Here is a 54,998-nt window from a genome sequence, read left to right on the forward strand (position 1 = left end):
CAGGCGCGGCGCCCCGGGCAACGACAAGTCCATGGACCCCGTGCTGTCCCGCGACGGTCGGTACATCGTCTTCTGGTCGCAGGCGAGCAACCTCGTCCCGCATGCGGGTGGTCGGACGCTCTTCTACGGCCGCGACCTGCGCTCGGGCGCCATGCAGCTCCTCTCCGTGAGCAGCGCCGGAGCCAGGCCGAACCACCCCATGTCGGGCGGGGCCAGGCTGGCGGTCTCGGCGACCGGGCGGTTCGTCGCGTTCCCGGCCCGGGCGACCAATCTCGTCCGGAACGACACCAACGACCGCGGCGACGTCTTCGTCCGCGACCGGCGCCCTCGCTGACCGAGGTCGTCCGTACCAGCGCGTAACGTGATCGCGGTCGGCCTCGTTGTGCGTGACATGAGCCTCAACCGAAGCCAGTTCGCCGCGGTGTTCGCGGCCGTGACCGTGACGATCATGACCGCCGCGCTGATGGCGATCTCCCCGGCTCCCGCCAACGCCGCGCCCGCCTGGGCGCCGGCGGACACGGCGAAGATCCACCCCGGGACGATGATGTACACCCAGGGCGCCCAGTGCACGGCGAACTTCGTGTTCACCGACGGCGCCAGCAACGTGTACGTCGGCTACGCCGCCCACTGTGCGGGCACCGGCGAGGCCACCGACACCGACGGCTGCCAGGCCGGCACCCTGCCGCTGGGCACCAAGGTGACGTTCAACGAGGGCGGCTCCCTGATCTCCGAGGGCACCAAGGTGGGCTCGGGCACCTTGGTGTACTCGTCCTGGGACACCATGCACAAGCTCGGCACCACCGACGCGAACACCTGTGCCTACAACGACTTCGCGCTGGTGAAGGTGGACGCCGCCGACGTCGGCAAGGTCAACCCGAGCATCCCGTTCTGGGGCGGCCCGGTCGGCATCGACACCGACGGCACCGCGGCCGGTGACCGGGTCTACACCTACGGCAACTCCAGCCTGCGCGCCGGCATCGAGCTGCTCTCGCCGCACACCGGCATCAGCCTCGGCGACTCCGCCGCGGACGCCGGCTGGTCGCACCCGCTCTACACCGTGACCCCGGGCGTCCCCGGTGACTCCGGCTCGGCCTTCGTGAGCGAGGACGGCAAGGCCATCGGCACCCTCTCGACCCTGGGCCTGGCGCCGCTCCCGGCGTCCAACAACATCGGTGACCTGGCCAAGGAGCTGGCCTTCGCGCAGCAGCACTCCGGCATCGCGGGCCTGAAGCTCGTGAACGGCACGGAGCCCTTCTCGCCCATCCTCTGACAGAGCCTCTCACGGGGGACAGACGGCCCCATCCCATCGGGATGGGGCCGTCTGCCGTGCGTTGGTAGGTTCCCGCCATGAGCGCACGGCGGGCGAGCACGACGGCGGTGGCCGCCGTGCTCGCGACCGCGCTGCTCGTCCTCGTCCTGGTCACCTGGGCCTCGTCGATCGGCCCGAGCGAGGTGCTCCGTGGCGACGGACCGTCGCCCGTGGGCACACCCACCGACGAGCCGACGTCCACCGAGGGAGCCTCGGTCCCGCAGGAGGACGCGGACGTCGAGGGTTCCGGCGAGACCCCGACCTGGCTCAAGGTGGCGGCGTTCGCGGTCAACGTCGCGGTCGTCGTGCTGCTCGCGGTGCTGGTGGTGCGCTACCTGGTCCTGCCGCTGCTGCGGCGGACCCGCACCCGGCGACGGCGCCGGCGCCGCGGTCGCGACCAGCCGGCCGAGCCCGAGTTCACCGTGCTCGAGCCGCCCCAGCGCGTCGCGCAGGCGCTGCTCGACGACGCGGCCGCCCAGCGCCGGCTGCTGGAGGGCGGCAGCCCGCGCAACGCGGTCGTCGAGTGCTGGCACCGGTTCGAGACCGCCGCGGCCGCGGCCGGGTTCGAGCGCCGGGACTGGGAGACGTCCTCGGAGTACACGATGCGGGTGCTCGACCTCGTCGACGCCCACCAGCCGGCGGTGTCCCGGCTCGGCGACCTCTACCGCGAGGCGCGGTTCTCCGAGCACGACCTGACGGAGGCCGACCGGGCGGACGCGCTGGAGGCGCTCGACACGATCCACCGCACGATCGGCGTGCCGGCGTGAGCGGGCTGGCGAAGAACCGCTGGGTGCGGCGGCTCGCGGGGGGGCTGGCGGCGTACGTCGTGCTCGAGGTCGCGTTGGTGCTCGCCCGCACCGACCCCGATCCGCTGCGGCTGGCGCTGCTCGTCGCGACCTGCGTGGGCGTGCTCGGGCTGGTCTTCGACGCGCTGTCCGACGGCAGTGCGAGCTGGGACGTCGTGGTCGAGCAGCCGTCGGTGCGCACCGGCGGCGATCCGCGGCTGGCGCGCTACGTCAGCATGCTCGAGGCGCACCGCTCCGCCCGGTCCCGCGACACCGCGCTGCGCGACCGGCTGGGCGCCCTCGCCGACCAGGTGCTGCGCCAGCGCCACGGCGTACCCCGCGACGACCCGCGGGCGGCCGAGCTGCTCGGACCCGAGCTCACCGCTGTGCTCGACGGAGAGCCACGCCGGCTGCAGCCGGCCGAGATCGACCGTTACCTGACCAGGATCGAGGAGCTGTGAACCAGACCCAACCGCTGCCCGTCAGCGAGGCCGCCGACATCGCCCGGCAGGTGCTCGACGAGGTCGAGAAGGCCGTGGTCGGCAAGCGCTCCGCGCTGATGCAGGTGCTCGCCGCGATCCTCGCGAAGGGGCACGTGCTCATCGAGGACTACCCGGGGCTCGGCAAGACGCTGGCCGCGCGGTCGTTCGCCCAGGCGCTCGGCATCGACTTCGCGCGCGCCCAGTTCACGCCGGACCTGCTGCCGGCCGACCTCACCGGCTCGTTCGTCTACGACCAGCGCCGCGGCGAGTTCGACTTCCGGCGCGGGCCGATCTTCACGGGCCTGCTGCTCGCCGACGAGATCAACCGGACCCCGCCCAAGACCCAGTCCGCGCTGCTCGAGGCGATGCAGGAGCGGCAGGTGACCGTGGAGGGCGAGACCTTCGCGCTGCCCTCGCCGTTCCACGTGCTCGCGACCGCCAACCCGATCGAGTACGAAGGCACGTACCCGCTCCCGGAGGCGCAGCTCGACCGGTTCCTGCTCCGCATCGGCTTCGGCTACCCGTGCTCCGGCGAGGAGTACGACGTGCTCGCACGCCGCATGGACCGGCGCCGCGAGGAGGTCGAGCTCACCGCCGTCACCGACGGTCCCGGCCTGCGCGCGCTGCAGGAGACCGTCGAGACGGTGACCGTCGACGAGAGCGTCGGCCGCTACTGCGTGGACCTCGCGGTCGCCACCCGCCACCACCCGGACGTGCTCACCGGTGCCTCGCCGCGCGGCTCGCTCGGACTGGTGCTGGCGGCGCGGGCGTTCGCGCTGCTGCGCGGTCGCGACTACGTCGTGCCCGAGGACGTGAAGGCGATCGCCCGGCCGGTGCTCGCGCACCGCATCACGGTCAAGCCGGAGCTCTGGATGAGCGACGTCACCGGAGCCCGCGTGGTCGACGCGGTGCTCACCCAGGTCGCGACCCCGGCCACGCTCGACCGCCGATGAACAGCTGGCGGGCGACCGCGGCGCTGGGCCGGGCGGTCGTGCTCGGCGCGGTGGCGCTGGCGCTCGCGCTGGTCGTCGGCAAGCCGGTGCTGGTCGTGCTGGCTGCGCCGTTCGTGACCTTCGCGGCGCTCGGGCTGGTCCACCGGCCGACCCGGCGGCCGCGGCTCGACTCCCGGCTCGACCACGGCGTGCTCCACGAGGGTCAGGGCACCACGTCGCGCCTCGTGGTCGCCGACGGGGAGGACGCGGAGTACGTCGCCCGGGCGGCCGGGAAGCCGGCGTACGTCGCGATCCGCCCGCACGACGGCCGGGTCGGCGGGCTGCTGCCCGCCGTGCCCGCGGTCGAGATCAGCCCGCGGCGCTGGGGCCGGCGGGTGCTCGGGGAGGAGAACGTCGCGTTGTTCAGCTCCTGGGCGGGCTTCCGCTTCGGGCCGGTCCGGCTCGGCGGCCGCCCGGTGCGCGTGCTGCCGACGACCGCGCCGTACGACTCGAGGGCGGAGGCGCCGCAGCCGCTCGGGCTGGTCGGGGCGCACCGCTCGCAGCGCAGCGGCAGTGGCACCGAGCTGTCCGGGATCCGCCCGTTCCAGCCCGGCGACCGGCTGCGCCGCGTGAACTGGCCGGTGTCGCTGCGCACCGGCAACCTGCACGTCGTCACCACCCGTGCGGAGGAGGACACCGGCGTGCTGCTGGTCGTCGACGCCCTCGCCGACCACGGTGTCTCCGGCGGTGTCGGCGGACCTGCGAGCAGCCTGGACCTCTCGGTGCGGGCCGCGGCCGCGATCGCCGAGCACCACGTCCGCGCCGGCGACCGCGTCGCGCTGCGGGTGGTCGGGCGCGGCCACGAGCAGGTCGGGTACGGCGCCGGCGCGCGGCACCTGCGCCGGATCCAGGACCAGCTCGCGACGCTGCGCACCGGCGACGCAGGCGAGCCCGAGACCGGGGTCCTCCAGCTCGGGGTGACCGGCGGGGCGGTCGTGGTCGTGCTGTCGCCGATGCTGGCGGAGTCCATCGGCACCGTCGCCGCCACGCTGACCCGGCGCGGGGTCGCGGTCCTCGTCGTCGACACCCTGCCGCAGGACGCGCAGCCGGCGGCGTACGGCGACGACCAGGACCCGGCGCTGGTCGCGCTGGCCTGGCGGATGCGCCGGATCGAGCGGTCGGTCGTGCTCGAGCGGCTGGCCGCGCTCGGCTGCCCGGTGGTGCCGTGGCGCGGGCCGGGCACCATCGACGACGTGATGCGGCGGCTGGCCCGGCGCGCCCAGCTGCCCCGGGTGGTGGCCCGATGAGTCGTTCGCAGATCGCCCTGCGGGCGCTGGTGCTCCTCGGCCCGGTGGTCGCGGTGCTCGCGACCGGCCCGGCCGGCAACTGGCCGCCGTGGTGGATCGCCGGCGCGGTCGCCGCGGCTGCGGCCGCGGCCGCCTGGGACCCGGACGCGCCGTACGGCACCGGCGCCGGCCTGGGCGTGCTGGGCTGGTGGGCGATCGCGCTCGAGGACTCGCTGCCCGCGTCGATCCTGGTCGCGGCGCTCGCGCTGGTGACCGCGCACGTGGCCGGGGTGCTCGCGTCGTACGGCCCGTCGACGATGCCGATCGACGCCGCGACGGTGGCGCTGTGGGTGCGGCGCGGGGCGCTGGTGCTGGTGACCGTCCCCGCCGCCTGGGTGCTCGCGCTGCTGCTGCGGGGCGAGCCGGAGCAGCCCGGGATCTGGCTGCTCGGCGCGCTGGCGGCGTTCGTCGCGACGGCGGCGGCGACCGCGGCCCTGGCGGTGCGGGCGGCGGAGGACTGATGGACGTCGAGGAGTACGTCGAGCGGGTGCTGACCTGCGTCGAGGCGGTGCCCCGCGGGCGGGTCACGACGTACGGCGCGATCGCGGAGGTGGTCGGCGCGGTGATGGGCGGCGGCGGTCCACGCCAGGTCGGTTCGATCATGGCGTCGTACGGCGGGCCGGTGCCGTGGTGGCGCGTCGTGCGCGCCGACGGGTCGCTGCCGCCGAGCCACCAGGACGGGGCGCGGCAGGCCTACCTCGAGGAGGGCACGCCGCTGCGGCCGACCGGGAACGTGGACATCAAGAAGGCGTTCTGGAGGCCGCCGGACTTCTGACGAGTTGTGTCAGGAACCCGACAGAACAAGGGGGTTCGCCGGCCCTACGTTCACGCCATGACTCGGAAACTCACGCTCGCCATCACGGCCGTGCTGCTCGCAGCAGGGCTCCTGACCGCCCCGCAGGCGGCCACCGCCCAGGTGCCGTCCGACCGGACCACCACGGCACCGACACCCACCTGGCACCACAAGCACTTCCACATGAACGCCTTCCGTCGTCAGGGCGGCGCCTCGCACCTGACCGGGCGCTGCAACGGCTCCTGGCACGACGACCACGGCCAGTGCTGGGGGTATGGCGAGCAGCTCGCCGACTTCCACGGCAAGAGCTACCCGTTCCAGAACTACCTGCACTGGGAGTGGCACCGCCACACGAACAAGTGCCCCGACGTCCCGGGCGGCCGCGACCAGTCCGTGTGGCGCCACGAGGTCCTCCTCGAGACCGCGCACCAGGGCACCGGGCAGGGCAGCCACCTCTGCGGCTGGGTCGACCACGGGTGGAACACGATGCTGGTGACCGGCGGCCTCATCGTCGACCGCCACGGGATCGAGCGCCCGGTCTCGCCGACCAGCGGCGACGTCACCCAGCGGGAGCGGCAGGGCGGTCCGCTGTACGTCTTCCTCAAGGCCCAGGACCAGGGCTACGTGCTCGGCCTGCGCGGCTACCTGGAGTACTGATGATGACCCGGATCCTGGCCGTGCTGATCGGTCTGCTGCTGCCCCTGCTCGGCGCCACCGCGGCCGAGGCCGCCTCCGCACCCGGTGAGGGACGTACGGCGTACGAACCCAGCTGGCACAAGGTGCACTTCCACATGAACGCCTACCCCGGCGCCGGCCCGGGCGCCGAGTGCGCCGGCTTCTCCTACCACCAGTACGGCTGGTGCGTCGGGTACGGCGAGAGCGGGCTCAGCGCCCAGTCCGCGCCGTTCGAGGGCGCGGTCGACTGGTACTGGGAGGACCACGCCAAGCGCTGCCGCGACTTCGACGGCCGCGACACCCACCACTGGTGGCGCGAGCTGCAGGTCACCAAGCGCACCGGCCTCGGCACCAGCGCGCTGTGCGGCTGGGTCGACCGGCACTGGGGCACCTACCGCCTCACCGGCGGGCAGATCCTGGTCGACGGTCACCTGCGCCACGTGCAGGCGACCAGCAACGTCGTCGCCGACCGCGAGCACGTCAAGGGCGGACCGCTGTTCGTGCACTACGCCGACCGGGGCAGCCGCGGCTACGTGCTCGGCCTTCGCGGCTGGCTCTTCTACTGAGCGGCTACTGAGGGGGGTGGGCCAGGTCGGCCAGCCGCGCCAGCGCCTGCGGGAAGATCTCCGCGGGCGGGGTGACGAGCCCGGCGCCGACCTGGCCCACGCCGGCCCGCTTGCCGGCCATGCCGGTGTTGATCTGGGGCAGGATCCCGGTCCGGCACACCTTGGTGACGTCGATGCCGGTCGGCGTGCCCTGGAACTCCAGCACCGGCACCGACCAGCGCGGGTTCTCGCCCAGCGTGATCTCGTGCATCCGGCGGGTGGTGTTGAGGGCGTCCGGCACCGAGCCGCCGACGAACCGCACGATCGCGGGGGCGGTCGCCATCGCGAAGCCGCCGATGCCGGCGGTCTCGGTGATCGCCGAGTCGCCGATGTCGGGGTTCGCGTCGTCCGGCCCGTAGTCGCCGAAGTAGAGCCCGTCCACCTGCTGCGACGGGCCGGTGAACCACTCGTCGCCGGTGCCGGCGACCTGGATGCCGAAGTCGGTGCCGTTGCGGGCCATCGCCACGACCATCGTCGAGCCGTCGATGCCGCGGGCGGCGTCGAGCGCGAGCTTGCAGGCCGGCATCGCGAGGTTGAGGAAGAAGTGGTCGTTGCCGCCGATGAACGTCATCGCCTTCGCGACGTCGGCCGTGTCGAAGCCGCTCGTCACCATGGCCGGCGCGAGGTCGCGCAGCGTCATCAGCGTGCCGGCGCGGTTGCGGTTGTGGGCCTCGTCGCCCATCTGCAGCATCTGCGTGAGGATGCCGGTGACGTCGACGGGACCGGCCGCGCGGACGGCCTTCTGCAGCAGCGGCCCGAGCACGTCGGCGAGCCAGTGCAGGCGCTCGATCACGTCGGGCGCGTAGGCGCCGTACCGCAGCACCTTGCCGAGTCCCTCGTTGAGGGTGCAGTACGTCCGGCGTCCGCTCGCCTGGTCCTCGAGCACCCACACCCACATGCTCGGCGTGGTGATCCCGGCCATCGGTCCGACCGCGGAGCGGTGGTGGCACGGCTCGAGCGTGACGTTGGCGCCGGACTCGAAGAGCGCGACGGCGTCCTCGGGGTCGTCGACCAGGCCCTCGAAGGCGGCCGCGCCCATCAACGCGCCGCGCATCGGGCCGGACGCGCGCTCCCACGTGATCGGCGGCCCGGCGTGCAGGAACTCGCCGCGCTGCAGGCCGAGCACCTCCGACGCCGGCACGACGTCGACGAGGGTGGAGGTCACGTCGAGCATCGCGGCCAGCGCCCGCTCGTTGGCAGTACGCCGGCGCGGGTCCGCCGCGACCGTCGCCAGGTGGGCCTCGGTGCCCACCATCGGCGGGCGCCAGTCGACGCGGGTGACGGACACGGCCTGCTCGGCGACGGCGTCGGCCAGCAGGTCGGCGCCTACGTTCACGACGGTGGTGGGGGTGGTCATCGCGTGCCTCCGACGAGCTCGAGCGCGCGGCGGGTGGCGCCGGCGTTGGACAGGTGGACCTCGGCGCCCGCGTCGGCGAGCGCGCGGACCTGGCGATCGCGGCCCTGCGGGTCGGCGTCGGTGCCGACGACCGTGATCACCACGGGCTTGTCGATGCCGCTGATGGCAGGAGCCAGGCGGGACGCGGGATCCGGCTCGGCGCCGTGGCCGAGCACGACGTCCAGCAGCAGCACCCCGGTCGCGGGGTCGGCCGCCGCGCGGGCGATGTGCTCGAGGCGCAGCGTCGGGTCGATCATCGGGTGCGCGCGGCCGGTCGTGTAGGCGTCGTCGCCGAAGTCGACGAACGTGTGGCCCGCCTCCGCCCCGGAAACATGCGCAGCGGCGATCAGCTGCGCCTCGCTCTCGAGCGTGCCGCCGACGAACAGGCCCCGGATCACGCCGGACCCGGGGGAGGCGGAGCCGGTGACCGGCCAGGCCGGGACGTCGCGGCCGAGCCGGCGCAGCACCGACTCCGCGGCCGCGGTGAGGTCCGGACGGCCCGCGCCGAGAAGGGCGTGCTCGACCGGCGTGGACAGGGTGCCGGCGTACTCCTCGATCTCGGCGGCGACGTCGTCGGCCGGCGGCTTGGAGACCAGCACGATCAGCTCGACCGCGGGGTCCTCGTCGAGCCGGCGCAGCGCCTCGCGGGTGGCGAGGCCGCGCACCTCGGCGGACAGGTCGCGGCCGCCGACACCGAGGGCGGACGTCACGCCGACGCCCGCGTGGTCGAGCAGCGCGAGCAGCTGCTGGCAGCCGGTGCCCGACGCGGCGACGATGCCGACCGGGCCGGGGGAGACGGCGTTCGCGAAGCCGAGACCGAGCCCGCCGACGACGGCGGTGCCGCAGTCCGGGCCCATCACGAGCACGCCGCGCTCGGCGGCCGCGCGCTTGAGCGCGATCTCCTGCTCCAGCGGGACGTTGTCGCTGAACACCATCACGTCGCGGCCCGCGTCGACGGCGTCCATCGCCTCGACGAACGCGTTGGCGCCGGGGACCGAGACCACCGCGATCGCGTCGTGGCCCGGGCTTCCAGCCGAGCGCCGCAGGCCGCTGCCGGTGGTGCGCGGCGGGGCGGTCGCCGTGGGGCCGGACTCGCGCCGGTTGGCATCGCGCAGCGCCTGCTCGACGCCGGCCAGGGCACCCGCGAGGGCACCGGCGTCGTCGAGCCGGAGCGCGACGACCATGTCGTTGGGGGTGGCCTCGGCGGGGACCGCGAAGCCCATCTCCGTCAGGACGTCGACGTTCAGCGGCGTCGCCATCGCGACCTGCGCGGCGGCGACGCCGGGCAGGCCCTGCACGGTCCGGCTGACCTGGAGGAGCGTCACCGAGTCGGCGTACGCGCCGGGTCGGAGCTCGACGTGGGTGCTCATGCTGCGACTCCTTGGAGGTGGAGGAGGGCGAGCCGGCCACCGTGCAGCAGCCCGGCTCCGGAGGTGTGGCCGACCGACGTGAGGGCGGCGGCGCGCTCGGGGTCGCCGGGGTCGGCGACCCAGGCGGCGAACTCGGGGATGACCTCGCCGTGGATCGCGCAGTCGAGCAGCGTCGCCGACAACAGCGTGGTGCGGTCGAGGTGGGCGCGGACCGCGGCGTCGACCTCGGGGGTCTCGACGCCGGCGGCCCGGTGCAGCGCCAGCCAGCCGCAGAGGACGTCGTCACCGAGCGGGGTCAGCCCGTCGCCGCGGCCGATCATGCGTGCGACGTCGTCGGCGGTCAGGTCGGGGGGAACCGAGGCGAAGGCAGAGCCGACGTGCTCGGCCACCGCGGCCGGGGGGACAGCCTGCAGGGTGTCCGAGCACGCCGTGTCCGGAAGTCGCGGGACGCGCACGTCCACGATCCTGCCGATGCTCAGCGCGGTGCCGCCGAGGTGCAGCACTCCCTCTCGAAGGTACGCCGCACCCGAGGCGTTCGTCGCGCCGTCCGCGCCGAGGTGATCGGATCGTGACCGAAGCGCGCACGGGACGGCGGTCGCCCGCGGGCCGACCACGCCGACACAGCGGCCGGCGACCTCGACGTACACGGCGTCGCGCCCGCGGTGCAGCACCCGGACCGGCCCGTCGGGCTGCGCCCGCAGGTGCTCGCGCACTCGAACCGGCGCGCTCACAGGGATCACCTTCCCGACGCTATCGGGGCCAAGTTACGTTTGCCGATGTGACGTTGTGCCAACGCAGTGGGCAGGGGAGTGCAAGTGTTGACAAGCGGTGACCGTGAAGAGCTCGCCAGCGCCGCCCTGGCGCGGGTGGACGCGCTCCACACGGGGCTGACCCAGATCGTGCTCGAGGGCGGCAACCTGGACGGCATCGCGGCCGAGGTCGCGCGGGTGCTCGGGGTGGGGGTCGTGTTCACGTCGACCGACGGCCGCGAGCGGGCCGCGGCGCTCGACGACGAGCACCGGGCGCTGCTCGCCGAGAACGGGCTCACCGACCCGACCGGCCGGATCCGCGTCGAGCGGATCGAGGGCAGCCGCGTCGCCCACGTCTCCCGGGTCGCCGCCGGCGGCACCGACCTGGCCCGGCTCGTGTGCGTGCGCGCCGACGGGCCCTGGACCGCCGACGACGTGCACGCGCTGGAGCGGGCCGCCGCGGTCGCCGCGCTGCTGATCACCCGCGAGGAGGCGATCACCGCCGTCGAGAACAAGTACCAGGGCGACTTCCTGCGAGACCTGCTGCTGCGGCGCGCGGTCGACCCGGCGTACGTCGCCGAGCACGCCGACACGTTCGGCTGGGACCTCGCGCGCCCGGTCGTCGTGGTCGTCGCCGAGCTCGACCCGCCAGAGCCCTCGGCCGAGCCGGTCTCGGGCGCGCAGCGACGGCAGTGGCAGGAGCGGTTCTCCGCGGCCTGGCAGCAGGTCGTCTCGACGGTCGCGCCCGGGATCCCCGTCGTGGACTTCTCGTCCGAGGTCGTCGCGCTGCTGCCGGAGGGTGAGGACGTCGTGCTCCGCGTGGTGCAGGCGGTCGCCGGGGACAAGGGCGGCGGCCGGCGCCCGTTCTCGGTCGGCGTCAGCCGCGTCGCCTCCTCCCTCGACGAGCTGCCCGACGCCTACGCCCATGCCCGCCGGGCGGTCGAGGTCGGCCGTCGTGTCAACGGCGGTGGCTCCACGACGTTCTTCGACCAGCTCGGGCTGCACCGGCTGATCGCGCTGATCCCCGACGGCCCGGAGGGGGCCGGTGAGCTCGCGGCGTTCGTGAGCGACGTGCTCGGGCCGCTCGCCGAGCAGACCACCGAGGCCGCGGACCTCCGCGAGACCCTGCAGGTGCTGCTGGACACGAACTTCAACGTCGCCGAGGCCGCGCGCCTGCAGTTCTTCCACTACAACACGATGCGCTACCGGGTCTCGAAGCTGGAGCGACTGCTCGGCCCGCTCTCGGGCGACCCGCACCTGCGCCTCGATGTCGCGGTAGCCCTGCGGGTGCTGGAGATGGCGCGTTAGCGGCGCGCCACAACTGGTGCCAGTGGCTCCGGCGTTCCTTCGGCATTTGTCGCCGTCGTGGGTGTGTCATGACTCTCACTAGTTTGTGCAGAACCTCGGGCCTGTCCTGACACCGGAAGGGTGCAGTCATGTCGATGTTCAAGTGGGAAGTCGTTGATCCCAAACCCGGAGAAGCCGTAGCCCCCGATCAGCGCCTCGCATGGGGCAAGACAGCGGGCCTCGGCGCCCAGCACGTTGTCGCGATGTTCGGCGCGACGTTCGTCTTCCCGCTGATCATGGGGCTCAACCCGAACCTCGCGATCATGATGAGCGGTATCGCCACGATCTGCTTCCTGCTGATCGTCAAGGGTGTCGTCCCGAGCTACCTCGGCACGTCGGCCTCGTTCGTCGGCGGTGCCACCGCGATCTACTCCCAGGGCGGAGGTCCGACCGACGTCACCGGCGCGATCCTGATCTCCGGCGTGGTGCTCGCGATCATCGGCGTCATCGTCCACTTCCTGGGCGCGGACGTCGTCAACGCCGTCCTCCCGCCGGTCGTCACCGGTGGTGTCGTGATGGTGATCGGCCTCAACCTGGCCGGTGTGGCGACCAGCGTGTACATGCCGGCAGACCGCTGGATGGCGCTGATCACCATGACCGCCGTGATCCTGATGGCCGTCGGCCTCCGCGGCTTCTTCGGCCGGATCGCGATCTTCCTCGGCCTGCTCTTCGGCTACGTGCTGTCGTGGCTCTTCGACGTCATGGGTGTCGGCGGCGTCGAGGGCGACCGCGTCAACTGGGACAGCGTGAAGAGCGCGGACTGGTTCGGCCTCCCGCCGCACACGGCAGACGGCCTGGTCGGCAACCAGTCGCCCTTCGGTGGCGCCAACAACATGGCCGAGGTCGGGTGGCACCTGCCGACCTTCTCGCTGACCTTCGCGCTGCTGGCGCTCCCGGCCGTGATCGCGCTGGTCGCGGAGAACATGGGCCACGTGAAGGCCGTCTCCGGCATGACCGGCCGTGACCTCGACCCGGTCATGGGCAAGGCGATCGCCGCCGACGGTGTCGGCACCGTGATCGCGTCCTCGGTCGGTGGATCGCCGACCACGACGTACGCCGAGAACATCGGTGTCATGGCGGCGACCCGGGTCTACTCGACCGCGGCGTACTTCGTCGCGGCGATCGTCGCGATCCTGCTGGGCTTCATCCCGAAGTTCGGTCAGATCGTCGCGGCCACCCCGGGCGGCGTGCTCGCCGGCATCACGATCGTGCTCTACGGCATGATCGGCCTGCTGGGCGCGAAGATCTGGATCGAGAACCGGGTGAACTTCGCGAACCCGGTCAACCTCGTCCCCGTCGCCGCCGGCCTGATCCTGGGCATCGGCCTGGGGACGACCGGGTTCTTCGAGATCACCGAGGACTTCCAGCTCGGTGGCATCGCGCTGGGCACCATCGTGATCATCGTCGGCTACCACCTGGCCCGCTGGGTGGCTCCGAACGGTGGCGACGACGGCGCGATCATCGCGGTCGGTCACGAGGGCGCGCACGTCGAGGACCACGCGGCGCCGCACCACCACGACGGCGACCCCAAGCACAAGCACTGATTGACTAGGGAATCGTGAAGCCTGCACCTTTCGACTACCGCCGGCCAGGGACGCTCGCAGAGGCCGTGGCCTCCCTGGCCGGTGAGCCGAACGCCAAGGTGCTGGCGGGCGGTCAGAGCCTGGTCCCGTTGCTGTCGATGCGGCTCGCGGCGCCGTCGCTGCTCGTCGACATCAACGGGATCTCAGGGCTCGACCGCATCGAGGTCTGTGAACAGCAGGGGGTCGACGGCGTCCGGGTGGGAGCTCTCGCCCGGCACGCCGCCGTCCTCGCCTCTCCTGACGTACGGCGCGTCCAGCCGCTGGTGCCGATGGCGCTGGCGCACGTCGCGCACGCCACCATCCGCAACCGCGGCACCACCGTCGGCTCGCTCGTGCACGCCGACGCCGCCGCCGAGATGCCGGTGGTGCTCACGCTGCTCGGCGGCCACCTCGAGGTCGAGGGCCCGGCCGGGCGGCGCACGATCCACGCCGACGACCTGTACATCGGCCCGCTCGAGTCCGCGCTCTCGCACGACGAGATCGCGGTCGCGGCGTTCTTCCCGGCGCTGGCGCCGGGCGCCGGTGTCGGCTTCGAGGAGATCGCCCGCCGGCACGGCGACTACGCGCTGGTCGGCGCCGCGGCGCTGGTCGACGGGGACTCGGTGAAGGTCGGCTACCTGTCCGTCAGCGACGTACCCACCGTGGTCGACCTCTCCGGCGTCGCCGACGCCGACCTCGGCGAGGCGGCCCTCGAGAAGCTGGAGCCGATGAGCGACATCCACGCGACCGCGGCGTACCGCTCCCAGCTGGTGCGCGTGCTCACCGAGCGCGTGGTCCGATCGGTCAGGAAGGCAGCATGAGCGAGGAACTGCACGACGTACGCCTCACGGTGAACGGCGCCACGCACGACATCCGCGTGCCCGCCCGGCGGCTGCTGTCCGACGCGCTGCGGCACGACCTGAAGCTCACCGGCACGCACGTCGGCTGCGAGCACGGCGTGTGCGGCGCGTGCACGATCCTCGTCGACGGCGAGCCGATGCGCGCCTGCCTGATGTTCGCCGTCTCGGCGGTGGACCACGAGATCACCACCGTCGAAGGCCTCGCCGACGAGGACGGGACGCTCAGCCCGGTGCAGCAGGCCTTCGCCGAGTGCCACGGCCTGCAGTGCGGCTTCTGCACGCCGGGCTTCCTGACCACGATCACGGCGGGGCTGGAGGCGAACCCGTGCCCCACCCACGACGAGGCGCGCGAGATGATCGCCGGCAACCTCTGCCGGTGCACGGGCTACCAGAACATCGTGAAGGCCGTGGAGCGAGCCGCGGTCCTGCGACAGGCTCAGGAACCGGCATGACCAGCAAGCTGATGGGCCAGGGCGTCCAGCGCGTCGAGGACCAGCGGTTCCTCCGTGGCCAAGGGCGGTACGTCGACGACGTCGCGGTCGAGCAGGACGTGCTGCACGCGGCCGTGCTCCGCTCGCCGCACGCGCACGCGCGGGTGCTCGACATCGACGTGTCCGACGTGCTCGACGTCGAAGGCGTCCACCTCGTCTACACCTACGAGGACCTCACCGGCCCGATGGCCGAGCCGCTGCCGCTGCTGATCCCGCACCCGGCGCTGACCGAGGGGCGCACGCAGTACGCGCTGGCCAAGGACGAGGTGAACTACGTCGGCGAGGCGATCGCGTTCGTGGTCGCCGAGGACCGCTACATCGCCGAGGACGCCGTCTCGAAGATCCGGGTGCAGTACGAGTTCCTCCCCGCCGTGGTCGGCGTCGACGCCGCCCGCGCGGCGACCGACCTCGTGCACGCCGACGTACCCGGGAACATCGCGGCCAAGCTCGAGCAGAACGTCGGCGACGCGGTGGCGGCCATCGCCGCCGCGCCCCACAAGCTGGAGCTCGAGCTCACCATCGAGCGCAGTGCGTGCACCCCGATGGAGGGTCGCGGCACCGTCGCCCGCTGGGACCGCGACCTCAACCGGCTGCAGCTGTGGACGTCGACGCAGAGCTCCACCGGCGTGCGCGCCGCCGTCGCCGTGAAGATGGGCCTCGACCTCGGCCAGGTCGACGTGATCACGCCGGACGTCGGCGGCGGTTTCGGCGTGAAGATCAACCACCCGTGGCCGGAGGAGCTGCTGGTGCCGCTGGCGGCGCGCGTCCTCGGCCGGACGGTGAAGTTCACCGAGGACCGGCGTGAGCACTTCATCTCGTCGGCCCACGAGCGCGGCCAGGTCCAGCACATCGAGGTCGGCTTCGACGACGACGGGCGGCTGCTCGGGCTGAACGTCGAGTTCTGGCACGACCACGGCGCGTACATCCCGTACGGCCTGATCGTCCCGATCATCACGTCGACGCAGCTGCTCGGGCCGTACAAGCCGCAGAACTACCGCGTGTACTTCGAGTCGCTCTACACCAACACCGTGATGGTCACGCCGTACCGCGGCGCCGGGCGGCCGCAGGGCTGCTACGCCATGGAGCGGACCATGGACGCCATCGCGAAGTACCTCGGCAAGGACCGCGCCGAGGTGCGCGCGGTGAACTTCATCCAGCCCGACGAGTTCCCGTTCGACCAGGGACTGATCTTCCAGGACGGCCGCGAGCTGGAGTACGACTCCGGCGACTACCCGGCGTCGCTGGAGAAGATCAAGGCGCTGGTCGGCTGGGACGAGTTCCCGGCGTTCAAGGCCGAGATGGCGGCCGAGGGACGGCGGGTCGGCATCGGCCTCGCCTGCTACGTCGAGGGCACCGGCGTCGGCCCCTACGAGGGCGCGCACGTGCACATCGAGACGACCGGCAAGGTCAAGGTCGCGACCGGCCTCACCACGCAGGGCCAGGGGCACGCCACGGTCTTCGCGCAGCTCGTCGCCGACGAGCTCGGCGTGAAGTTCGAGGACGTCGAGGTCGTCACCGGCGACACCCGTCGGATGCCGTACGCCGTGGGCACGTTCGCGTCCCGCGCTGCGGTCATGAGCGGCTCGGCGATCCACCTCGCGGCCAAGCGGGCCAAGGAGAAGGCGCTCAAGATCGCCGGCGAGGCGCTCGAGGCGGACCCGGCCGACCTGGAGATCGTCGACGGCGTGGTGTCGGTCAAGGGATCGCCCGGCTCGTCGATCGACCTCGGCACCGTGTCGGTGCTGTCGAACCCGCTGCGCTACGCGTTCGACGAGGCGTCGAAGGCCGCGACCCAGTTCTCGGTGGGTGATCCGGGCAAGCCGCCGGTCCCCGAGGACGAGGAGCCCGGCCTGGAGGGCCGCGACTTCTACTCGCCCGAGCGCGCGACGTTCGCCTCGGGCATGCACGCGGTGATCGTCGAGACCGACCCCGACACCGCCGAGATCACGATCCTGAAGTACGCCGTCGTCCACGACTGCGGCAACCTGATCAACCCGATGATCGTCGAGGGCCAGATCCACGGCGGCGTCGCGCAGGGCATCGGCGGAGCGCTCTACGAGCGGATGGCCTACGACGAGTCCGGGCAGCTGCTCAACGCGTCGTTCATGGACTTCCTGATGCCCTACGTCACCGAGGTGCCCGACGGCATCGACATCGACCACCTCGAGACGCCGTCGCCGCTGAACCCCCTGGGCATCAAGGGCGCCGGCGAGGCCGGCGTCATCCCCTCGGCCGCGGTGTTCGCCGCGGCGATCGAGGACGCCGAGGCTCCCTACGTCCCGGGGCTCGTCATCACGGCGATGCCGATCTCGCCGTCCGAGCTGTACGCGCTTCGCCACTCTCAAGGCCTGGAGAACTCATGAACATCGTCGGCTCCAACATCGTCCCGTTCCCGGTCGAGATGGTCTGGGAGGCGATCCTCGACCCGCGGGTGCTGGTGGCGACGATCCCGGGCTGCGACCGGCTGGTCGCGACCGGCGAGAACTCCTACGACATGACCGTGACCGCAGGCGTCGCCGCGATCAAGGGCACCTACCTGGGCTCCTGCACGCTCTCCGACCTCCAGCAGCACCAGTCGCTGGTGATGAAGCTGACCGGCGCCGGTGCGCCGGGCACCATCGACGCCACCGTGAAGGTGTTCTTCGGCGAGGCCGAGCCGGGCGTGACCCGGATCGACTACGACGCGGACGCGGTCGTCGGCGGCATGGTGGGCGGCGTCGGCCAGCGGATGCTGACCTCGGTCTCCAAGCGGATGGCCGGCGACTTCTTCGACAACGTCGCGCAGGCGATCGGCCAGGGTCCCGACCCGTCCGGTTCGGCGGTCGAACCGGCCGCGACCGCTGCGGGAGACGCTCCTGCTGCCCGTACCTTCACCGCCCCCGCGCGGCCGGCCGTCGGCTCGCAGTCCGACTTCGTGAAGGGCATCGCGGTCGGTGCGGGCCTGGTCGTCCTCGGGGTCGTCGTCGGGCGGCTGTTCGGTCGCCGATGACTGTCTCGGTCGACTCGACCGCGCGCGACCAGGCCGCCGCCGTACGTCGCCGCGAGATCTCCGCGCGCGAGCTGCTCGACCTGCACCTGGAGCGGATCGCCGCACGCAACCCGCAGCTGAACGCGATCGTCTCGCTCGACGAGGCACGTGCCCGCGAGGGGGCCGCGGCCGCCGACGCGGCGCTGGCGTCGGGAGCCGAGGTCGGACCGCTGCACGGGCTGCCGTTCGCGTTCAAGGACACCCACGCCGTCGCGGGGTGGAGCACGACGTACGGCTCTCCGCTCTACCGCGACCACGTCCCCGAGGCCGACGAGCTGATCGTGGAGCGGGTGCGTCGCGCGGGCGTGGTCACGATCGGCAAGACCAACGTGCCGGAGTTCGCGGCCGGGTCGCACACGTTCAACACGGTCTTCGGCACGACGCTGAATCCCGTCGACCCGACCCGCTCTGCCGGTGGCTCGTCGGGCGGCGCGGCGTGTGCGCTGGCGTCCGGGATGGTGCCGCTCGCGGACGGCTCCGACATGGGCGGCTCGCTGCGCAACCCCGCGTCGTTCTGCGGTGTCGTGGGGCTGCGGCCGTCGCTCGGACGGGTGCCGGAGTGGCCGCTCTACAACCAGTGGGAGACCACGTCGGTGGGCGGCCCGATGGCCCGCAACGTCGGCGACCTGGCGCTGCTGCTGTCGGTGCTGGCCGGACCGGATCCCCGTGCCCCGCAGGCGCTGCGTGATCCCGGGGCGTCGTTCGCGTCGCTGCTCCCGCTCTCGCTCGCGGGCCTCCGGGTCGCGCTCTCGGTCGACCTCGGTGGCGCGTTCGAGGTCGACGCCGAGGTGGCGTCGGTGGTGTCGTCCGCCGCCACGCTCTTCGACCGGGTGACCGACGCCCATCCGGTGCTGACCGAGGCCGACGACACGTTCCGCACCTTGCGCGCGTGGCACTTCCAGGCGAAGTTCGGCTCGCTCCTCGCCGCGAACCCGGACGCCTTCAAGGCGTCGCTCGCCGACAACATCCGGGCGGGGGAGTCGCTCACCGGCGCCGACGTCGCCCGCGCCTACCACCAGCGCACGGTGCTCGCCGAGCGGATGCGCGAGTTCTTCGAGCACCACGACGTGCTCGTGCTCCCGGTGTCGCAGGTGCCGCCGTTCCCGGCGGACCAGGAGTTCCCGACCGAGATCAACGGCCGGCCGATGGAGAGCTACCTCGACTGGATGCGGGCGGCGTACTTCATCACCGTGACCGGCTGCCCGGCCATCTCGGTGCCGTTCGGGCACACGGCGTCCGGCCTGCCGGTCGGCATCCAGCTCGTCGCCGCGCACGGCCGCGACCGCTTCCTGCTCGAGGTGGCCGCGGCCGTCGAGGCCGCCGTCAGCTGACGACGAACGCGTTGATCGCGTCGAGGGCGCGGTCGACGTCGCTGTCGTCGACGTACGGCGCCAGCCCGAGCCGCAGCGCGTTCTCGTCGTCGAGGCCGAGCCGGCGGAATCCCTCGTAGGCGTAGAACGACCCCGCCGGCGCGAGCACGCCGCGCTCGACGAGGAAGGCATAGGCGTCCTTGGTCCTGCGACCGGGGAACGTCAGCAGCAGCGTCGGCGTGCGGTCCGCGGCGCGGGAGTGGAGCACGACGCCGTCGGCGAACCCGTCCTCGAGCCGCGTGCGCAGCCGGAGCTCGTGCTCGTCGACCGCGTGCAGGGACGCGCGCAGCCGCTCACGGCGGGTGGTCGCGCCGCCGGGCGCGATGCCGGCGAGGAAGTCCACGGCCGCGGTCGCGCCGGCCATGATCTCGTAGGGCAGCGTCCCGAGCTCGAACCGCTCGGGCACCGCGTCGCTCGACGGCACCAGCTTGTCGTTGCGCACCGTCTCCAGCAGCTCGGGCGCCGCGGCGAGTACGCCGCAGTGCGGGCCGAGGAACTTGTACGGCGAGCACACGAAGAAGTCGGCGCCGAGCTCGCCGACGTCGACGAAGGAGTGGGCCGCGAGGTGGACGCCGTCCACGAAGACCAGCGCGCCGACGGCGTGGGCGGCGTCGGCGATGCGACGTACGGGCGGCTTGGTGCCGAGCAGGTTCGAGGCGCCGGTGATCGCGACCAGCCGCGTGCGCGGGCCGAGGTCGGGCTCCTCGAGCTCGCCCGTCGCGGGGTCGAAGTCGAGCCAGCGGACCGTGACGCCCTTCTGCTCGGCGGCCTGGACCCAGGGGCGGACGTTGGAGTCGTGGTCGAGCCGGGTCACGACGACCTCGTCGCCCGGCTGCCAGTCCTTGGCGAGCGCGCGTGAGAAGTCGTAGATCAGCTGGGTGGCGCTGCGCCCGTAGACGATGCCGCCGGCGGGCGCGCCGAGCAGGTCGGCGTACGCCTCGCGGAACGCGCGGACCACGGCGTCGGCGTTCGACTCGGACGGTGAGCCGGTGCCGCGGTTCGACAGCGGGCCGGTGAGCGTCGCGGCGATCGCCTCGCCGACCTGGCGCGGCGTCTGGGTCCCGGCCGGCGAGTCGAAGTGGGCGGTGCCCGAGTCCAGGGAGGGGAAGTGGCTGCGAACGGCGGTCACGTCGAAGGTCATGGGTCCATTCTGGGGATCTGTTCGCCGGCTTCAACAGGGAACGGCAGCGTGTTCTGCGCCGGCGGCACCGGGCAGGTGGCGAAGTCGGTGTACGCGCACGGCATGTTGTAGGCCCGGTTGAAGTCGATCTCGACGTTGCCGTCGGCGTCCGGGACCTCGGTCAGCAGCTGGCGCATCGCGGCGTACGTCGTCACGCCGGACGTCGCGTCCCGGAACAGGATCCACAGCCGCCCGTCCTCCTCGACCTCGGCCTCGAGGCGGTGCTCGGCACCGTCGCGCTCGAAGACGACCTCGTCCCCGTCGTGGCGCGCGTGGACGACCCAGGCCGGGTCCGGCGGGTAGCACGGGGTTCCGCCGTACCTGCCCAGGGCGGGGGAGTCCGGGCGCCGCGGCCGCACCATCGTGCGCCCGTCGCGGTCGGCCACCTGCGCGCGCACGTCGCCGAACGTCACCGTCACGCCCTCCTCGTCGAGCGGGCCGAGCCGCTGCCCGTCGACGACGGGTCCGTCGTCGTCCTGCCGCCACTCACCGGGGACGTCGTCGAAGCGCTGCGGCTCGTCCGTGAGCCAGTGGATCGCGGTGATCGACAGCCAGCCGTACGGGTCGCGCAGCCGCTGCTCACGGCTCTCACGCCAGGCGTGCCAGTCCTGCTCGAAGCTCACACCCGCAATCCTCGCAAGTCAGGCTCCGGTGCGGTGCACCACCCAGACGTTCGGCTCGACGTACGTCGCGATCTGGTGCTCGAGGTCGCAGTGCACCGGCGACAGCGCCTTCGGCACGTGCACCGGGCCGGACCGGTCGAACGGCAGGCCGGTCCACTCGCGCCACTCGTCGACGGTTCCGGGGATGACCATCGAGCGCGGCGCGACCTTCACGATCCGCCCGCCTGCCCGCACGTGCACGCGCAGCCACGGGTCGACCGGCAGGCCGTCCTCGCGGACGCGGAAGGCGTACGTCGACATCGGCTCGTGGATGTCGGTCTTGCCGTTGGGGCGCACCGGCGCGACCAGCTCGGCGAACCCGTGCCGCTTCGCGTTGTCGCGCATGGCGACCAGCATCTGGTGGGAGAGACCGGCGCCCTGCAGGTCGGGGCGGACCGCGATCTCCACCGCGGAGATCGCGTCCGGCGCGTCGCCGCGCAGGCTGGTCAGCAGCCCGTTGCGGATCGCGAAGTCCCACCCGTTGTCCGGGAGCTCGTCGTCCCCCCGCGTGAACGGCACCGAGTAGGCGCACGCGACGACCTCGCCCTTCTCGTCCTGTGCGACCAGGACGTACTCCGCGAACCGCGTCTCCACGTTGCCGTAGAACAGCCCGCCGATCGGGTCGTGGCGCATGAACTCCGGCCAGGAGTTGGGCATGTCCCACATCGGGTCGACGAGGTCGGGACGGTCGGCGAGGACGGAGATCGTGAGCTGCACCCGCACATCCTGCCTGGGTGGGGAGCCTCGGTCGCGCCGTTTTCAGCGTTACCGTGGCGCGGTGCTGCCGCCTCCGACGCCCCGGCTCCGCTTCCGGGAGATGACCGAGGCCGACCTCCCGGACCTCGCGACGCTGGAGCTCGGTGGCTCCCGGGGGCCGGAGGGCTGGATCGCGTGGAACCTGCGCAACTACGAGGAGCACGGATTCGGGCTGTGGATCCTCGAGACGCACGCCGGTGAGTTCGTCGGCGACTGCGGCCTGACCATGCAGGAGGTCGAGGATGCGTGGTTCGTCGAAGCGGGATGGCACGTCCGCTCCGACCTGCGTGGGCAGGGGTACGCGACGGAGGCCGCCGGGGCGGTCCGCGACGCTGCTCGTGCAGCCGGGATCGAGCACCTCGTCGCGATCATCCGGCCGGGCAACGTGGCGTCCCGGCGGGTCGCGACCAACATCGGACTGGTCCTCGAGCGCGAGGTCGTGGCGCACGGTGGCCCGGCCCTGGTGTTCGGAGCCGAGCTGTGACCGTGACCTCGAGACGCCCGCGCCTGATCCACCTCAACGGTCCGTCACGCGTCGGCAAGTCGACCCTGGCTCGACGGTACGCCGACGAGCACCCCGGCACGCTGATGCTCGACCTGGACGTCCTCGCCGGGCTGATCGGGGGATGGCAGGCGGACTTCTCGGCCGCCTTGGAGATCGCCCGCGGCCACGGTCGGGAGATGGCCGCTCGGCACCTGCGATCCGGGTACGACGTCGTGCTCCCGCAGCTGGTGACCGTCCACGACCGCGAACCGGACCCGGCCTTCGAGGAGACGACCCGGCTGGCCGGTGCGACGTACGTCGAAGTCGCCTTGCTGGTCGACGACGGGGAACATCACCGACGCCTGAGCGGCAAGGTTCCTGTCACGGAGGTCGAGGCACACGTGCAGGCTGCGCTGGAGGACGCGAACGCCGGCCTGGTGCACAAGATCCGCGACCACCTCGCGGAGTACCTGGCGCACCGTCCGCGGTCGATCCGGATCGACACCACCGGGCTCGGGGAGGACGAGTCCTACCGTCGTCTCCTGGCCGCGCTCGACGCAGCGGAACCGGCTTGACCCTGCCCTCCGCTCGGTCAGATCGCCGAGTCGATGGCCTCCCAGAGGTGACCGTCCGGGTCGCTGAAGGTGGCGGTGTAGCCCCACGGCTTCTGCTCGGGCGCTGAGACGACCACGCCGCCGGCCGCCTCGACGCGACCGACGATGCCGTCCACCTCGTCCGGGGAGTCGACCTGCAGGCTGAGCAGGCACTCGGAGGACGTCGGGTCAGCGGTGGGGCGGCCATGGGTGACCCAGCCGAACCCGCCGGTCGGGATGTACATCACCGAGGCCAGCTCGTTCAGCTGGACCCGCAGCGGTTCGGGCACGCCATCGTCAGCCAGCTCTCCCGGCGTCTCGAGGCCGAGGTTCTGGGCGAACGCGTACGCACGAGAGCGGTCCGCGGTGGGCAGGGCGACGACGATGCGATAGGACGGCATGTCCGTCAGACCGTCCTCGGTCGCCGTACTCATCGGGGAAGGACGGTCAGTCGCAGAGTTCCTGGGCATCCTCGGCCAGCGCTGCCAAGCCGCCGCGAGCGCCATCGACCGGGTTCTGGGCCAGGATGCGTCGAAGCCCAGCCTCGGGCTCGGCGCCACCGGACAGACCGTCCAGGCCGTAGGAGCGTCCGTCCACCGTCAACGTCGTGACGTCGCCGGGCTCGCAGGCCAGGACGGCTTCGTCGACGGTCAACGGCCACTCATCGCCGTAGTTGCTGCGGCCGACCTCGAGCGACTCGATGTCCTGGTCGGATGAGCAAGCGGCGAGCAGGAGCGCTGGTCCGAGAAGGGGGAGGAGCCATCGCACAGTGGTGACCCTACGCAGGTGAGCGCGGGCGCCTGATGGCCTGCGCGGGGTGGCGGAGGCTGGGCGGCCTGCGGGTGCGTGGGTGGTACCGGTTCTTGGTTTTCGGATAACGGGGTCGCCGCAGTCTGTGGTCACCCGTAGGTGGTTGCGGTGGTTGGTTGGCTTGCGGGTTCGTCGTGGTCGACCGTGGTGGTCACCGTTTGAAGCGATGGTTCGGGTGGCTATTGGCGTCGGTGGAAGGTGACGTCGCCGTTGGGCAGGTAGGTCGTCTCGTAGGTCGTGTCGTGTGCGCGTTGGTGGTGCCAGTGGCAGAGCGTGATGGCGTCGTCGACGGTGGTGTGGCCGCCGTCGGGCCAGCGGGTCGTGTGGTGGGCGTGGAGTCCGTGGGTGCGGTCGCAGCCTTGGGCTCGGCAGCCGTGGTCGCGGGCGAGCAGGGCGTAGCGCTGGTGCTTGGTGTGCAGGCGTCGTGCGCGGCCGACGTCGAGCGGCATCGAGGCACCGCCGAGGACGATGGGGATGATCTCGGCCTCGCACGCGAGCCGCCGGGCGAGTGCGGGGTTGAACTTCTCGCCGGTATCGAGGACGCCGGCCTTCTCGACGCGGCCCAGGAGTGAGTCTTCGTCGATGAGCACGAGCATCGTGGCGGGCAGGCTGCCGGTCTTGGGGAGGTGTTCGGCGGGGATGTGCAGGATCAGCTCGGCGAACGCGCGGCCCATCGCATCGGCGGTCGGGTGGCGCTCAGCTGTGGTGGCGGCTTGGTGCTTGGGTGCGGCGAACGCGAGCAGCATCTTGCGCAGGACGGCGCCCTCGGCTGTGGGGATGGTGAACCGGCCGTGGGTCTTGCCGTGCCCGTCGTCGTACATCGCCAGGTGACAGGCCTTGGCGGCGGCCTTCTCCTCGGCCTCGAGGATCGCGGCCTCACGGGCGTCGGCCTCGTCGGGGGCGATGACCTCGACCAGGTGCTTGCCCAACACCCGCAGGGCTTTGGCGTCGTGGTGGGCGGCCTCAGCGAGCAGGTGCGCCTCGGCTTGTTCGGCCAGTTCGGTGTCGACGTGGTCGGGGAGCTGGTCGACGGCGTGCACGATGACGCGGGCCTGGTCGACCAGGACGTCGCCGTGAGCGAGCGCGTCCCGCGTGAGGGGATGCGCTTCGAGGGAGTGGCCGAGCTTCACGGTGCCGGCCGCTGCCGGTCGGGTGGTGTTGGTGGTGTGCGCGAGCCAGCTCGCCGCGGACGAGGCGCCGACCTCGGCGCCGACGTGCAGGTCGTCGGCATGCGCGGCCACGCGGGCGGTCAGCTCGGCCACTTGGGCAGCCAGATGTGTCAGCTCGGTCAGGGTCGCCGCGGTCTCGGCTGCGTCCATCGACCACACCGACGCGTCCACCACGGAGGCGGCCGAGGCGCGCATCTCTGCGGTCGCGGCCGACACGCGGTGTCGGGATGTGGTCAGTGCTGTCATGGTTCAACCCAAGCAGGGACCACCGACAGTCAGGGGCCCAGAACCCCTTGTTTCACAGGGGTCTGACGAACTATCCGATATATCTGCGGGTGGTTTCGAGGCAGGCGTTAGCGCGCCTTCCTCAACCACCGATGCGGCGGTCGGAAAGCCGGGAAGCGACCGCAACCCGAAGCTCGCCGTACCCGCGTAACGGCCTATCGGCGAGCAACCACTAGCGACCCGCGGGCCGACGACATCCGGTGGACACACTTGTGGAGAACCTGTGGGAAACAGCGTGGATGGCTGTGGAGTACTGGGGTCGAACCTGTGCGCAACCGGCGAATTCCGGTGGAACCCGAAGAATGTTGGCGAAGGCTCTTGCGCACCCCTTCCCGGAGGGCATAGAACTTCTCCCACGCAGTCCGGGAAACCGGGAGGCGGGACGACTCGGAGACGAGGATCCACACGCACCGCGCCAGCTTGCTGGGGCGAGGCGCAGCGGCTGGGTGACGAGGCCGCTGGGACCCGCGGGGAAGAGCGCGTCGACCGGAAGCGTCACCGGTGCCGGTCACCCGAAGGGCCCTTGCGACTCATACTCGCAAGGGCCCTTCACTCATTTCCGGGCGGTTCTGCTGGCGGTCTCGAAACTCGAGCTCGGACCTGCGCCACCGAGATTCCCGCTCAACCATGGGGAAAACTCGTCCATGTCTGTGGATGAAGAGCCGCTATCTGTGGAGCACCGGGCGAATTTCGGTGGAACTCGAAGAATGTTGGCGAAAGCTCTTGCGCCGCCCTTCCCGGAGGGCATAGAACTTCTCCCACGCAGTCCGGGAGACCGGGAGGCGGGGCAACTCGGAGACGAGGGTCCAGACGGTGAAGAACCAGCTTGCTGGGGGAGCACCGCGGCGGCAAGGTGACGGGGCCGCCGGGGCCGGAGTGGACGAGAGGTCGATCGGGAGCGTCACCAGTACCGGTCACAATGAAGGGCCCTTGGAACTCATACTTCCGAGGGCCCTTCGCCCATTTCGGAGCGCGCCGTCCAGCGCGTTTCGCTGGACCCGTCGGTAACCGCAACACTGGTCGGGTGATGTACGCGATCGTCCACTCGGTGGTGGCGCCGCTCTCGAAGCTGATCTGGCGCCCGACGGTCCGTGGCCTGGAGAACATCCCGGCCACCGGCCCGGTGATCCTGGCGAGCAACCACCTCAGCTTCGCCGACTCCGTGGTGATCCCGGTGGTCGTGCCGCGCAAGGTCGCGTTCCTCGCCAAGTCCGACTACTTCACCGGCACCGGCGTGAAGGGCGCCCTGTCGCGCGGGTGGTTCGAGGGCCTCGGGATGCTGCCGGTCGACCGCGACGACAGCAAGGCCGCGCTCACCAGCCTGGACACCGCCCTCGGCGTGCTGGGCAAGGGGGAGGCGTTCGGCATCTACCCCGAGGGCACCCGCTCGCGCGACGGCCGGCTCTACCGTGGCCGCACCGGCGTCGCCCACCTCGCGCTGACCGCCGGCTGTCCGATCGTCCCGGTCGGCCTCACCGGCACCGAGAAGCTCCAGCCGGTCGGGCACCGGATGCCGCGCGTCGTGCCGATCACGGTCAGCTTCGGTACGCCGATCGAGGTCGTCGGCAGGTACGACGGGGTCCCGCTCGGCAAGGCCCGCCGCCTCGTCACCGACGAGATCATGACCGCGATCCAGGAGCTGTCCGGCCAGGAGGAGGCCGGGATCTACAACGACCGCGCGCCCGACGCCTGAGCCCGGTTCGCCCGTTCCCGCGTGACCTCGGCCCACGGGCTCCACAGGAACCAGCGGGGCAGCGCGGACAGCAGCCGCGGCGGCCCGGCGATCTCGATGCGACCGTCGGCGACCGCCTCCTGCCAGGTCGAGTAGCCCTGGAAGACGTCGGCGAAGGTGTCGGTGGTCGCCGAGACGACGATGTCGACGTCGAAGCCCGGATGCACCATGCAGACCGAGACCTCCTGGTGGTCGAGGACCAGCCAGATGACCTGGGCGGCGGGCGCGGTGTGCCGCCACTCGATGACCGTCCGCTGCGGTGGGAACCGGGCCGGGTCCACGCGGCGGTGCATCCACCACATCAGCGTCGTCGGCGGCACGTCCTGCGGTCGCATGTCGTCGAAGAGCCACTCGATCGCCCACCGGCCGAAGCTGTCGATCACGCGTTCCAGGTCCCGGCCCGCGGGGGTGAGGTGGTACTCGTTGCCGCGCCCGGTCGGCGAGGGCCACGTCTCGAGCACGCCGTTCTTCTCGAGGTGGCGCAGTCGCTGCACCAGCAGGGACCGTGAGATCCCGGGCAGCCCACGCGCGATGTCGTTGAAGCGGGTGTTGCCCAGCACCAGCTCCCGGATGATCATCGGCGTCCAGCGGTCGGCGACGACCTCCGCGGCCATCTGCACCGGGCAGAAGTCCCCGTAGTCGGGCATGGGTCCATGGTGGACCGCCCGGCGCCCGAGCGGTAGTCGCGAATCTGTACCAGCAGGGTCGCGAACCTGCACTAGTGGCGATCGGCGCACCCGGCGGACCGTGGAGGCATGACCATCACAGCGCCGAACTCCAGCCAGACCCTGACCGAGCGAGCCGCAGCCCTGGGGCCCGAGCTCGCCTCCCACGCCGCCCGGCACGACGCCGACGGCACCTTCGTCTCCGAGTCGTACGACGCCCTGCGGGCCGCCGGACTCCTCACCGCCGCCGTACCGACCGAGCTGGGCGGGGGCGGCGCGACGATCGCCGAGCTGACCGCCCTGCAGCGCGAGCTCGCCCACCACTGCGGCTCCACCGCGCTGGCGAGCTCGATGCACCAGCACGTGGTCGCCTTCACCGCCTGGCGCTACCGGCGCGGGCTGCCGGGCGCGGAGGCGACCCTGCGCCGGGTGGTGGAGGACGGGATCCTGCTCGTCTCCACCGGCGGTGGCGACTACACCCACCCGCGCGGCGACGCCGTCAAGGTCGACGGCGGCTACCGCGTGAGCGGGACCAAGCGGTTCGCGAGCCAGTCGCGCCACGGCACCGTCCTCTCGACGATGTTCACCTACGACGACCCGGAGCAGGGCCGCCGGGTCCTCAACATGGCGGTGCCCGTCGCCTCCGACGGCGTGACGGTCCGCGACAACTGGAACACGCTCGGCATGCGCGGGACCGCGAGCAACGACATCGAGCTCGAGGACGTCTTCGTGCCCGACGAACGGGTCCTCGCGAACCGGCCCTTCGGCGTGGTCGACGGCCCCCTGCAGGTGATCTCGAGCATCGCGTTCCCGATCATCAGCGGCGTGTACCTCGGCATCGCCGAGGCGGCCTATCACCAGGCTCGCCAGGCGGCCGCCCTCAAGTCCGGGAACGTGCTCGTGCAGCGGCAGGTCGGGCAGATGAAGCAGTCCCTGCAGGTCGCGTCGTGGGCGCTGGACGGCGCTCTCGCGGCGGTCGGCGACGACCCGACGCCCTCCCACGAGACCTACCTCGCCGTGATGATCGCCAAGGCGGAGGTCGCCCGCGCCGGGATCGAGGTGTGCGACCTCGCCCTGGACGTCGTCGGCGGCCCGGGCTTCTTCCGCGGCGCGGTCGTCGAGCGGGCGTACCGCGACATCCGCGCCGCGAAGTTCCACCCGCTGACGCCGGAGGCGACGCTCGTCGAGACCGGCCGCCAGGAGCTCGGCGAGTCCGGCCTGCTGCAGTGACCTGCAGCGGCTAGGACGCCGACCAGGCGATCGCCGGCGGCACCACCCGTGCGCAGCGCGGGCCGCCCTTCTCGTCGGTGAGCGCCAGCGTTCCCACCAGCACCGAGGCGTCGGCGTACGCCGGGTCGAGCATCAGCTTCGCCCGCCGGAACCTGCCCCAGTCGTCGCCGGCCGGCGAGCCCCAGGTCAGGTACAGGAAGCGCTCGCCGCGCCGACCGTGCACCGCCGGGCCGCGGAAGTCCCCGTCGACCACGCGGACCTCGGTCTCCCAGTGCGCCGACGCGGCGTCGCCGGGGACCGGGCCCGCTGGGTCGGACCGCACCTGCAGCGCGACGTGCACGTCGGCGTACGGCCCGAACGTCCGGCCGGGCAGGTCCTGTCCCTCGATCACGATGCGCACGCTCCGGAGCGTGGCACGATGGACGCATGACCGCGAAGCCGGACTTCACGCAGCTGCCGGAGCAGGTGAGCATCGACGCCACGGTGACGAGCAAGGACCCGCGCCCGGTCCAGGCGCCGGAGGGTGACCGCAACCCGGCCCTGTGGGACGCGCTGGAGGCCGGCGGCTGACCGTCCTGGCAGACGTTGCCGGAGGAACGCCGGTGCGTCGGCAAACTCTGCCGTGGTCCGGCGTCCCCGGGCCCGGTTGAATCGACCCGTGCCCTCCCACCAGCTCGTCGTCGCCGACGCTGCCTTGCGTGGCCGCGAGGGACGCTGGCAGCTCGGGATCGACGGCGGCCGGATCGCCACCGTCACGCAGGACGTCCTGAGCGGCGCGACCGAGGTCGACGCCGCCGGTGGACTCGTCACGGAGAGCTTCGCCAACGGCCACATGCACCTCGACAAGGTGCACACGCTGGACCGGATCGGCGACGCCGCGCTGACGGCGTACACCGCCGGTGACATGGGCTCCGCGCTCCACTCCATCGAGCTCGCGAGCGCGGTGAAGGCCGACTACGACCGCAGCTGGATCGAGCCGAACGCCCGCAAGGCGGTCCTCCAGGCCGTGAGGCACGGCGTCCGCCACGTGCTCGCGTTCGCCGACGTGGACACCAAGGCTCGGCTCGAGGGCGTGATCCCGCTGCTGGCGCTGCGTGACGAGTTCAGGGGAGTGGTCGACCTCCAGGTCGTCGCCTTCCCCCAGGACGGCCTGCTCTGCGACCCGGGCGCGGAGGACCTCGTCCGCGAGGCCGTCGAGCTCGGCGCGGACGTCGTCGGTGGCATCCCGTGGATCGAGCACACCGACGCCGAGGCCCGCGAGCACGTACGCCGCATGTGCGCCCTGGCCGCCCAGCACGACAGACGGGTCGCGATGCTCGTCGACGACGCCGGCGACCCGAACCTGCGCACCACCGAGATGCTCGCGACCGCGATGCTCGAGCACGGCCTCGAGGGTCGCGGCGTCGCGAACCATGCCCGTGCGCTCGGCCTCTACCCGCGTCCCAGCCTCGAGCGGCTCGCCGGCCTGGCGCGGCGCGCCGGCCTCGGCTTCGTCAGCGACCCGCACACCGGCTCGCTGCACCTGCCGGTCCGCGAGCTCACCTCGATGGGCCTGCCGGTCGCGCTCGGCCAGGACGACATCGAGGACGCCTACTACCCGTTCGGCCGCCACAACATGGCGGAGGTGGCGTTCCTCGCCGCGCACGCCCTCGGTGCCTTCGACCAGCCCGGCCTCGACCTCCTGTACGACGCGGTGACCACGACGGCCGCCCGCGTCCTCGGCGTACCCGACCACCGGCTGGAGCCCGGCGGCGCCGCCGACCTCGTTGTCCACGAGCACGCCTCGGTGCGTGCCGTGCTCGCGCACCACGCGCCCCCCGTCCACGTCATCGCATCCGGCAAGGTGGTTCCATGACCCGGCGTATTCGCATCGGCATCGACACGGGCGGGACGTTCACCGACGTCGTCGCCTTCGACGAGGACTCAGGCGAGCTCGTCACGACCAAGACCCCGTCGACGCCGAGCAACCCGGCCGACGGCTTCCTGGCCGGCATCGACAAGGTCCTCGGCCTCCTCGGCGCGACCGGCGCCGACATCGACGCGGTCAGCCACGGCACCACCGTCGCGACCAACCAGCTCCTCGAGGGCAAGGTCGACCGGCTCGGGTTCATCACGAACACCGGCTACGAGGCGATGCTCGAGATCGCCCGCCAGTCGGTGCCGGACGGCTACGGCAACAGCTACTTCTGGGTGAAGCCGGACCGGATCGTCCCGCGCGACCTCGTGAAGGGCGTCGAGGGCCGCCTCGACGTCAACGGCGACGAGGTCCGGCCGTTCGACGAGGACGGCGCCCGCGCGGTCGCCCGCTGGTACAAGGCGCAGGGCATCACCACCCTCGGCGTCTGCTTCCTGCACGCCTACGCGAACCCCGTCCACGAGGAGCGGATGCGCGCGATCCTCACCGAGGAGCACCCCGACGCGATCGTCTCGCTGTCGAGCGAGGTGCTGCGCGAGTACCGCGAGTACGAGCGCGCGATGACCACGCTCGTCGACGCGGCGGTGAAGCCGCGGCTGTCGGCGTACGTCAACAACATCAAGGCGCGCCTCACGTCGTACGACGACCGGGTCATCCCGTTCTACGTGATGAAGTCCAACGGCGGCGTGCTGTCGGCCGACGAGGTCGTGCACCAGCCGATCACCACCGTGCTGTCCGGCCCCGCCGCCGGCGCGCTCGGCGCCGCGCTCATCGGCAAGGTCGCCGGCTTCGACAAGATCCTCACCAGCGATGGCGGCGGTACGTCGACCGACGTGTCCGTGGTGATCGACGGCGAGCCGACGCTGACGACCGAGGGCTCGGTCGGCGCGTTCCCCAGCAAGATCCCGATGATCGACGTGGTCACCGTCGGCGCCGGCGGGGGCTCCATCGCCTGGCTCAGCCCCGAGGGCACCCTCAAGGTCGGGCCGCAGTCGGCGGGCGCCGACCCGGGCCCGATCTGCTACGGCAAGGGCGGCGCGGAGGTCACGATCACCGACGCGCACGTGTACCTCGGCCGGATCCCTCCGCACCTGCTCGGGGGCGAGATCCCGCTCGACGTCGACGCCGCGAAGGCGGGGATCGAGACGCTCGCGGGGAAGCTCGGCCTCAGCCCGGAGGCCTGCGCCACCGGCATCCTCGAGATCTCCGCGTGGAACCAGGCCAACGCGCTGCGCCAGGTGACGGTCAAGCGCGGCCTGGACGTCCGCGACTTCACGCTGACCACGTTCGGCGGCTCCGGCTCGCTGCTGCTGTGCCGGCTGATGGACGTGCTCGGCATCCCGACCGTGCTGGTGCCGCCGAACCCCGGCAACGTCAGCGCCTTCGGCCTGCTCACCGTCGACGTCAAGAACGACTACGTCCGCACCCACGTCACCCTCGCCGACCGGCTCGACGCGACCGCGGTCGTCGGCATCTACGACGAGCTCGCCGCGCAGGCCGCCGAGGCGCTGACCAAGGAGGGCTTCGACCCGTCCGAGCACCAGTTCGTGCGGACGGCGGACCTGCGCTACTTCGGCCAGGCCTTCGAGGTCCGCGTTCCGGTCGGCGCCGGCGACCTGGACCCGGCCGCGGTGGCGAACGCGTTCCACGCCGAGCACAAGGCGCTCTACGGCTACGACTTCTCCGGTGACAGCAGCCAGCAGGTCGAGTGGGTGAACCTCCGGGTCTCCGGCATCGGCCCGATCCAGCGCCCTGAGATCAAGCGGGTCCCGGTGGTCGAGCCCGTCGAGACCCCCGCACCCGACGGGCGACGCCAGGTCTGCTTCGACGCCACCGACGGGTACGTCGACACGCCGCTCCACCAACGCAGTCAGCTGCCACCCGGCACCAGCCTCAGTGGCCCGGTGATCGTCGAGGAGTTCGGCTCGACCGTCCCGATCCACCCCGGCTTCGACGTACGCGTCGACGAGTACCTCAACCTGATCGTCACGAGGAGCGAGGCATGAGCGAGCGAAGCGATCGAATCAGTCAACGCAGCGCCGCATGTGCCTCATGCGCGCACGGAGCGAAGCGAGTACGTGCATGAGCAAGCGTGCACCCACCCAGTTCCCGTTCGGCCACCTGACCGCCGACGCCGGTGCGAGCGCCGACCCGGTGCTCGTCGAGATCGTCCAGGGATCCCTGGCGAGCGTGGAGATGGAGGTCGAGACCGCCATCGGCCGCACCAGCCGGAGCCCGATGATCCGCGACGCGCACGACTTCCGCGCGGGCATCCACGACCGGCTGCTGCGCAAGCTCACGGGCCGGTCGTACTCCGCGCTCGTGCACCCGGTCGCCCGCGACTTCCCGATCGAGGAGATGCAGGAGGGGGACGTCTTCTTCCACAACGACGTCTACCGCTCCGAGGGCGGCATCGGGCACCTGCCCGACCTCTGCGTGACCGTGCCGGTGTTCTCGGGCGCGCCCGGAGAGCGCCGGGTCGTCGCGTTCGTCCAGGCGTTCGGCCACCACGACGACATCGGCGGCGCCGTACCGGGCTCCATGCCGTCCAACGCCACCAGCGTGTTCGAGGAGGGCCTGATGGTCCCACCGATCCGCCTGTGGGACGCCGGCGTGCCCAACAGGGCCGCGCTCAGCATCATGACCCGGAACTCCCGCATGCCCGAGTCGCTCGCCGCCGACCTCGACGCCGAGTGCTCCGCCTGCCTGATGGGCGCCCGCCGTCTCGGTGAGCTCTTCGACCGGTACGGCGTCGAGACCGTCGAGTCCTGCTTCGACGCGATCATCAGCCGCACCACCGAGACCTACCGTCGCGAGATCCTCGGCCAGATCCCGGTCGGCAGCTGGGTGTGGGAGGACTACGCCGAGCACGACGGCGTCGACGAGCCGATGCTGCACACGCAGCGGATCACGCTGACCCGCACCGCGGCCGACGACCCCGACGGCGAGCGGCTGATCCTCGACTTCGACGGCACGTCCCCGCAGGCGAAGGGCCCGATCAACCACTGCGGCGACTACAGCGACGGGGTCTTCCTCAAGAAGTGGCTGGCGCCGATCCTGCGCAACCTCGCCGACAGTCCGGAGCGGATGGCCGAGCTCGACGTCAACGAGGGCATCGTGCCGCTCATCGAGATGCGGTTCCCGGAGCCGGGAACCCTGCTCACGCCGGTGTTCCCGGCGCCCACCAACGCCCGCACGTTCGTGATCCTCCGTCTCCTCGGCGTGCTCGCCGGCGTGGTCGCGAAGGCCGTCGACGGCCGGATGCCGGCCGACCAGGAGACGATCCGCTACACCGGCGTGTACGGCGAGGACCTCGAGGGCCGGTCGTACCTCATGCGCGAGGTGCTCGGCGGCGGCTCGGGCGGCCGCTACTACGCGGACGGCGAGGACACCATCCACGTCGTACCCGACTCCCGGAACCTGCCGACCGAGTTCACCGAGGCGCGCTTCCCGTTCCGCGTCGAGTCGCTGTCGCTGGCGATGGACAGCGGGGGAGCGGGCCAGTTCCGCGGCGGCCTCGGCTACGAGAAGCACATCCGGATGCTCAAGGACGGCCACTTCATGTCCATCGCGGACCGGTCGATCCTGGCCTGCTGGGGCGTGAAGGGCGGTCTCGCCGGCAAGCCGTTCGAGGTCACCATCGACCCCGGCGGCCCGAACGAGCGCGAGGTCGACGCCCTCGCCGACGCCGAGCCGATCAAGGCCGGCGAGGTGGTCCGGATCCGCACCACCGGTGGCGGCGGCTGGGGCAACCCGCTCGACCGCGACCCGGCCCTCGTCGTCCGCGACGTCGTGTGGCGCAAGGTCTCACCGGAGGCGGCGCTCGCCGACTACGGCGTCGTCCTGACCGGCGACCTCGACGACGACTCGCTCTCGTACGACGAGGCCGCGACCCGGGCCGAGCGTCAGGGCCGGCCGGAGCCGAGCGAGGCGTTCTTCGACCGCGGCCCGGGCTACGCCCGCCTGGCCGACGGAGCGGCCTACGCCGAGGTCGACCTGGTCTGAGGGGCCAGCCAGTCCGCGCCGGGGTCGAGCTCCGGCTCGTCCTCGCGGGCGGTGCGCAGGCGCAGCCAGCCCAGGGTGAGCAGCACCCCGGCGGCCAGGCCGCCGACGCCCCACCAGACCGCGTGGCCGGACTCGGTCGACGCCGGTGCCGGCTCCGCGGCGGGCGGCTCGGCGGCGGCCGGCGCCGGAGCCTCGGCCACGCCGTCGCTGTCACCCGCCGCGCGGGCGTCCTGGCCGACGCCGAGCTGGTCGAGCAGCAGCGCGAGCTCCTTGCCGGACGTCGGCTGGTGCCACACCACCGGGCTGTCCCAGATCTCCCCGGACTCGACGTCCATCTGCTGGGTCGCGATCCACGGCCCGCCGTCGGCGTTCAGGTAGATCCGGTCGACCCGCCACGGCTGGACGTCGTGGATCAGCCAGGTCACCGTGACCGGGGTGCCGGTCTCGTGCGTCGCCCCGGAGTCGTCGACCGTGCCCGGCGGGACGCCGGTGGCGCCCACCAGGCCGGACAGCTGCTCGTACGCGGCGTCGGTGTAGTAGAGCGACGCGGTCCTGCCCTCGCCGGGCACGGACAGGATCGCGCTGGTCGGCCCGCCCGCGGACGCGGGGGAGGCCAGCGCGAGGACGGCGGTGAGCAGGACGGCGGTGATGGCGGCTCGGACGGTCAGCATGCTGGTGCTACACCGCCGTCAGCCGACCGGTTCCGCCGACTCCGCGATCTCGATCGCCCGGTCGAGGGACAGGTCGCCCTCGAGACGCAGCGTCGTACCGGCGTCCTGCCAGATCAGCGTGTGGCCGGCGAGCCGCGGGGCGTGCGTCGCGGTGCTGCCGTCGTCCGCCAACAGCCAGACCTCATGGGCGTCGTCGAACCAGATCCCGTCGCCACCGCCCACCGTCACGAAGGTGACGTCCGGCGCCGCCTTCGCCATCGTGTAGTCGAGGCGCCCGTCGAACTGGTCGAGGCGCACCACGCCGTCCTCGGTGTCCCAGGACATCGACACGATCCGACGGTCGTCAGAGACCTCCACCCCGGCGGGCTCGCCGAGCGCGGTCGGGACGTGGACCGCGAAGCCGACCGACACGGGCAGGTCGCCCGTGACGCCGGGCGGTGGCGGCGCCGGGTCGGTCCCCTCCGAGCCGCGCTCGACGCGGACCCCGCCGAAGCCGAACCAGTCCGCCACCGCCGCCCGGACGGGCGGGGCAGCCAGCAGCGCCAGCAGGATCGCGGTCACCACGAGTGCGGCGATCCGGCGCTGCCGCGTCCACCACCCGTCGCGCTCCGGCTCCGCCGCCAGCCGCCGCATCACCCCGGCCGTGAGGTCGTCGGACGGTCGTACGTCGACCGCCCGGCCCAGCGCGACCAGGTCGCGCACCAGCTCGTCAGCCATCGGCGGGCACCTCCTCGCGGAGCTTGGCGAGCGCGCGGCTCAGCCGCGACTTCACGGTTCCTCGCGGCCAGCCCAGCGCCGCCGCGGTCTCGGCCTCGTCCAGGTCGAGCAGGTAGCGGCAGGTCACCACCTGCCGGTGCGCCGGCGACAGCCGCGCCAGCCCGCGCACCAGCGCCTCCTGCCGTTCGTGCGAGAGCGCCACCGAGGCCGGGTCGTCCGGGCGGGCGAGCAGCAGCGGCTCGGCCTGCGCCCAGGACCGCTGCTCGCGGGCGGTACGGCGCCCGGCGGACCGGTGCAGGTTGCGGGTCTCGTTCGCGACGATCCTCAGCAACCACGGACGGAACGGTGCTCCGGGCCGGAAGCTCCCGAGCGCGCCGTACGCCTTGACGAACGCCTCCTGCACGACGTCCTCCGCATCTCCTCCGGCCCCGAGGAGCGCCGCGGTCCGGATCGCCACCGGGGCATGCCGGTGCACCAGCTCCGCGTACGCGTCACGGTCGCCGGCGCGCACCCGGGCCAGTACGTCGGCGTCGTCCAGGCCGGTGTCCAGGGTCGAGTCCTTCTCTCGGTCGAACCTGTGTACACCACTGCGGCCGGGTTGGTTCCCGGCTACGTCCACGCGGTGAAGGTCGCCCAGCCGAGACCGGCTCCGGCGACGCCGACGGCGGCGTACGCGAGCAGCCAGCTGTTCGGTCGCTGCAGCCACAGCGCGGGCGCCGCCATGGCCAGCGACAGCAGCCCGCTCAACGTCCAGCCCCAGGCGATGTCGCCCGAGAACAGGCCGTACTCCAGGAAGTTCCAGCCCAACGACCCGAACAGCAGCCACCACATCGGCTGCAGCAGGGTGGGTGCACCGACGGTGCCCGCGACGACCGTGCCGGCGAACGCGCCGACCAGCATCAGGAAGATGCCGAGCCCCATCAGCGCAGGCACGTGGTCGGGACACGGCGTCGCGACCACGTACGGCCCGCCCGATGCGCACCGGCCGCCGAGGTCCATCACCGAGCGCTGGCCGAGGAAGATCCACGTGATGCCGACGGTCATCAGCAGCGCGCACCCGAAGAGCGCGGCGATGCGGAGCCGCACGTCAGTTCCAGGCCACGAACGTCGCCCAGCCGAGGCCGGCGCCGACGACCCCGAGGACGGCGTACGCGAGCAGCCACGCGCCTCGTCTGCTCGGGTTCGGGTTCGGGTTGAGACGCACCGGCCCGTTGTTCCCGAACGGCAGCAGGAAGAGCAGCGCCGGCAGCGCCATCGCCTCGAAGAGCACCCCGCACACGATCCAGCCCCACACGAGGTCGTCGCCGAACATGCCGTACTCCAGGAAGTTCCAGCCCAGGGACCCGAACAGCAGCAGCCACATGGGGATCAGCAGGTCCGGAGCGCCGATGCTGACGGCGATCCACGAGCCGATGAACGCGCAGACGAGCATCAGCGGGATCCCGAGCGTCATGAAGACGGCGACGTTGTCCGGGCACGGGGTGGCGATCTCGTAGGCGCCGCCGGAGGCGCACGCGCCCCCGACGTCCATCACGGCGCGCATCGACATGAACACCCAGGTGAGCGCGAGAGCCATGACGAGGACGGCCGCGAAGAGCGCGGTCAGGCGGCGGTACACGGGGCTCACTGTGGCAGTCGGCGTTCCGCCGCGTGGGTGGAATCGGGAAGGCGTCTAGATTCGCCCCATGACGCGCGTCGCGGTTCTCGGTGGGCACGGCAAGACCGGGCGGTCGGTGTGCGGCGCCCTGAGCGCCCGGTCGGCCGAGCCCGTCCCGCTCGGCCGGGCCGACGACCTCGCGACCGCCCTGCCCGGGTGCGACGCGGCCTACCTGATCGCGCCGAACCTCCACCCTGACGAGCCGGAGTACGTCGGCACGGCGCTCGCCGCGCTGCGCGCGGCGGGGGTGCCGCGGCTCGTCTACCACTCCGTGGCGTCGCCGTACGTCCCGGGGATGCCGCACCACCTCGGCAAGGCCGTCTCCGAGGACCTGGTCCGCCGCTCGGGGCTGACCTGGACGATCCTCCAGCCGGGCGCCTACCTGCAGAACCTCGACCTGACCGGCCCGGTGCGAGTGCCGTACGACGTCCACGCGCCGTTCGGCTTCCTCGACCTGGCCGACCTCGGTGCGGCCGCCGCCGCCGTGCTGCTCGACGACGGCCACGCCGGAGCGACGTACGAGCTGGCGTCGCGGCAGGCCACGGTCGCCCAGCTCGCCGCCGAGGCGGGCGTCCCGGCCGAGCGGGTCGAGGACGGTGGCGAGCACCCGTGGCTGAGCGCGATGTTCGCCTACTACGACCGGCACGGGCTGCCGGTCGGCACCGTGCCGTTGCGCGCGCTGCTCGGCTGACGCCAGGCTGTGCCTGTGCGTCGGCTCCTCGTCCTGATCGTCGGTCTCGGGCTGCTGCTCGCCGGTTGCTCCGGCGACGACGAGCCGGACGCCCCGTCGGCCTCGGCCTGCAACGGCCATGACGAGCTCTGCGACCGGACGTACGACGAGGTCGCGTACGCCGCCACGCACAACTCGATGTCGGCCGCGTCCGAGCCGGGCTGGTTCGCCCCGGAGCAGCCGCACGGGATCATCGCCCAGCTCGACTACGGCATCCGGGTGCTGCTCGTCGACTCCTGGTACGGCCAGCCCACCGAGCGCCGAGGGATCGTCGCGACCGCGGACGGGAGTCGGCCCGAGGCCCTGGAGCAGGCGCGCGCGGACTTCGGCCGGCGGACGGTGGACGTCGCGCTGCGCGCTCGCAGCTCGCTCGGGCTGGCGCCGACGGGGGAGGTCCGGCCGTACCTCTGCCACGCGATGTGCGAGCTCGGGTCGACCTCGTGGTCGCGCAGCCTGCGCGACATGAAGGCCTGGCTGGACGCGCACCCGCGCGAGGTCGTGACGCTCTTCGTCCAGGACGAGGTGACGCCGGCCGACACCGCGCTCGTGGTCCAGGAGGCGGGGCTGGAGCCCTACGTCTACACGCCCGCCGAGGACGGGTCCTGGCCGACCTTGGAGGAGATGATCGACGGCGGCAGCCGGCTGGTCGTCCTCCTGGAGAACGAGGACGGTGGCGACCGGTACCCGTGGCTGATCCCCGGCTTCGAGGTCGTGCAGGACACTCCGTACCTCTTCGAGACCCCGGCAGACTTCAGCTGCGCCGAGAACCGCGGCGATCCCGACGCTCCGCTGTTCCTGGTCAACCACTGGATCGACGACTGGCGCAACGTGCCCCAGAACTCCGCGCTGGTCAACGCCCGCGCGGTGCTGCTGCCGCGGCTGCGGGAGTGCGAGGGGGAGCGCGGGCAGCTGCCGAACTTCGTCGCGGTCGACTACTACGACCGCGGCGACCTGCTGGGCGTGGTCGACGAGCTCAACGGCGTGGACTAGTCCCTTTCGGGGGAAGCGGGTCCGTTCAGGCTCCAGTACGCATAGACCATGGCAGACGACGTCGCTGTGCGCGAGCCGTCGCTGGCGGACGCCCTCATCCCGTTGGTCGCGCTCGCCGGCCTGATCGCCGCGGCGCTCGCGCTGTTCGGACTCGACGCCCTCGACGGACCGATCCAGGTCGCGCTGATCCTGTGCTGCGAGGTCGCGGCGCTGATCGCGATGAAGAACGGCCACTCGTTCTCGGCGGTGCAGGAGACCGGCAAGAACGCGCTGGCCTCGGTCACCAGCGCGGTGTTCATCCTCTTCGCCGTCGGCGCGCTGATCGGCGTCTGGAACCTCAGCGGCACGATCCCGACCCTCGTCTACTACGGCATCCAGGTGCTGTCCCCGGGCTGGTACTACGCGGCCACCGCGCTGATCTGCGGCGTCGTGGCGCTGAGCATCGGCAGCTCCTGGACGACCGCGGCGACGATCGGGGTCGGCCTCGTCGGCGTCGCGGGGCTGATCGGCGTCTCGCCGGCGATCACCGCCGGCGCGGTCATCTCCGGCGCGTACCTCGGCGACAAGACCTCGCCGCTGTCGGAGACCACGATCCTCACCGCGCAGATCGTCGGCGTCGACGTGCACGAGCACATCAAACGCCAGATCTGGACCTCGGTGCCGGCCTTCGCCATCGCCTTCGTGGTGTTCCTGGTCCTCGGGGTCACCGGGCCCGACACGGTGAGCACCGCCGAGACGACGTCCGACCTCGAGGCGCTCAACGACATCTACTGGATCACCCCGCTCGCCCTGCTGCCGCTGCTGCTGCTCGGCTACCTGTCGTACCGGAAGGTCCCCGCGGCGCTCGCGATTCTGGTCTCGACGCTGTTCGCAGGCGTGCTCGGCGCGTTCCTGCAACCGGACGTGTACGCCGACTTCGTCTCCGGGAGCGGGAACGTCCTCGTCGAGTCGATCAAGGCGGTCTGGTCGGCGATGGCCAACGGCTTCTCGATCGACAGCGGCATCGCCGACGTCGACCGGCTGCTGTCGCGCGGTGGCATGGACAGCATGCTGCTGACGATCTGGCTGATCATCGGCGCGGTGACGTTCGGCGCCCTGCTGGAGGAGTACGGGTTGATCGGCCGGCTGGTGATGCCGATGATCGAGTCGGCCCGCAGCACCGGCCGGCTCTTCCTCACCGTGTTCGCCTGCGCCTTCGGCCTCAACGTCGTCGCGGGTGACCAGTACATCGCGCTGGTGCTGCCCAGCCGGATCTTCCGCGCGGAGTTCGCGAAGCGCGGGCTGGCCGGCACCAACCTCTCCCGGCTGGCCGCCGACAGCGGCACCGTGACCTCGCCGCTCGTGCCGTGGAACTCGTGTGGAGCGTTCATGGGTGCCACGCTGGGGGTGTCCACGCTGCTGTACCTGCCGTACGCCGTGTTCTGCTACGCCAGCCCGGCGCTGAGCGTGCTCTACGGCTTCACCGGATTCAAGATCGAGAAGACCGAACCGACAGAGCTCGAGGAGCCTGCATGAGCACTGAGACCGAAGCAGCTCCCGCCGCCGGCGGGAAGATGAGCGTCCCGACGCTGACCGCCATGGTGGTCGGCGGCATGGTGGGGGCGGGGGTCTTCTCCCTGCCGGCCCGCTTCGGCGTCGCGACCGGCATCCTCGGCTCGCTGATCGCCTGGGCGGTCGCTGGCGCGGGCATGCTCATGCTCGCCTTCGTCTTCCAGAACCTCGCGATCCGCAAGCCGGAGCTCGACTCCGGTGTGTTCATCTACGCGAAGGCCGGGTTCGGCGACTACGCGGGCTTCAACTCCGCGATCGGCTTCTGGGCCAGCTCGATCGCCGGCAACACCTTCTACTGGGTGTTCATCGGCGCGACGCTCGGTGCGTTCTTCGACGGCTTCGGCGACGGCGCCACGGTGCTCGCGGTCGCGCTCGGGACCGTCGGGGTGTGGACGTTCCACTACCTGATCGCGCGCGGGGTCCGCGACGCCGCGGTCATCAACCGGATCGTCACGGTCTTCAAGATCATCCCGATCCTGGTCTTCATCGTCGTGATGTTCTTCTACTTCGACGCCGGGGTCTTCGCCGACAACTGGACGGCATACGGGTACGGCGACCTGGGCAGCCTCGACGAGCAGATCCGCAACACCATGCTGATCACGACGTTCGTGTTCATCGGCATCGAGGGTGCGAGCGTCTACTCGCGCTACGCGAAGAAGCGCGAGGACGTCGGCAAGGCGACGGTGATGGGCTTCCTCAGCGTGCTGTCGATCTTCGCGCTGGTCACGCTGTCCAGCTACGCCGCCGTACCGCAGCCCGAGCTCGCCGCCACCCGCCAGCCGTCGATGGTCGGCGTCTTCGAGTCGCAGGTGGGGGACTGGGGCGAGGTCTTCATGAGCGTGGCCGTGATCGTCTCGGTGCTCGGCGCCTATCTCGCGTGGACGCTGATGGCCGCGGAGGTCATGTTCATCCCCGCGCGGCAGGACGACTTCCCGGAGTTCCTCGGCCGCGAGAACGCCAGCGGCACCCCGATCACCGCGCTCGTGGTGACCTCGCTGGCGGTGCAGGGACTGCTCGCGCTCACGCTGTTCGTGAACGACGCCCTGAACTTCATGCTCGACCTCTCGACCAGCCTCGCGCTGCTGCCGTACCTCCTCGCGGCGGCGTACGCGCTCAAGCTCGGGCTGACCGGCGAGGCCTACGAGGGCGTCTCCGCGGGCGTCAGACGTCGGGAGACGATCGTCGCCGGCATCGCGGTGGCGTACACGATCTTCCTGTTCGACGCGGCCGGCATGAAGTTCGTGCTGCTGATGACCGTGCTGCTCGCACCGGCGTCGTTGCTCTACGTCAAGGCGCGCAGCGAGCACGGGCGCCGCTTGTTCACCCCGGCCGAGGTCGGCCTGTTCGTCCTGATCGTGGCCGGTGGTGTCTTCGGCGCCGTCGGCCTGTGGACCGGAACCATCTCCCTCTGAACCTCGAAGGAAAGGCAGGAAACATGAGCGTCTCCTCGACGTACGGTGTGCACTCGGAGGTCGGCAGGCTCCGCAAGGTGCTGGTCTGCGCCCCCGGCCTCGCGCACCGCCGACTCACCCCGAGCAACAACGACGAGCTGTTGTTCGACGACGTGATGTGGGTCGAGAACGCCCAGCGTGACCACGCGGACTTCGTCAACAAGCTGACGCAGCGCGGGGTGGAGGTCGTCGAGCTGCACGACCTGCTCGCGCAGACGCTCGAGGTCGACGGCGCCAAGGACTGGATTCTCGACCGCAAGATCGTGCCGAACCAGGTCGGGCTCGGGCTCGTCGACGACACCCGCAGCTATCTCGAGGGACTGCCCGAGCGGCAGCTGTCCGAGTTCCTGATCGGTGGGCTGGCGACCAACGACCTGCCCGACGACTTCCGCTCCGACTACGTGAACCTCGCGCGGGAGTCGACCGGCGCGCGTGAGTACCTCATGCCGCCGCTGCCGAACACGCTCTACACGCGCGACACCACCTGCTGGCTGTACGGCGGGCTCACGATGAACCCGCTCTACTGGGCGGCGCGCAAGGAGGAGACCCTTCTGTACAAGGCGATCTACCAGTACCACCCCGACTTCGTCGGCTCGAAGGTCTGGTGGGGCGACGCCGAGCAGGACTGGGGCCAGGCCAGCTTCGAGGGTGGCGACGTGATGCCGGTCGGCAACGGGGTCGTGCTCGTCGGGATGAGCGAGCGCACCTCGCGCCAGGCGATCACCCAGGTCGCGAAGGCGCTGTTCGACCAGGGCGCCGCGACCCGCGTGATCGTGGCCGGGATGCCCAAGCTGCGCGCGGCGATGCACCTCGACACGGTGTTCACGTTCGTCGACCGCGACATCGTCACGCTGTACCCGACGATCATGGACGCGGTCCACACGTTCACGCTGATGCCGTCGGACACGGCGCCGGGCGTCGAGGTGCGCGACGAGGGTACGGCGAGGTTCGTCGACGTCGTCGCCCGCGAGCTCGGCCTGCCGTCGATCCAGGTCATCGACACCGGCGGCGACGTCTACCAGTCCGAGCGGCAGCAGTGGGACAGCGGGAACAACGCGGTCGCGCTCGAGCCCGGCGTGGTGTTCACCTACGACCGCAACACGCTCACGAACACCCTGCTGCGCAAGGCCGGGGTGGAGGTCATCACGATCGTCGGTGCCGAGCTCGGCCGCGGCCGCGGCGGCGGGCACTGCATGACCTGCCCGATCATCCGGGAACCGGTGGAGTTCTGATGCGTGGCCTCGTGGTGACGGCGGCCCTGGTGCTCACCCTGGCCGCGTGCGGCTCCGACTCCGACTCGGGCTCCGACACGGCCGAGGAGCCGCAGCAGCTCGAGCTGGACGGCACGACGTTCACCTCGACCGAGGTGACCGGCCACGAGCTCGTCCCGGACACGACGATCAGCCTGGCGTTCGAGGAAGGCAACCTCTCCGCGAACGCCGGCTGCAACACGATGAGCGCGGAGTACGAGGTCACCGACGGCAACGTGGCGTGGAGCGGTCCGGCGGCATCGACCATGATGGCCTGCTCCGACGAGCTCACCGAGCAGGACCAGTGGCTCACCGAGCTGTTGACCGAGGGGGTCGACGCCAAGCAGGACGGCGACACCCTGACCCTGACCGACGTTGACCTGGAGATCGTCCTCGAGGCCCAGTGAGCCGCCGGTGGCTGATCCGGCTGGGCCTGCTGGCGGTCGCGCTCGTCGTGACCTACGTGGTGGTCCAGCTGGTCGGGAAGGTCGACTGGGCCGAGGTCAGGTCGTCGCTCGGACACCTCGACTGGTGGCAGGCGCCGGTGCTGTTCGCCGTGCTCGTCGGTCGGCAGGTGCTGAACGCGCTGCCGCTGTCGCTCTACATCCCGGGTGTCTCACCGCTGCGCGCCACCCAGAACGACCAGGTCGCGATCCTGATGTCCACGGTCGCGCCACCACCCAGTGACATCGCGCTGCGGATGGCGATGTTCTCGTCGTGGGGCGTGCCGGTGGCCAAGGGCATGGCCGGCACGATCATGAACACGCTGACGTTCTACATCGTGCGCTTCGGTGCGCCGGCGGTCGGCTTCGTGCTGCTCGCGATCACCGGCGGGGAGCTCGGCTACCGGCTCGCCGACCTGCTCAGCATCGCGATCTCGGTGGGCATCCTGGTCGGCGTCCTGCTCGTCGTCCGCAGCGACGCGCTCGCCCGGACCGTCGGCACGAAGGCCGGGCGCGTCGCGCGGCGGGTGCGACGTACCGTCGACCCGGCATCCTGGGCCGAGGCCTGCGTGCGGTTCCGCGGTGACGTGGCGAGCCGCTTCCACCGCGGGTTCCCGCGCTCGCTGCTCGCGCTGGCCGCGATGCTCCTGGTCGACCTCGCGCTGCTGGTGATGTGCCTGCGGTTCGTCGGGCTGTCGGCGGCCGAGGTGGGCGCCGTGCACATCGCGATCGCGTACCTGTTCGCCTATCCGTTCACGATCTTCCCGTTCAGCGGCATCGGCATCGTCGACGCGCTGATCCTCGCCGGCATCGTCGCGGCCGCCGGCGTCGAGGCGGAGGCGGCCGCGGTCGCCGGCCTGGTGGTCTGGCGCGTGTTCACGATCGGCGGTCCGCTCGCGCTGGGCGCGGTCTCGCTGGCCGCGTGGCGGCGTACTAGCTCGACTGCTGAGGCAGGTTCGGGATCAGCCAGTTGAGGAACGAGTCCTGGCTGCGGGTCTGGATGTAGATCCGGCCGGGGCCGGTCGCGTCGACGACGAAGCCCTCACCGGAGAAGAACGTCGACTTCCAGTTGCCGACCTTGCGCACCGCGTAGTTCACGCCCTCGGTCCACGCGACCATGTGGCCGGTGTCGACCGTGTAGGTCTGGCCGGGCTGCAGGTCGATCGCGTGGATCGCCCCGTAGCTCGACAGCACGACATCGCCCTGGCCGCTGATGCGCAGCATGAACAGGCCCTCGCGCGAGAAGAACGTCTTCGAGCCGCCCCACTTCGAGTCGACCTCGAGGCCCTGCGAGGACGCGAGGTACGAGCCGGACTGCACGTACAGCGTGCCGTTGATCGGCCACGCGACCACGTCGCCGGCCAGCGGCGGGGCGAGCCACAGCTCGGCGCCGTCGACCTGTCCGGTGAACGTGTTCATGAAGAACGACTCGCCGCCGAGCACCGACCGGCGCAGGCCCTTGAGCACGCCGCCCTGCGTCGAGGTCTCCATCGCGACGCCCGGCGACATCGCGAGCATCGCGCCGGACTCCGCCCGGACGACCTCGCCCGCGCTGAGGATGACCTTCGCGGTGGCGTACGCCGGGCCGTACATGATCTCGGTTCGCATCGACTCTCCTGGTGGCTGTGCCCGAGGCGGCTGTTCACGGTTGGGTACGGCGAGCCTAGCCAGCCCTCCGCGCCCCATCGGCGCAATTGCGTGGGATCCGCAGCGCGACGAGGGCGGCGCGGGCAGACCGCGAGCGCCGCCTGGGGCAGACTCGGCACATGACGCTCTCCGAGACGGACCTGGTGCACCTGCGGCACTGCGTGGAGCTGGCGCGCGAGGCGCTCGAGGACGGCGACGAGCCGTTCGGGTCGGTGCTGGTGTCCGGCGTGGGCGAGGTCCTGTACGCCGACCGCAACCGGGTGAAGGACGGCGACCAGACCCGGCACCCCGAGTTCGACATCGCGCGCTGGGCGGGAGAGAACCTGCCACAGGACCAGCGTGAGGCGTGCACGGTCTACACCTCCGGCGAGCACTGCGCGATGTGCTCCGCGGCGCACGCGTGGGTCGGCCTCGGCCGGATCGTGTACGCCGCGTCCACCACGCAGCTGGTCGGCTGGCTGACCGAGTGGGGTGTCGCCCCGGGGCCGGTGCGGCCCCTCGCGATCCAGGACGTCGCACCCGGCGTACCAGTCGACGGGCCGGCGCCGGAGCTCGAGGCCGAGGTGCGCGGGCTGCACGCCCGGCTGCACGGGGTGGCGTCGTGACCCGTCCGCCGCTGGCCGAGGCGCTCGACCTCCAGCCGCACCCCGAGGGCGGGTGGTACCGCCAGACCTGGAGGTCGCCCGAGTCGGTGACGCTGCCCGACGGCCGGGTCCGGCCCACCGCGACGCTGATCTACTTCCTGCTGCCGGCGGGCGAGTCCTCGGCCTGGCACCGGGTGTCCTCCGACGAGGTCTGGATCGCCAACCAGGGTGCGGTGACGCTCGAGCTAGGCGGCACCGGTGACCGGCCCGGGGACGGGACCGCGGTCTCGGTCGACGTGGTCGAGCCGCAGGCACTGGTGCCGGCCGGCACCTGGCAGCGCACCCTGCCCTCGCCTGCCGACGCCCTGGTCAGCTGCCTGGTCTCGCCGGGCTTCGACTTCGACGACTTCGAGCTCGCCTGAGGGCCGGGCGCGACGTCAGAGCGCGTCGAGCTCGGCGAGCACGACCAGCTCGGACGGGTGGTCAGGGTCGATCCAGACCCTCTGGACGCCCTGGCTCTTGAGCGCCTGCTCGACGGCGTCGAGGATCGCGCACCGCATCGGCAGGTCGACGTCGGCGTGCACGGTGAGGATCCGGTGCGTGGTCGGCGTGGTCGGCGTCATGGTCGTCATGCAGGGTCGATCGGTCGGTCGACCGGCGACCTGCGGCGATCGGTGCGGAGATACCCAGTTCTGGGGCACTTCGCGCGTTCTCGCCGCACGCGCGCCCGACTGTGCTGGGGCTGAGAGACTCGAGCCATGCCTGACCGACTCCTGACGCTCATCACCGGTGGCACTCGCGGGATCGGCGCCGCCACCGCGCTCCGACTGGCTCGGGACGGCCACGAGCTGGTGCTGGCGTACGCCCGCGACGACCGGGCGGCGGAGGAGACCCGGCTCGCGGTCGAGGACGCCGGTGGCCGCTGCACGGTCGTGCGCGTCGACCTCACCGATCCCGAGGGCGTGGACCGGCTGTTCGCGGAGGCGGGTGCGGTCACCGGCGTCGTCAACAACGCCGGCGCCACCCTGCACATCGGTCGCCTGGCCGAGACCCCGCCCGACGTCATCGCCGCGACCGTCGACCTCAACCTGACGTCCGCGCTGCTCGTCGCCCGCGCAGCGGTCCGCGCGATGGGGACGTCGTACGGCGGCCGCGGCGGCGTGCTCGTGAACGTCAGCTCCGGCGCCGCGACGCTCGGGTCGCCGGGGGAGTACGTGCAGTACGCCGCCGCCAAGGCCGGCGTCGACACGCTCACCGTCGGGCTCGCGCAGGAGGTCGCCGGTGACGGCGTCCGCGTGGTCGGGGTCGCGCCGGGGATCGTGCGGACCTCGATCCACGCCGATGCCGGCGAGCCCGGCCGGATCGACCGGGTCGGCCCCCTGGTCCCGCTCGGCCGCGCCGGCGAGCCCGCGGAGGTCGCGGACGCGATCGCCTGGCTGATGAGCGAGGAGGCGTCGTACGTCACGGGCACGACGCTGCGGGTCGCCGGCGGACGCTGAGCGTCAGGGCTCGATCAGCCCGGCCCGGATCGCGTACCGCGTCAGCTGCGTGCGGTCGCGCATCCCCAGCTTGGCCAGGATGTTCTCGCGGTGCCGGTCGACCGTGCGGGCGCTGATCGTCAGCGCCTGGGCGATCTCCTTCGACGACAAGCCCTCGGCGATCAGCTTGATCACCTCGTCCTCGCGCTCGGTCAGCACGGTCTCGGGCATCCGCTCGCCGCGCCGCTTGCGGTCCAGGTAGTCACGCACCAGCGCGCTCATCGCGCCCGGGTAGACGAACGCCTCGCCCCGCAGCGCCGCCCGGCAGGCACCGACGAGGTCCTCGTCGGCGACCGACTTGAGCACGTACCCGCTGGCGCCGATCCGCAGCGACTCGAAGAAGTACTGCTCGTTGTCGTGCATCGAGAGCATCAGCATCCTCGGTGCGCTTCCCCGGGACGTACGCCGCCCGATCTCACGGGCCGCCTGCAGGCCGGTCATCCGGGGCATCGCGATGTCCAGCACGACGAGGTCGACCTCGACCTCGCGCGCGAGCCGCACCGCCTCGGCCCCGTCGCCGGCCTCGGCGACCACGGTGAGGTCGGGCTCCTGGTCGAGGATCAGCCGGACCCCGCGGCGGACCAGCGCATGGTCGTCGGCGAGCAGGATCCGGGCGGCCGTCATGCCGCCACCGGCACGGCCAGGCGGACGACGGTCGCGCCGCGGGTGCTGGAGATCGTCAGGTCGGCGCCGACCAGCCGGGCCCGCTCCTGCATGCCGCGCAGGCCCGCGCCGGCGATCGTCGGGTCGAAGCCGCGGCCGTCGTCGGTGACCTCCAGCACCACGCTCCCGCCGACCCGCGACAGGCACAGCACGACCGACGTGGCTCCCGAGTGCCGCGCCGCGTTCGTCAGCGCCTCCTGGGCGACCCGGTAGACGACGAGCTCCGACTCGGGCGACAGCGGGGGCAGGCCGGGCGCCACCTGACGCTGCACGGCCGCCGGGCTCTGCGCGGCGAAGTCGCTGGCCAGCGACGCCAGGGCGCTGGCCAGCCCGAGGTCCTCGAGCACGCCGGGCCGCAGCTGGCGGGCGACCCGTCGTACGTCGTCGAGCCCTTCCCTGACGCTCTCGCGGAGGGTGGCGAGCTCCTCGCCCAGGTCGGGAGGCAGCTGCTGCTCGATCCGCTTCAGGCCGAGCAGCACGACGGTCAGCTGCTGGCCGACCTCGTCGTGGAGCTCCTGCGCGATCCGGTGCCGCTCCTGCTCCTGCGCGGCCAGCGCCTTGGCGTTGCTGGCCGCCCGCTCGTCCTCGAGCCGCTCGAGCATCGCGTCGTACTCCGCGACGACCTTCTCGACGGGGCGGAAGCTGGAGCGCAGCAGCAGGGCGTTCGCGAGCAGCATCACCGCGAGGCCGGGGAGCAGGACGGCGGCCTCGGACGCGGCGGGCTGCCGGGAGACGCTCACCGGCCCGAACACCAGCACCAGCGTCGCCGCGACCAGCACGGCGCCGTTGATGAGCACCACCTTCCAGTACAACCGCACGCCGCCAGCCTCGCACGCGGGTGGCGCGCGACAGATGGGTGCTGGACCCCATTCAACGCGGGCCACGCACCACCAAGACTCGAGGCATGACCGCTTCGACGCCCCTCGTCCGCCGCGTGCCGCGTGGCCGGTGGGTGGCCGTCGTCCGTCGGGGTGTGGTGCGTCGGCTGCACACCTCCGGCGTGGCCTGGCGGTTACCCGCGGTGGAGCGGTTCGTCGAGGAGCCCGACGATCTGCACGGCGTACCGCTCCATGCGCGGACCACGACCCGGGACGGCGTGCCCGTGCTCGTGCTGGCCGAAGCGACCGTCACCCTTCCCCGGCCGGTCGTGGGCACGAGGTACGCCGATCCCTGGCCGGCGGCGGAGCTGGCCGCGGAGGAGTCGATCGCCCGGTCTGCTTCGGGGTGGTCGGCCGCCGAGCTCACCCACTCGGTCGCGAGGACGGCGCGGCCGCTGCGCCGCGCGGTCGGGGAGGCGGTCGACGCGCACGGCGTCCAGGTCGTCGACCTGGAGCTCGTCGAGGTGGGCGTCTCGCTCCATGGACCCGACTGAGCTGAACCTGGTCCTGCTCGTCGGAGCGGGGCTGCTGCTGGTCGCGGTCGCGGCCGTGCGGGTGTCGACGGGCGCGGGGCTGCCGAGCCTGCTGCTGTACCTCGCGATCGGGCTGGTCGTCGGCGAGGCCGGCCTCGGCATCCAGTTCGAGGACGCCGAGCTCGCCCAGGTCCTGGGGGCCGTCGCGTTGGCGGTCATCCTCGCGGAGGGCGGCTTCACGACCGACTGGCGCACCGTCCGCCCCGTCGCGCCCCTGGCCGGCGTGCTCGCGACCGTCGGCGTCGGCATCTCGGTCGTGGTCACGAGCTCGCTGGTCTACCTCGTGCTCGACGTCGACGTGCGTACGGCGATCCTGCTCGGCGCGGTCGCGTCCTCGACCGACGCAGCGGCGGTGTTCGCCGTCCTGCGCCGGCTGCCGATCCGGGGACGGCTGCGCGCGACCGTCGAGGCGGAGTCGGGGTTCAACGACCCTCCGGTCATCATCCTGGTGACCGTCGTCGCCTCCAGCGCGTGGACCGACGCCGACGGACTCGGCATCCTCGCCCGGATCGGCTACCAGCTGGTGCTCGGGGTCGCGGTCGGCTTCCTCGTGGCGCGGGCGGGCCGGTGGCTGCTCGTGCGCAGCGCGCTGCCGGCGTCCGGGCTGTATCCGGTCGCGACGCTCGCGATCGCCTTCCTCGCCTTCGCGGTGGCCGGCGTCGCCGGGGGCAGCGCGCTGATGGCGATCTACGTCGCCGGCCTGACCCTCGGGAACTCCCGCCTCCCGCACCGGGCCACGACCGCCGGCTTCGTCGAGGGCCTCGCGTGGCTGGCGCAGATCGGCCTGTTCGTGATGCTCGGCCTGCTGGTCAGCCCGAGCCGGCTGGCCGACGCGCTGCCGTACGCCCTCGTCGTCGGCGGCGCCCTGACCCTGGTCGCGAGGCCGCTCTCGGTGTTCGCCTGTGCGACGCCGTTCCGGGTGCCGTGGCGGGACCAGGTCTTCATCTCGTGGGCCGGGCTGCGGGGCGCCGTGCCCATCGTGCTCGCCACGATCCCGATGGCGGCCGGGCTGCCCGGAGCCGACCGGATCTTCGACGTGGTGTTCCTGCTCGTCGTCGTGTTCACCCTGCTCCAGGGCCCGACGCTGCCCTGGGTCGCGCGTCGGCTCGGAGCGGCCGAGGAGCACCGGCCCCGCGCGGTCGCGATCGAGTCGGCGCCGCTGGAGAGCCTCGACGCCGCGCTGCTGCAGTTCTCCGTCGGACCCGAGTCCCGGCTGGCCGGCGTCGAGATCGCCGAACTCCGGCTGTCGCGGCGGTCGGCGATCTCGCTGGTGCTGCGCGACGGCGAGCTCTTCACGCCCGGCCCGGCGACCGTGCTGCGCGCCGGCGACCACGTCCTCGTCGCGGCCGCTCGTGCGGACCACGGCGCGGTGGAGCGCCGCCTCCAGGCGGTCAGCGAGTCCGGTCGCCTGGCCGGGTGGTACGGCCAGATCCGGAGCGGAGCCGCCACATGATCCCCCTCAGCGACCACACGGTCCTGCTCGCCGCGATCGCGATCTTCGCGATCAGCTACGCGTTCATCGCCACCGAGAAGGTGCACCGGGTCGCGGCCGCACTCGGCGGCGTCGCCGCGATGACGGTGATCGGGCTGGTCGACGCGGACAGCGCGTTCTTCGACAAGCACACCGGCGTCGACTGGAACGTCATCTTCCTGCTCTTCGGGATGATGGTGATCGTCGGGATCCTCAAGCACACGGGGCTGTTCGAGTTCCTGGCGCTCTGGGCCGCGAAGACCTCGCACGGCCGGCCGGCGCGACTGATGACGCTGCTGATCCTGATCACCGCCGGGCTGTCCCCGGTGCTCGACAACGTCACCACGGTGCTGCTCGTCGCCCCGGTCGCGCTCTCGGTGTGCGCGCGGCTCGGGCTCTCGCCGACGCCGTACCTGATCACGCTGGTGTTCGCGTCGAACATCGGCGGCACCGCCACGCTGATCGGCGACCCGCCCAACATCATCATCGCCAGCCGGGGCGGGCTGACGTTCAACGACTTCCTGATCCACTCGCTGCCGATCTCGGTGGTGCTGATCGTCGGCCTGGTCTTCCTCGCGCGGTTCCTGTTCCGCCGCGACCTCGCGGTCGAGACCCTCAACGACGTGCACGACATCCGCCCGGGCGACGCGATCACCGACGTGCGGCGGCTGGTCCGCTGCCTCGTGGTGCTCGCGGTCGTGATGGTCGCCTTCGGCCTGCACACCGTGCTGCACCTGGACCCGTCGATCGTGGCGATGCTCGGCGCCGGCGCGATGGTCGTGGTGGCCGGCGCGACGCCCGAGGAGTTCCTCGCCGAGATCGAGTGGACCACGCTGGCGTTCTTCATGGCGCTGTTCGTGCTCGTCGGCGGACTGGTCGAGGTCGGGGTCATCGGCGACGTCGGCCGGTGGGCGGCCGACACGATGGGGGAGCACGAGCTGCTCGCCTCGACGGTGCTGCTCTTCGGCTCGGCGGTCGTCGGCGCGTTCGTCGACAACATCCCCTACACCGCCGCCACGGTTCCGATCGTGGACGACATGGTCGCCGCATCGCCCAACGACGGGTCGGGCAGCCCGCTGTGGTGGGCGTTCGTGCTCGGCGCCGACCTGGGTGGCAACACGACCGCGGTCGCGGCCGGGGCGAACGTCGTCGTGCTCGGGATCGCGGCCAAGGCGGGCTCGCCGATCAGCTTCTGGAAGTTCACCAGGTACGGCGTCGTCGTGACGTTCGCGTCGCTCGTCGTCGCCTGGTTCTACGTATGGCTCCGGTACTTCGTGCTCGCCTGAGGCCGCCGCTCTTGGCAACTCCTGCCGAAGAACCGCGCCTCCGTGGTCACTAGGTTCGTCGCATGAGGGTCCTGCTCGCGCTCGGCGGCAACGCCATGACGAACGCCGGCCGGGCCCGCCCGGAGGACCAGATCGGCGCGGCCGAGGTCGCGATGGCCGCGGTCGCCTCGATGCTCGAGCAGGACGTCGACGTGGTGATCACCCACGGCAACGGCCCCCAGGTGGGCAACCTGCTGGTCAAGAACGAGATCGCCGCCGCGATCGTCCCGCCGGTGCCGCTGGACTGGTGCGGCGCGCAGACGCAGGGGACCCTCGGGTTCGTGCTGATGGACGCGCTCGACGTCGAGCTCGCCCGGCGCGGCGTCGACCGGCGTACGGCGGCCGTGGTGACCCGCACCCGCGTCGACGCGGACGACAGCGGCTTCACGAAGCCGACCAAGCCCATCGGGCGCTTCCTGCCCGCCGCCGAGGTCGAGGTCCTGCAGGAGCACGGCCAGGTCTGGGAGGACCGCGGGGAGAAGGGCTGGCGGCGCATGGTCGCCTCGCCCGAGCCGCTCGAGATCCTCGACGCGGCCGCGGTGCGCGCGCTGGTCGACGCGCGCTTCGTCGTGATCGCCAACGGCGGCGGCGGGATCCCCGTGGTCCGCGAGGCCGACGGCCGCCTGCGCGGCGTGGAGGCCGTGATCGACAAGGACCTCGGCGCGGCGCTCCTCGCGCGCACCGTCGACGCCGACGTGCTGGTGATCGGCACCGACGTGCCCCACGCCGTGCTGCGCTACGGCACGCCGGAGGCGGAGTCGCTCGGCACCGTCACCGTCGGCCAGCTGCGGGCGTACGCCGCGGAGGGGCACTTCGCCTCCGGCTCGATGGGACCCAAGGTGGACGCCGCCTGCCGGTTCGTCGAGCAGGGCGGCACCCGGGCCGTCATCACCGACCTCGAGAACCTGACCGCCGCCATCGCCGGAGACGCCGGCACCGTCGTCGTACCCAACTAGGGAGAAGGAACGTCATGCCTGACGCCATCGAAGTACGCAAGGTCCCGATCCACTCCGTCGCCGACGCCAGCGAGCTCGCCAAGCTCATCGACGACGGCGTGATGCAGGCCGACCGCGTCATCGCGATCATCGGCAAGACCGAGGGCAACGGCGGCGTCAACGACTACACGCGGATCATCGCCGACCGGGCGTTCCGCGAGGTGCTGGTCGAGAAGGGCGCGGACGCCGACGCGGTGAAGCAGGTCCCGATCGTCTGGTCCGGCGGCACCGACGGTGTCATCAGCCCGCACGCGACGATCTTCGCGACCATCCCGCCCGAGCACGTCGTCCCGTCCGAGGAGCCGCGGCTGACCGTCGGCTTCGCGATGAGCGAGGTGCTGCAGCCGGAGGACATCGGCCGCGTCGCGATGGTCGCGAAGGTCGCGGACGCGGTGAAGGTCGCCATGGAGCGTGCCGGCATCACCGACGTCGCCGACGTCCACTACGTGCAGACCAAGACCCCGCTGCTAACCGTGCACACGATCCGCGACGCCAAGTCGCGCGGCAAGACCGTGTGGACCGAGCACACCCACGAGTCGATGGACCTCTCCAACGGGTGCACGGCGCTCGGCATCGCGGTCGCGCTCGGCGAGATCGAGATGCCGACCGACGCGGACGTCATGCACAACCGCGACCTGTACTCCGCGGTCGCCTCCTGCTCGTCCGGTGTGGAGCTCGACCAGGCGCAGGTCGTCGTGGTCGGCAACGCCGCCGGTGTGGGCGGTCGCTACCGGATCGGCCACTCGGTCATGAACGACGCCCTCGACGCCGACGGCATCTGGGACGCGATCCGCTCCGCCGGGCTCGACCTGCCCGAGCGCCCGCACACCTCCGACCTCGACGGCCGGCTGGTCAACGTGTTCCTCAAGTGCGAGGTCTCGCAGGACGGCGTCGTCCGCGGCCGCCGCAACGCGATGCTCGACGACTCCGACGTGCACTGGCACCGCCAGATCAAGTCGGCCGTCGGCGGCGTGACCGCCGCGGTCACCGGCGACCCGGCCGTCTTCGTCTCGGTCTCCGCCGCGCACCAGGGCCCCGACGGGGGCGGCCCGGTGGCCGCGATCGTCGACCTGGGCTGAGACGTGGTGACGGTTTCACCGGTGCACCGGTGAAACCGTCACTTCTCGGGCGTTGCAACGCCTGAGAAGTGACAGGAGAGCCTGAGAAGTCCCGCCATCAGGTGGACGGTGCGTGTCGTTAAGTCGAGTTAATCAATATAGTTAAGTGTGGTTGATTCGGCTGAGCCCGACACCCGCCGCGGCTGGCACGTCCTGAGGGTCGCGGTCCGGCCGCACCGCCGGGTGGCGGCGGCGGGGAT

The 54,998-nt window shown here is 72.0% G+C and carries 61 protein-coding genes (2 of these 61 only partly in view); 41 read left to right on the forward strand and 20 right to left on the reverse strand.

The genetic code is table 11. From position 1 onward, the window contains the following. The 10 genes from MJ604_RS09140 to MJ604_RS09185 all read left to right on the forward strand — a co-directional run. Window positions 1-334, forward strand: the 3' portion of a protein-coding gene (locus tag MJ604_RS09140) for a hypothetical protein (protein ID WP_243058029.1). It extends 926 nt beyond the left edge of the window; the window shows 334 of its 1,260 coding nt (coding positions 927-1,260); its start codon lies beyond the left edge, outside the window; its stop codon occupies window positions 332-334. Window positions 335-391: 57 nt separating this feature from the next. Next, entirely contained in the window at window positions 392-1,270 is an 879-nt protein-coding gene (locus tag MJ604_RS09145) for a hypothetical protein (RefSeq protein ID WP_243058030.1), read from the forward strand. Window positions 1,271-1,347: 77 nt separating this feature from the next. Then, a complete protein-coding gene (locus MJ604_RS09150) occupies window positions 1,348-2,076 on the forward strand; it encodes a DUF4129 domain-containing protein (RefSeq protein WP_243058031.1) in 729 nt (242 codons plus the stop codon). Then, window positions 2,073-2,555: a hypothetical protein gene (locus tag MJ604_RS09155; RefSeq protein WP_243058032.1), complete on the forward strand. Its 483-nt coding sequence runs from the start codon at window positions 2,073-2,075 to the stop codon at window positions 2,553-2,555. The genes MJ604_RS09150 and MJ604_RS09155 overlap by 4 nt, the downstream gene beginning before the upstream one ends. Next, a complete protein-coding gene (locus tag MJ604_RS09160) occupies window positions 2,552-3,529 on the forward strand; it encodes a MoxR family ATPase (RefSeq protein WP_243058033.1) in 978 nt (325 codons plus the stop codon). Before MJ604_RS09155 ends, MJ604_RS09160 begins: the two co-directional genes overlap by 4 nt. Continuing rightward, window positions 3,526-4,815, forward strand: coding sequence for a DUF58 domain-containing protein (locus tag MJ604_RS09165; RefSeq protein ID WP_243058034.1), 1,290 nt, complete (start codon window positions 3,526-3,528; stop codon window positions 4,813-4,815). Before MJ604_RS09160 ends, MJ604_RS09165 begins: the two co-directional genes overlap by 4 nt. Further along, window positions 4,812-5,315, forward strand: a complete 504-nt coding sequence (locus MJ604_RS09170) for a hypothetical protein (RefSeq protein ID WP_243058035.1) — start codon at window positions 4,812-4,814, stop codon at window positions 5,313-5,315. Before MJ604_RS09165 ends, MJ604_RS09170 begins: the two co-directional genes overlap by 4 nt. Beyond that, window positions 5,315-5,629, forward strand: coding sequence for an MGMT family protein (locus tag MJ604_RS09175; protein WP_243058036.1), 315 nt, complete (start codon window positions 5,315-5,317; stop codon window positions 5,627-5,629). The genes MJ604_RS09170 and MJ604_RS09175 overlap by 1 nt, the downstream gene beginning before the upstream one ends. 57 nt (window positions 5,630-5,686) lie before the next feature. Then, window positions 5,687-6,304, forward strand: coding sequence for a hypothetical protein (locus tag MJ604_RS09180; protein WP_243058037.1), 618 nt, complete (start codon window positions 5,687-5,689; stop codon window positions 6,302-6,304). A 2-nt stretch (window positions 6,305-6,306) separates the two neighbouring features. Further along, the gene (locus MJ604_RS09185; protein WP_243058038.1) at window positions 6,307-6,888 is read left to right on the forward strand and encodes a hypothetical protein; all 582 of its coding nucleotides are present in this window, start codon (window positions 6,307-6,309) and stop codon (window positions 6,886-6,888) included. A 4-nt stretch (window positions 6,889-6,892) separates the two neighbouring features. On the opposite strand, the gene MJ604_RS09190 is transcribed toward MJ604_RS09185, so the two are convergent. Genes MJ604_RS09190 through MJ604_RS24225 form a run of 3 tightly spaced genes read right to left on the reverse strand, consistent with a single transcriptional unit; the run spans window position 6,893 to window position 10,433 of the window. Continuing rightward, window positions 6,893-8,284 carry a DUF1116 domain-containing protein gene (locus MJ604_RS09190; protein ID WP_243058039.1) on the reverse strand — a complete coding sequence of 464 codons (1,392 nt, stop codon included), beginning with the start codon at window positions 8,282-8,284 and terminating at the stop codon, window positions 6,893-6,895. Beyond that, entirely contained in the window at window positions 8,281-9,693 is a 1,413-nt protein-coding gene (locus MJ604_RS09195) for an FdrA family protein (RefSeq protein WP_243058040.1), read from the reverse strand. The genes MJ604_RS09190 and MJ604_RS09195 overlap by 4 nt, the downstream gene beginning before the upstream one ends. Beyond that, window positions 9,690-10,433, reverse strand: a complete 744-nt coding sequence (locus MJ604_RS24225) for a DUF2877 domain-containing protein (RefSeq protein ID WP_243058041.1) — start codon at window positions 10,431-10,433, stop codon at window positions 9,690-9,692. Before MJ604_RS24225 ends, MJ604_RS09195 begins: the two co-directional genes overlap by 4 nt. Window positions 10,434-10,508: 75 nt before the next feature. On the opposite strand from MJ604_RS24225, the gene MJ604_RS09205 reads away from it, so the two are divergent. The 7 genes from MJ604_RS09205 (at window position 10,509) to MJ604_RS09235 (ending at window position 19,061) form a co-directional block, all read left to right on the forward strand. Next, a complete protein-coding gene (locus tag MJ604_RS09205; protein WP_243058042.1) occupies window positions 10,509-11,750 on the forward strand; it encodes a CdaR family transcriptional regulator in 1,242 nt (413 codons plus the stop codon). Between the two features lie 128 nt (window positions 11,751-11,878). Beyond that, window positions 11,879-13,333 (forward strand): uracil-xanthine permease family protein, encoded by a 1,455-nt coding sequence (locus MJ604_RS09210; protein ID WP_243058043.1) that lies wholly within the window; start codon window positions 11,879-11,881, stop codon window positions 13,331-13,333. A 14-nt stretch (window positions 13,334-13,347) separates the two neighbouring features. Beyond that, a complete protein-coding gene (locus MJ604_RS09215) occupies window positions 13,348-14,172 on the forward strand; it encodes a xanthine dehydrogenase family protein subunit M (protein WP_243058044.1) in 825 nt (274 codons plus the stop codon). Further along, window positions 14,169-14,663 (forward strand): (2Fe-2S)-binding protein, encoded by a 495-nt coding sequence (locus MJ604_RS09220; RefSeq protein WP_243058045.1) that lies wholly within the window; start codon window positions 14,169-14,171, stop codon window positions 14,661-14,663. The genes MJ604_RS09215 and MJ604_RS09220 overlap by 4 nt, the downstream gene beginning before the upstream one ends. Then, window positions 14,660-17,065, forward strand: coding sequence for an aerobic carbon-monoxide dehydrogenase large subunit (gene cutA / locus MJ604_RS09225; RefSeq protein ID WP_243058046.1), 2,406 nt, complete (start codon window positions 14,660-14,662; stop codon window positions 17,063-17,065). Before MJ604_RS09220 ends, cutA begins: the two co-directional genes overlap by 4 nt. Further along, window positions 17,062-17,691: a carbon monoxide dehydrogenase subunit G gene (locus MJ604_RS09230; protein ID WP_243058047.1), complete on the forward strand. Its 630-nt coding sequence runs from the start codon at window positions 17,062-17,064 to the stop codon at window positions 17,689-17,691. The genes cutA and MJ604_RS09230 overlap by 4 nt, the downstream gene beginning before the upstream one ends. Beyond that, entirely contained in the window at window positions 17,688-19,061 is a 1,374-nt protein-coding gene (locus MJ604_RS09235; protein ID WP_243058048.1) for an amidase, read from the forward strand. The genes MJ604_RS09230 and MJ604_RS09235 overlap by 4 nt, the downstream gene beginning before the upstream one ends. Here MJ604_RS09235 and MJ604_RS09240 read toward each other — a convergent pair. From MJ604_RS09240 to MJ604_RS09250, 3 genes are read right to left on the reverse strand one after another with little or no spacing between them, the layout of a single operon-like run. Then, window positions 19,054-20,241, reverse strand: a complete 1,188-nt coding sequence (locus MJ604_RS09240) for a cysteine desulfurase-like protein (RefSeq protein WP_243058049.1) — start codon at window positions 20,239-20,241, stop codon at window positions 19,054-19,056. The two genes, MJ604_RS09235 and MJ604_RS09240, sit on opposite strands and share 8 nt — an antisense overlap. Beyond that, entirely contained in the window at window positions 20,238-20,903 is a 666-nt protein-coding gene (locus MJ604_RS09245; protein WP_243058050.1) for a DUF1684 domain-containing protein, read from the reverse strand. The genes MJ604_RS09240 and MJ604_RS09245 overlap by 4 nt, the downstream gene beginning before the upstream one ends. Window positions 20,904-20,921: 18 nt before the next feature. After that, window positions 20,922-21,659, reverse strand: a complete 738-nt coding sequence (locus tag MJ604_RS09250; protein WP_243058051.1) for an N-acetyltransferase — start codon at window positions 21,657-21,659, stop codon at window positions 20,922-20,924. 61 nt (window positions 21,660-21,720) lie between these two features. Here MJ604_RS09250 and MJ604_RS09255 point away from each other — a divergent pair, with 61 nt between their 5' ends. Beyond that, window positions 21,721-22,182 (forward strand): GNAT family N-acetyltransferase, encoded by a 462-nt coding sequence (locus MJ604_RS09255; protein ID WP_243058052.1) that lies wholly within the window; start codon window positions 21,721-21,723, stop codon window positions 22,180-22,182. 2 nt (window positions 22,183-22,184) lie between these two features. Next, complete coding sequence (locus tag MJ604_RS09260; protein ID WP_243058053.1) at window positions 22,185-22,757, forward strand: ATP-binding protein; 573 nt, start codon at window positions 22,185-22,187, stop codon at window positions 22,755-22,757. Between the two features lie 17 nt (window positions 22,758-22,774). Here the strand turns inward: MJ604_RS09260 and MJ604_RS09265 are convergent, their stop codons facing one another. The 3 genes from MJ604_RS09265 to MJ604_RS09275 form a co-directional block, all read right to left on the reverse strand. Next, window positions 22,775-23,209 carry a VOC family protein gene (locus MJ604_RS09265; protein WP_243058054.1) on the reverse strand — a complete coding sequence of 145 codons (435 nt, stop codon included), beginning with the start codon at window positions 23,207-23,209 and terminating at the stop codon, window positions 22,775-22,777. 13 nt (window positions 23,210-23,222) lie between these two features. After that, on the reverse strand, window positions 23,223-23,543 hold the full coding sequence (locus MJ604_RS09270; protein WP_243058055.1) for a DUF2511 domain-containing protein: 321 nt from the start codon (window positions 23,541-23,543) through the stop codon (window positions 23,223-23,225). Between the two features lie 221 nt (window positions 23,544-23,764). Beyond that, window positions 23,765-25,000, reverse strand: coding sequence for an HNH endonuclease signature motif containing protein (locus MJ604_RS09275; protein ID WP_243058056.1), 1,236 nt, complete (start codon window positions 24,998-25,000; stop codon window positions 23,765-23,767). Between the two features lie 1,066 nt (window positions 25,001-26,066). Between MJ604_RS09275 and MJ604_RS09280 the strand changes: the two genes are divergently transcribed. Further along, window positions 26,067-26,732, forward strand: coding sequence for a 1-acyl-sn-glycerol-3-phosphate acyltransferase (locus tag MJ604_RS09280; RefSeq protein ID WP_243058257.1), 666 nt, complete (start codon window positions 26,067-26,069; stop codon window positions 26,730-26,732). Here the strand turns inward: MJ604_RS09280 and MJ604_RS09285 are convergent. Beyond that, the gene (locus tag MJ604_RS09285) at window positions 26,705-27,418 is read right to left on the reverse strand and encodes a helix-turn-helix domain-containing protein (protein ID WP_243058057.1); all 714 of its coding nucleotides are present in this window, start codon (window positions 27,416-27,418) and stop codon (window positions 26,705-26,707) included. The two genes, MJ604_RS09280 and MJ604_RS09285, sit on opposite strands and share 28 nt — an antisense overlap. 108 nt (window positions 27,419-27,526) lie before the next feature. On the opposite strand from MJ604_RS09285, the gene MJ604_RS09290 reads away from it, so the two are divergent. Further along, window positions 27,527-28,666: an acyl-CoA dehydrogenase family protein gene (locus tag MJ604_RS09290; RefSeq protein ID WP_243058058.1), complete on the forward strand. Its 1,140-nt coding sequence runs from the start codon at window positions 27,527-27,529 to the stop codon at window positions 28,664-28,666. Window positions 28,667-28,676: 10 nt separating this feature from the next. Here the strand turns inward: MJ604_RS09290 and MJ604_RS09295 are convergent, their stop codons facing one another. Next, complete coding sequence (locus tag MJ604_RS09295) at window positions 28,677-29,066, reverse strand: DUF5990 family protein (RefSeq protein ID WP_243058059.1); 390 nt, start codon at window positions 29,064-29,066, stop codon at window positions 28,677-28,679. A 26-nt stretch (window positions 29,067-29,092) separates the two neighbouring features. Between MJ604_RS09295 and MJ604_RS09300 the strand changes: the two genes are divergently transcribed. The 4 genes from MJ604_RS09300 to MJ604_RS09315 all read left to right on the forward strand — a co-directional run bounded on the left by MJ604_RS09300 (window position 29,093) and on the right by MJ604_RS09315 (window position 34,586). Beyond that, entirely contained in the window at window positions 29,093-29,236 is a 144-nt protein-coding gene (locus MJ604_RS09300; protein WP_243058060.1) for a hypothetical protein, read from the forward strand. 88 nt (window positions 29,237-29,324) lie between these two features. Next, entirely contained in the window at window positions 29,325-30,521 is a 1,197-nt protein-coding gene (locus MJ604_RS09305; protein ID WP_243058061.1) for an amidohydrolase family protein, read from the forward strand. Further along, a complete protein-coding gene (locus MJ604_RS09310) occupies window positions 30,518-32,587 on the forward strand; it encodes a hydantoinase/oxoprolinase family protein (protein WP_243058062.1) in 2,070 nt (689 codons plus the stop codon). The genes MJ604_RS09305 and MJ604_RS09310 overlap by 4 nt, the downstream gene beginning before the upstream one ends. A gap of 76 nt (window positions 32,588-32,663) precedes the next feature. Beyond that, a complete protein-coding gene (locus MJ604_RS09315; RefSeq protein WP_243058063.1) occupies window positions 32,664-34,586 on the forward strand; it encodes a hydantoinase B/oxoprolinase family protein in 1,923 nt (640 codons plus the stop codon). On the opposite strand, the gene MJ604_RS09320 is transcribed toward MJ604_RS09315, so the two are convergent. From MJ604_RS09320 to MJ604_RS09340, 5 genes are read right to left on the reverse strand one after another with little or no spacing between them, the layout of a single operon-like run. Next, window positions 34,562-35,257 (reverse strand): hypothetical protein, encoded by a 696-nt coding sequence (locus MJ604_RS09320; RefSeq protein WP_243058064.1) that lies wholly within the window; start codon window positions 35,255-35,257, stop codon window positions 34,562-34,564. The genes MJ604_RS09315 and MJ604_RS09320 overlap by 25 nt on opposite strands. Before the next feature lie 18 nt (window positions 35,258-35,275). After that, window positions 35,276-35,974 carry a hypothetical protein gene (locus MJ604_RS09325; protein ID WP_243058065.1) on the reverse strand — a complete coding sequence of 233 codons (699 nt, stop codon included), beginning with the start codon at window positions 35,972-35,974 and terminating at the stop codon, window positions 35,276-35,278. Next, window positions 35,967-36,593 carry an RNA polymerase sigma factor gene (locus tag MJ604_RS09330; protein WP_243058066.1) on the reverse strand — a complete coding sequence of 209 codons (627 nt, stop codon included), beginning with the start codon at window positions 36,591-36,593 and terminating at the stop codon, window positions 35,967-35,969. Before MJ604_RS09330 ends, MJ604_RS09325 begins: the two co-directional genes overlap by 8 nt. Further along, window positions 36,584-37,060 (reverse strand): hypothetical protein, encoded by a 477-nt coding sequence (locus tag MJ604_RS09335; protein WP_243058067.1) that lies wholly within the window; start codon window positions 37,058-37,060, stop codon window positions 36,584-36,586. The genes MJ604_RS09330 and MJ604_RS09335 overlap by 10 nt, the downstream gene beginning before the upstream one ends. 1 nt (window position 37,061) lies before the next feature. Then, window positions 37,062-37,592, reverse strand: coding sequence for a hypothetical protein (locus MJ604_RS09340; protein WP_243058068.1), 531 nt, complete (start codon window positions 37,590-37,592; stop codon window positions 37,062-37,064). Window positions 37,593-37,659: 67 nt separating this feature from the next. Between MJ604_RS09340 and MJ604_RS09345 the strand changes: the two genes are divergently transcribed. From MJ604_RS09345 to MJ604_RS09375, 7 genes are read left to right on the forward strand one after another with little or no spacing between them, the layout of a single operon-like run. Further along, a complete protein-coding gene (locus tag MJ604_RS09345; protein ID WP_243058069.1) occupies window positions 37,660-38,322 on the forward strand; it encodes an NAD(P)H-binding protein in 663 nt (220 codons plus the stop codon). Window positions 38,323-38,337: 15 nt separating this feature from the next. Further along, a complete protein-coding gene (locus tag MJ604_RS09350) occupies window positions 38,338-39,351 on the forward strand; it encodes a hypothetical protein (protein WP_243058070.1) in 1,014 nt (337 codons plus the stop codon). A 48-nt stretch (window positions 39,352-39,399) separates the two neighbouring features. Then, window positions 39,400-40,866: a Na+/H+ antiporter NhaC gene (gene nhaC, locus MJ604_RS09355; RefSeq protein WP_243058071.1), complete on the forward strand. Its 1,467-nt coding sequence runs from the start codon at window positions 39,400-39,402 to the stop codon at window positions 40,864-40,866. Further along, entirely contained in the window at window positions 40,863-42,314 is a 1,452-nt protein-coding gene (locus tag MJ604_RS09360) for a basic amino acid/polyamine antiporter (RefSeq protein ID WP_243058072.1), read from the forward strand. Before nhaC ends, MJ604_RS09360 begins: the two co-directional genes overlap by 4 nt. 23 nt (window positions 42,315-42,337) lie before the next feature. Beyond that, window positions 42,338-43,585, forward strand: coding sequence for an arginine deiminase (locus MJ604_RS09365; protein ID WP_243058073.1), 1,248 nt, complete (start codon window positions 42,338-42,340; stop codon window positions 43,583-43,585). Next, the gene (locus MJ604_RS09370; RefSeq protein WP_243058074.1) at window positions 43,585-44,010 is read left to right on the forward strand and encodes an META domain-containing protein; all 426 of its coding nucleotides are present in this window, start codon (window positions 43,585-43,587) and stop codon (window positions 44,008-44,010) included. The genes MJ604_RS09365 and MJ604_RS09370 overlap by 1 nt, the downstream gene beginning before the upstream one ends. Beyond that, window positions 44,007-45,020, forward strand: a complete 1,014-nt coding sequence (locus MJ604_RS09375) for a lysylphosphatidylglycerol synthase domain-containing protein (RefSeq protein WP_243058075.1) — start codon at window positions 44,007-44,009, stop codon at window positions 45,018-45,020. The genes MJ604_RS09370 and MJ604_RS09375 overlap by 4 nt, the downstream gene beginning before the upstream one ends. On the opposite strand, the gene MJ604_RS09380 is transcribed toward MJ604_RS09375, so the two are convergent. Then, window positions 44,980-45,654: a TIGR00266 family protein gene (locus MJ604_RS09380; protein ID WP_243058076.1), complete on the reverse strand. Its 675-nt coding sequence runs from the start codon at window positions 45,652-45,654 to the stop codon at window positions 44,980-44,982. The two genes, MJ604_RS09375 and MJ604_RS09380, sit on opposite strands and share 41 nt — an antisense overlap. A gap of 158 nt (window positions 45,655-45,812) precedes the next feature. Here MJ604_RS09380 and MJ604_RS09385 point away from each other — a divergent pair, with 158 nt between their 5' ends. Beyond that, entirely contained in the window at window positions 45,813-46,298 is a 486-nt protein-coding gene (locus MJ604_RS09385) for a nucleoside deaminase (RefSeq protein ID WP_243058077.1), read from the forward strand. Continuing rightward, window positions 46,295-46,699 (forward strand): cupin domain-containing protein, encoded by a 405-nt coding sequence (locus MJ604_RS09390; protein WP_243058078.1) that lies wholly within the window; start codon window positions 46,295-46,297, stop codon window positions 46,697-46,699. Before MJ604_RS09385 ends, MJ604_RS09390 begins: the two co-directional genes overlap by 4 nt. Window positions 46,700-46,714: 15 nt before the next feature. On the opposite strand, the gene MJ604_RS09395 is transcribed toward MJ604_RS09390, so the two are convergent. Beyond that, window positions 46,715-46,909: a hypothetical protein gene (locus tag MJ604_RS09395; protein ID WP_243058079.1), complete on the reverse strand. Its 195-nt coding sequence runs from the start codon at window positions 46,907-46,909 to the stop codon at window positions 46,715-46,717. Between the two features lie 126 nt (window positions 46,910-47,035). Between MJ604_RS09395 and MJ604_RS09400 the strand changes: the two genes are divergently transcribed. Further along, window positions 47,036-47,776, forward strand: coding sequence for an SDR family oxidoreductase (locus MJ604_RS09400; RefSeq protein ID WP_243058080.1), 741 nt, complete (start codon window positions 47,036-47,038; stop codon window positions 47,774-47,776). 3 nt (window positions 47,777-47,779) lie between these two features. Here MJ604_RS09400 and MJ604_RS09405 read toward each other — a convergent pair whose 3' ends face one another. Continuing rightward, window positions 47,780-48,439, reverse strand: a complete 660-nt coding sequence (locus tag MJ604_RS09405; protein ID WP_243058081.1) for a response regulator transcription factor — start codon at window positions 48,437-48,439, stop codon at window positions 47,780-47,782. Further along, on the reverse strand, window positions 48,436-49,296 hold the full coding sequence (locus MJ604_RS09410) for a sensor histidine kinase (protein ID WP_243058082.1): 861 nt from the start codon (window positions 49,294-49,296) through the stop codon (window positions 48,436-48,438). The genes MJ604_RS09405 and MJ604_RS09410 overlap by 4 nt, the downstream gene beginning before the upstream one ends. A gap of 86 nt (window positions 49,297-49,382) precedes the next feature. Here MJ604_RS09410 and MJ604_RS09415 point away from each other — a divergent pair, with 86 nt between their 5' ends. The 6 genes from MJ604_RS09415 to MJ604_RS09440 all read left to right on the forward strand — a co-directional run. Beyond that, on the forward strand, window positions 49,383-49,850 hold the full coding sequence (locus tag MJ604_RS09415) for a hypothetical protein (RefSeq protein WP_243058083.1): 468 nt from the start codon (window positions 49,383-49,385) through the stop codon (window positions 49,848-49,850). Then, complete coding sequence (locus MJ604_RS09420) at window positions 49,837-51,342, forward strand: potassium/proton antiporter (RefSeq protein ID WP_243058084.1); 1,506 nt, start codon at window positions 49,837-49,839, stop codon at window positions 51,340-51,342. The genes MJ604_RS09415 and MJ604_RS09420 overlap by 14 nt, the downstream gene beginning before the upstream one ends. Next, the gene (locus tag MJ604_RS09425; RefSeq protein ID WP_243058085.1) at window positions 51,339-52,646 is read left to right on the forward strand and encodes an SLC13 family permease; all 1,308 of its coding nucleotides are present in this window, start codon (window positions 51,339-51,341) and stop codon (window positions 52,644-52,646) included. Before MJ604_RS09420 ends, MJ604_RS09425 begins: the two co-directional genes overlap by 4 nt. A 62-nt stretch (window positions 52,647-52,708) precedes the next feature. Next, window positions 52,709-53,641: a carbamate kinase gene (locus MJ604_RS09430; RefSeq protein WP_243058086.1), complete on the forward strand. Its 933-nt coding sequence runs from the start codon at window positions 52,709-52,711 to the stop codon at window positions 53,639-53,641. Between the two features lie 14 nt (window positions 53,642-53,655). Next, a complete protein-coding gene (locus MJ604_RS09435; RefSeq protein ID WP_243058087.1) occupies window positions 53,656-54,759 on the forward strand; it encodes a ring-opening amidohydrolase in 1,104 nt (367 codons plus the stop codon). A 147-nt stretch (window positions 54,760-54,906) separates the two neighbouring features. Beyond that, a protein-coding gene (locus MJ604_RS09440; protein ID WP_243058088.1) for an ABC transporter ATP-binding protein crosses the window boundary here: on the forward strand, window positions 54,907-54,998 show its 5' portion. Its footprint extends 1,693 nt past the window's final position; only the first 92 of its 1,785 coding nucleotides appear in the window; the start codon lies at window positions 54,907-54,909; its stop codon lies beyond the right edge, outside the window.

It is taken from the genome of Nocardioides sp. SR21 (assembly GCF_022761125.1).
GTDB lineage: Bacteria > Actinomycetota > Actinomycetes > Propionibacteriales > Nocardioidaceae > Nocardioides.

Excerpts from the sequence above, each read along its gene's own strand:
- MJ604_RS09145 (WP_243058030.1), top strand. The coding sequence starts at position 392 with ATGAGCCTCAACCGAAGCCAGTTCGCCGCGGTGTTCGCGGCCGTGACC.
- MJ604_RS09150 (WP_243058031.1), top strand. The coding sequence starts at position 1,348 with ATGAGCGCACGGCGGGCGAGCACGACGGCGGTGGCCGCCGTGCTCGCG.
- MJ604_RS09165 (WP_243058034.1), top strand. The coding sequence starts at position 3,526 with ATGAACAGCTGGCGGGCGACCGCGGCGCTGGGCCGGGCGGTCGTGCTC.
- MJ604_RS09170 (WP_243058035.1), top strand. The coding sequence starts at position 4,812 with ATGAGTCGTTCGCAGATCGCCCTGCGGGCGCTGGTGCTCCTCGGCCCG.
- MJ604_RS09175 (WP_243058036.1), top strand. The coding sequence starts at position 5,315 with ATGGACGTCGAGGAGTACGTCGAGCGGGTGCTGACCTGCGTCGAGGCG.
- MJ604_RS09180 (WP_243058037.1), top strand. The coding sequence starts at position 5,687 with ATGACTCGGAAACTCACGCTCGCCATCACGGCCGTGCTGCTCGCAGCA.
- MJ604_RS09185 (WP_243058038.1), top strand. The coding sequence starts at position 6,307 with ATGACCCGGATCCTGGCCGTGCTGATCGGTCTGCTGCTGCCCCTGCTC.
- MJ604_RS09190 (WP_243058039.1), bottom strand. The coding sequence starts at position 8,284 with ATGACCACCCCCACCACCGTCGTGAACGTAGGCGCCGACCTGCTGGCC.
- MJ604_RS09195 (WP_243058040.1), bottom strand. The coding sequence starts at position 9,693 with ATGAGCACCCACGTCGAGCTCCGACCCGGCGCGTACGCCGACTCGGTG.
- MJ604_RS09210 (WP_243058043.1), top strand. The coding sequence starts at position 11,879 with ATGTCGATGTTCAAGTGGGAAGTCGTTGATCCCAAACCCGGAGAAGCC.
- MJ604_RS09220 (WP_243058045.1), top strand. The coding sequence starts at position 14,169 with ATGAGCGAGGAACTGCACGACGTACGCCTCACGGTGAACGGCGCCACG.
- cutA (WP_243058046.1), top strand. The coding sequence starts at position 14,660 with ATGACCAGCAAGCTGATGGGCCAGGGCGTCCAGCGCGTCGAGGACCAG.
- MJ604_RS09230 (WP_243058047.1), top strand. The coding sequence starts at position 17,062 with ATGAACATCGTCGGCTCCAACATCGTCCCGTTCCCGGTCGAGATGGTC.
- MJ604_RS09235 (WP_243058048.1), top strand. The coding sequence starts at position 17,688 with ATGACTGTCTCGGTCGACTCGACCGCGCGCGACCAGGCCGCCGCCGTA.
- MJ604_RS09240 (WP_243058049.1), bottom strand. The coding sequence starts at position 20,241 with ATGACCTTCGACGTGACCGCCGTTCGCAGCCACTTCCCCTCCCTGGAC.
- MJ604_RS09265 (WP_243058054.1), bottom strand. The coding sequence starts at position 23,209 with ATGAGTACGGCGACCGAGGACGGTCTGACGGACATGCCGTCCTATCGC.
- MJ604_RS09275 (WP_243058056.1), bottom strand. The coding sequence starts at position 25,000 with ATGACAGCACTGACCACATCCCGACACCGCGTGTCGGCCGCGACCGCA.
- MJ604_RS09280 (WP_243058257.1), top strand. The coding sequence starts at position 26,067 with ATGTACGCGATCGTCCACTCGGTGGTGGCGCCGCTCTCGAAGCTGATC.
- MJ604_RS09285 (WP_243058057.1), bottom strand. The coding sequence starts at position 27,418 with ATGCCCGACTACGGGGACTTCTGCCCGGTGCAGATGGCCGCGGAGGTC.
- MJ604_RS09290 (WP_243058058.1), top strand. The coding sequence starts at position 27,527 with ATGACCATCACAGCGCCGAACTCCAGCCAGACCCTGACCGAGCGAGCC.
- MJ604_RS09300 (WP_243058060.1), top strand. The coding sequence starts at position 29,093 with ATGACCGCGAAGCCGGACTTCACGCAGCTGCCGGAGCAGGTGAGCATC.
- MJ604_RS09310 (WP_243058062.1), top strand. The coding sequence starts at position 30,518 with ATGACCCGGCGTATTCGCATCGGCATCGACACGGGCGGGACGTTCACC.
- MJ604_RS09315 (WP_243058063.1), top strand. The coding sequence starts at position 32,664 with ATGAGCAAGCGTGCACCCACCCAGTTCCCGTTCGGCCACCTGACCGCC.
- MJ604_RS09320 (WP_243058064.1), bottom strand. The coding sequence starts at position 35,257 with ATGCTGACCGTCCGAGCCGCCATCACCGCCGTCCTGCTCACCGCCGTC.
- MJ604_RS09325 (WP_243058065.1), bottom strand. The coding sequence starts at position 35,974 with ATGGCTGACGAGCTGGTGCGCGACCTGGTCGCGCTGGGCCGGGCGGTC.
- MJ604_RS09345 (WP_243058069.1), top strand. The coding sequence starts at position 37,660 with ATGACGCGCGTCGCGGTTCTCGGTGGGCACGGCAAGACCGGGCGGTCG.
- nhaC (WP_243058071.1), top strand. The coding sequence starts at position 39,400 with ATGGCAGACGACGTCGCTGTGCGCGAGCCGTCGCTGGCGGACGCCCTC.
- MJ604_RS09360 (WP_243058072.1), top strand. The coding sequence starts at position 40,863 with ATGAGCACTGAGACCGAAGCAGCTCCCGCCGCCGGCGGGAAGATGAGC.
- MJ604_RS09365 (WP_243058073.1), top strand. The coding sequence starts at position 42,338 with ATGAGCGTCTCCTCGACGTACGGTGTGCACTCGGAGGTCGGCAGGCTC.
- MJ604_RS09370 (WP_243058074.1), top strand. The coding sequence starts at position 43,585 with ATGCGTGGCCTCGTGGTGACGGCGGCCCTGGTGCTCACCCTGGCCGCG.
- MJ604_RS09380 (WP_243058076.1), bottom strand. The coding sequence starts at position 45,654 with ATGCGAACCGAGATCATGTACGGCCCGGCGTACGCCACCGCGAAGGTC.
- MJ604_RS09385 (WP_243058077.1), top strand. The coding sequence starts at position 45,813 with ATGACGCTCTCCGAGACGGACCTGGTGCACCTGCGGCACTGCGTGGAG.
- MJ604_RS09395 (WP_243058079.1), bottom strand. The coding sequence starts at position 46,909 with ATGACGACCATGACGCCGACCACGCCGACCACGCACCGGATCCTCACC.
- MJ604_RS09400 (WP_243058080.1), top strand. The coding sequence starts at position 47,036 with ATGCCTGACCGACTCCTGACGCTCATCACCGGTGGCACTCGCGGGATC.
- MJ604_RS09405 (WP_243058081.1), bottom strand. The coding sequence starts at position 48,439 with ATGACGGCCGCCCGGATCCTGCTCGCCGACGACCATGCGCTGGTCCGC.
- MJ604_RS09415 (WP_243058083.1), top strand. The coding sequence starts at position 49,383 with ATGACCGCTTCGACGCCCCTCGTCCGCCGCGTGCCGCGTGGCCGGTGG.
- MJ604_RS09420 (WP_243058084.1), top strand. The coding sequence starts at position 49,837 with ATGGACCCGACTGAGCTGAACCTGGTCCTGCTCGTCGGAGCGGGGCTG.
- MJ604_RS09425 (WP_243058085.1), top strand. The coding sequence starts at position 51,339 with ATGATCCCCCTCAGCGACCACACGGTCCTGCTCGCCGCGATCGCGATC.
- MJ604_RS09430 (WP_243058086.1), top strand. The coding sequence starts at position 52,709 with ATGAGGGTCCTGCTCGCGCTCGGCGGCAACGCCATGACGAACGCCGGC.
- MJ604_RS09435 (WP_243058087.1), top strand. The coding sequence starts at position 53,656 with ATGCCTGACGCCATCGAAGTACGCAAGGTCCCGATCCACTCCGTCGCC.